The following is a 42,431-nucleotide window of genomic DNA, read 5'->3' as shown; positions in this document are numbered from 1 at the left end:
TATCAGTCCCATCCGCAATCTCCCACGTCATCAAAACGTGAGGAGAGTGACATTCCAACTTTGCAGAAACAGGACACTTTAACTTTGCGGCTACAAGGCTAAGATCGCATAATCTATCTTATGGAACACCCGAGCGGTTTTGGCAGTGTTGCTTTTTGGCCTTAAACCGCTGTTTACGTCATTGTGGATTTCTTCGATAAAGAGCGGTTACGGGTGTTGCTTTTAACCGTGGGTATGGAAAGTTCGGTCCCGACTTTGATCGCGAGTTTCCATGCCAATCAATCTTGCTTCGTCATCGATACCGCAGACGCTCTCAGGCATGGCCAGCGTTGGGCCGTCCGGCGTCCCACGCTTCTGGGCGACGGTCTGGTCGGACGTGCTCAAGACGAGCATCGAGCCTTCAACCAGACGAAAACATCTTGCCGCGTTGGACAGGCTTTATGCTGCCGTCGAGCGCCAGCATGGACGCGACTGCCTTGACCGGCTGATTGCCGAGGCCGACGCCGATGCGCTAGAAGACTGCCTCGTTGGGTTCCTGGCCCAGCTTCGGAACGAGGCCGCCGTCGCCAATATTGACAAGACGTCCACCTGGACGTCGGCGATCAGCTTCGTGACCGACATGCTCCGATATGCCGGAAATGCTTCCGGCGTTCGGGCCTCCGAGATGGAAGCAAAGCTCCTGCGGCTCGATACGCTCTACCGCCAGCTTGCACCAAATCCGGAGAAGCCTGCGCCGCCCGTCCGAGCGTTGCCGCCGATGGTGGTCGAAGACCTGTACGAAATCTTCAACCCAGAATCACCACGCAATCCCTTTAAGACCGAGGCGTTGCGCTGGCGTAACTTGCTGATCTTCATGCTGCTGCTCCGCCTCGGTCTGCGCCGTGGTGAGGCTGCACTCCTGCACACCAGTTCGTTCAAAGAGGACTTTGATCCGGTGGTGGGGAAAACGGTCCACTGGCTTGACGTCGAGGAGACCGATGACGGTGATCCACGCTATGAGCAACCAGGGTTGAAAACTGCCCCGTCCCGTCGCCAGCTTCCGCTCTCGCTTGAGATGATCGAGGTCGAACAACGATACCGAAAGAACTATCGTGGCCGGGTGTATCATCCCCAGCTTCTGATGTCGCAGAAGGCCAGACCTTTGTCCCTGCGGTCGTTCAATGAAATCTTCGAGGTAGCCACAGAGGCACTGTCCGACACGGCCAAAAGATCATTGTTGAAACAAGGGCTTCAAGGCGTTTCCTGCCACGATCTCCGCCATACGTCAGCCGTAGTGCGCATGAAGCGGTACCAGGACGCTGGCCTCGACATCGATAAGGCACAGGAAAAGCTGCGGGTGTTCTTTGGATGGTCGAAGACATCCAACATGCCACGTCTCTACGCCAAAGCATACTTCGAAACCACCATGGCCGAGGTTTGGGACGAGAAATTCGATACGTTCGTGACCGCCTTGAGAGGCATCAATCCTGAGAGGGAAAATTGATAACAGCCGCGTTGAATTTGGGGTTGGGCGGTCTTGACGATGTGAGGAGGCTATCCGCCAGCCTGCCCCCACTCCCTACTGTCGTCAGATACTACGACGACTTCGATGACGATACGAAAACGATCCATGACATCTCATCGAGCACTAGAGTCCCGATCTTCGTGGATGGTCTTGAACGATTCATCGATTTTGACGCGTTCGGTGCCCTGAACATCATTATGAAACATGTGGTAGTCGACTGGTTCCAGCGCCTCGACCCAACAACCGTGGTCATAAAGGCCTCGAATGTTCTCAGATACATATCTCGATGCGGCCTTGAACCAGTAGCATATCTGTTTGCATCGTCACCGTTCGACAGTCGGGCGCACTGGTCGGTTCAGGTTTTATCAAACGTGAAGGCGGATGAGAGCTGGGCTTTGCGGACAGCCTTGCACTCACTTTGCCGTCTGAATATCGGCCATTGGTCACCCTCTGCGGCCTCTATCATCCGGGGGCTGAAGAGCCCGAAAGTCGATAAGTACCGCATCGTCCGTGTTGGTGATTGCTTCCTGCCGCTCGATCAGCAGGCCATGATCGTCAACCACATCGACAGCATGTGCGAAAAGCTGACCAGTGAGCCGTCTTCACTGGACAACGACGAACTCCGCGACGTCTGCCTACTAATGATGTCGTTCCAGTATGCATTCCGGCCGGGCCAGATCGCCCGGATAGAGCTGGCCGATGTCCGGCTCTTCTCGACGGGCGCGGTGCATGTAGCCGTCTCCATCATCAAGCAGCAGGACAACAATAAGCGAATCCGTATCACCCGAAAGGTCAAGCGCGAATGGGGGCCGCTCTTCATCGAACTGGTCAGGAGGCGTGACGCAGGAGTGCTCTTGCCAGAGAAAGGGGTGCCCCCTCGCCTCCTGTTTGGTCTGACACCTGGCGGCGTCAGCGCCGCGATTATGGAGTTGACCGAGGAACTGACTGGCGATGCTTGGTCGCCAACCGACCTAAGGCACACGGCCGCGCAACGCCTCGCCGACGGCGGCATCTCCCATGCCGGTCTAACTGAATTCATGGGCCAAACGAGCGACCGCATCGCCAACGTCTACTTCGACAAGTCGCCCGCCCAGGCACAGAGGATCAATGAGGCCCTGGCCATATCGCCGATCTATTCGAACCTGGCGAAGATCGCAAAAACCAAGACCATCGACAAGGCAATGCTACTGGGCCTTCCGTCCGACCAACAAATTGGAGGCGTTCCGCATGGCGTTCCCATTGCCGGGATCGGCGGCTGTGGTCTGGGCCAAAGCCTCTGCACGAAGAACCCGGTTCTGGCCTGTTATACCTGCTCTCAGTTTATGCCGCTTGGCGAACCTGAAATCCATGAAGAGGTCCTCGAAAGCTTTCGTCCGGTCGTCGTCGAGTTTGCGTCTGCATCGCGTAACAATCAGCAGTCTCCTGCCTATGGCCAGCTCAAAGGCACCCTCGACGCTGTGCGTCGCGTGGTAGAGGAGCTGAGAGCAAATCAGACTGGAGAGGATCGCGAATGAACCCTTTCTACGTCGAGTATATCGCGACGGCCAAGTCGTTGGCCGCCGAACGCGGGTTGGTCTGGGACCTTGTTTGCGACGATCAGGGAAAGGTCAGCAAGGATACCAGATGGAACTTGACCGAGCTTGTTGGCATGCTGCCACCTCCGACCCTCTGGCTGGGGCAGATTGGAGTCGACCCCGTCGCGTTCCAAAAGTTGAACGAAATTAGGGAACGAATGGGGCAGTCGCTTCTAGTCGCACGCCCGATGACCCAGCACTGGCGCGACCTTTACCTCGCGATCTTCGTTCATCAGCTCTTTGTGCGTAAGACCAAACCATTAAGTGCTATGCAGGTCGCCCAGGGCATCAGACGGCTCGCACCTGCTGCCGAGGATACTCCTCCTTGGGCCATCACGCCGGATCAGGTTCAGCAAGCCTATAATGCGGTCCTCCAGTCGGCTGAGTCCGGCAAGCTGGCGCTGGACTTCGCTACAACAATACGGACTATCGTTGACGGTCAGAAGCTCGCGGATACCCCGGCGCTCGTGCGGTTTTGTCATCCCTACGCAACCAATGAATCTCTCTCCGCCCAGCAACAAGCGGAGACCCTTCGCAAGAAGCAGAATGCTCATGGTGGAAAGGACGGCCTTCGCCGATCTCTCGCCGAGAGAAAATCGGCCGCAAAGCTTCCCGACGAGCGAGCGTTCTGGGAGTTAGTTCGCATCGTGTTCACAGAGACGCCCCGCACCTTCTCGGATGCCATCCGGTTCGCGGCATTCAGGGTTCAGATCATAATGGGCTTCCGGATCGGTGAAACCGCCCGTCTGCCTTTAGACTGGCGAAGGTGGCGCGAATACATGGATGCCGACGGTCGTCCGGCTGGGGAGAGAGGCGGGCTCTCACGCTCCTTGATGATCAGGCACTTTGCCGAAAAACAGGAAGATGACGAGCGAGAGGACGGGCTGTCATTTTACGAGAATACCCAGCACGTCCCGCCGATGTTCGAAGAGATTCTCGTTGAAACTCTCGATCACGTCGAGAAGATCACCGCACCTCTACGGAAACGATTGAAGCAGCAAACGGAGACCGGGCGTATCTTTCCGGAGTTTGACGAGGATGCACTCGTCCCTGCGTCAGAGATGTACGTTCGAATGACGGGTAACGCTGTCTTCACGGAAGTCGATCTCCCGCCGGAGTTGTTGCAAGCCTACCGCAGGAGTTACGACCCATCGATCCTCGTCGAAATCCGACGCATACAAGCCGAACGAAAGCAGCGCGGTCTCTCGGCCTTCTGGACGAACCCTGCGCAGAGGCAAATTCCTGTACGGACTGCATCCGGCATGCCGCTGGATGGGCGGATCGACTGGCAATCGGCATATATCCGGGTCGGCGATGTAGAGTGCCACATCCGCGATAACCGCGCCACTAAACTCTCTGACATTAATCCGACGACGACGACCGATGGCACTCTGCTGTATCCCCATGAGCTAATGTTCGTCCTGCCGGTTAGAAACTTGATCGAGGGGCGCAATGACGGTGTTCTGGACACAACCCTGTATTCTGCTGTCGGACGCCTGGATGTCGAAGACCTGAAGAATATTCTTGGAGGCTACAGCGGCACCACGTGCATCTTCGCTAGGTACGGTCAGACTGAGGAAGATCGCTCATTCAAGATGAAGACGCATGCCGTTCGCCATCTCCAGAACACCGAGTTGTTCCGACTTGGTGTCGCCGACACGATCATCACCAAAAAGTTCAACCGACGCAGCGTCCAGCAGAGCCACGTCTACGACCATCGTAGCCTTGCCGAGGACCTTGCCGATATCGATCTTCCGCCGGAAGCTGAAGAGCGGCTCGGTGACAAGGCGCTGCAGGTCTTCAAGCTGATCTCAGCGAACAAGGCCCGAGGCCCTGTCGTCGACGAGTTCCGCCGCGTCCAGCGGGAATACGGTGACGAGGCGGCCTTCGACTATCTGAATGCAGAGGCAGACGGACTCCATGTAACGCCATACGGGCTGTGCATGAACAGCTTCACCAGCGACCCCTGTCCCAAGCATCTCGAATGCTTCAATGGGTGTCTCCACCTGGCGAGAACGAACGTCGTCAGCGAGCAGGAAAACCTCGAACGCATGCGGGACAGGTTCGCCAAGGTGATCATCACCTTAGAGGCGTTGCCCGAGGACCGGCGCAACATCGGATGGGCGAACCAGCTCACCCACGCACGCATTCGCTACGAAAACATCGTGAGGGCGCTCGGCACGGAACCGGGAATGCAGGTCTTCCCTGATGGAACCGACCTGTCCATGACGGCCGAGCAGAAGGCTGGCACAACCATTATCGACACGATGAAGCGCCTGAGGGACCTCGATGATTGATAAGAGCCAAGTCCTGGAGGAACTGCTGGAGGCGATGATCGCCGAGGACGAGGACATTACCGTCCGCGCCGTATGCAGGCGGAGCGATGGCGTCTTCAAGCATGCCACCGACATCACCCGCAACGACGCTCGCCACGGGATGGTCAAAGCCGCGATCAACAAGCAGGAAACTATCCGGACAGCGGTCAATCGATCCAGTAAAAAGTCCCGCACAGAACTGGAGAAGCTGGTGGCGATGAAGAATGCGGAGATCGCGCAGTTGCAGGCCGACAAGGAGCTGTTGATCGCTTCTCACCGTGCCATGATCCTTGCGGTCACCGAAATGGGTGGCTTCGCGACATGGAAGCGCTTCTTCGAAAGATATCAGGCCACCGTTGATCGGCTGGAAGAAATGCGTAGCCTTCCCGAGGTCAACGTCATCACCCTCTCGTCCCGGAGGGACACCTGATGGCGCGAGGAACGGGAAAGAGTGGCGTCGAGGTCGCGCAGGAGCACGTCGATGCTCTCCAAGAATACCTTGAGAACCTCGGGGACCAACCGCTGCCCCGTTACGGCGGCATCGAGCTGAACAAGAGCGCCATTGCCAAGGCCTGCGGCTTCGACCGTCAGGTGTTCCGCACCAATCCCCGCTGCGCCGAAATCCTGGGCAATGCCGACGACCGTGATCGCAAGGCCAACCTGACGCGCCTCGAACAGGCGGAAGCGGACCGCGACCAGAAGGCCAAGGTCGATGGCAATCAGATGGCTCTGGAGGAAGAGAACCTTCGGCTGAAGGCGGAGAACGCCTCGCTTCGCCGCGATCTGGACCGCTTGAAGCGATTGAGCGCGGTGATCGCCGAGACTGGGAGACTTCCATGATTGGGTGTTTGAAGTCTGGTCCTCGGAGCCGCGCCGTCGTGGCCCCGACAGGCCATGGGAGCTGGATCGCAGTGAATGAGGCACAGGGACCCGCGACGGCACGTCGTGGGTGGCCGCAGTGAACGGAGAGCCAGAGCCCATGGCAGGGGCCAATCAACGACGGGGTGGCGCAGAGGGGCAGACGTTCCTGGTCCTTGGTGAGCGTTCTGAGCAGTCTTCCTGGGAGCTGTCTATCACGTCTGTCCATGCCAGCCGGTTCGGCGACCATGTCATCATTGGTCGCGACGAGACCGAGCAGCTCCGCCGTGCCCTCGTTCTTTCCAAAAGATCGCCGCGTGATCCGGCCGTTGGCGAGACGTGGCGCGTCACAGGCTCGATCCAACTCCACCCAGAATATGGTCCGCAACTCCATGCCGAGGTGGCCATGCCCCTCGTCACCAAGGGGCGGGCGATCATCCGCCACCTTGCTACCGACAAGCGCTTCGTAGGTATCGGCTGGGCGACGGCGGAGAGGGTCTGGGATCGCTTCGGCGAGACCATCTACGACATCATCCGGGATCGCGACCTGAAGGCGCTCGCGGAGGTCGTGGGCGCGGATCGAGCCGTCGCTATCATCGACGGGTTCGGCATGCTTGCCGAGGAGGTAGAAATCTTCCGCTGGCTGGATCGGTACGGCGTCTCGCCTCGTGTGGCTGGTGCTGCCGCCCGCGTCTGGGGTAGCGGAGCCATCGACCGTATCAAGGCCGACCCGTACTCGATGACATTGCTGGAGCCGTGGAAGGATGTCGACGCGCGAGCGTTGGGGCTGGGCGTCGCCCTCTACGACCCGAGGCGGCTGACGGCCGCCGTCGAGGAGGCGTTGGCCATCCGCTTCCGGGCAGGGAACATGGCCTCCCCTTCCCCGGTCCTGAAGCCTCTGGTGAAACGCCTGCTCGCACCTTGGTCCGGCGATCCGGCGACTGCCATCGATCTGGCCTTGGCCAACGGTCGCGTGCTGTCGCCGTCACCCGACCTTCTTCAGTCGAGAGCCTGTCGGTTCATGGAGGAAGAGGTCGCTCGACAAGTCGGCGAGCGCATCGGTCGCGAAGTTCCGGGATTCGACGGCAAGCTGGTTGTCGACGCGATGGCCAAGGTCGAGGAAGAAATCGGCTACGCCTTGACCGATGCGCAGCGCGAGGCGGTCTTCATGGCTACCACCTGCGGCGTCGGCGTGATCAGCGGCGGAGCTGGCACGGGTAAGACGACAGTCGTCCGGGCGATCCTTGCCGCCTTGGAAGCCATCCGGGACAGTCTTCCGGCTGCGCAGCGCCATGGCGTCGAACACCTGCAAGTGGCTCTGGCGGGCCGCGCCGTCAGGCGGATCAGCGAGGCGACAGGTCGCCCCGCGAGCACCCTGTCGCGCTTGGTGCACGACATCGAGGATGCCGGGCGTCGTATCGAGGCGGGAACCGTCATCTTCGACGAGTCCTCGATGCTCGATACCCCGTCGATCTACCGGGTGCTCGCTCAGTTGCCCATCGAGGTCAATCTGATCTTCATTGGTGACCCCGGCCAGCTTCCGCCCATCGGTCCCGGCCTGCCCTTCCACACCATGGTGAAGGCGACGGGAATACCCTCTGTCACCTTGGACATCGTTCACCGTCAGGACGACGCCACTGGCATTCCTGCCGTTGCATCCGCCGTGCGCACCGGAAAGGCGGTCGGTCTCCGGCGCTTCGATCCGAATGTTGCGCTGACACCCGGCGTCTATCTCTTCCCAGCGTCGAAAGATGAGTTGGCCGCAAAGACTATCGCTGCCTTCCGCGCCATGTGCGGTCGGGTTCCAGCCTACGGCAAGACGACCGCCCTGCATGAGATGGACGTTCAGATACTCACGCAAGTGAAGAACGGCCCTGCCGGATCGAAGGAACTGAACCGCGCCATCGAGGTCGAATACATGGGCAAGCAGCCCAACGTCGGGGATTGGGGGCTGAGCGTTGGCTCGAAGGTCATGTGGCTGAAGAACGATTACTCTAAGGCCCCTCAACTCGACGCGGAAGGAAAGCCTGTTGTAGACAGGGTCACGGGCGATCTGATCTGCGCAGGGTTCATGAACGGCTCTCTGGGCGTCATCACCAAGCCACATCCCAAAGGTGCTTGGGTGCGGTTCGACGACGGCGCTGAAGACGCGATCACGACAGCCGACCTTGAGAAGCTTACCCATGGCTGGGCGATCAGCGTCCATAAGGCGCAAGGGTCGGCATTCAAGCGGGTCATCATCCCCGTCGTCCGGTCGAAGTTGCTGGACCGGACCATGCTCTACACCGCCATCACGCGTGGCATAGAGACCGTCGTTCTCGTCGGCGACATCGATCTCATCAACGAGGTTGTCTCTGCGTCCCCTAAATCCTTGGATCGCGAGCACAACTTGAGGATCGACGGCATTTGATTGCCGAGACATGGATCGTTGGCCAGGCTGTTAGTAACTGAGTCAGATAAGCTGTCACATCGTTCCAGCAAGAGACGCTATGGCGAGCAGGACGCCTGTAAGGATGTTGGCCAGAAAGAGTTGGTAGCTCAGTTCTGGACGTGAAAGGTCGATACGCAAAGTTTGCCAGGTTAAATGCGCAGCGATTACCACCATGCCAAGAGCGTAGAGGGGCCCCATGCCGACCATCCACCCACCGATTGACCATGCAGCGACAGTCAACGCGTAGAACGCACCTATCCAGGTTTTGCCACGTTCGCCGAACAAGATCGCTGTTGATCTGAGACCCAGCCGGGTGTCGTCATTGATATCGACGTAGCCATAGACGGTGTCGTAGCCGATTTGCCATGTGATGGCTCCGAGCCACACGAGGATCGCACCGAACGGAATCTCCCCCGCGACTTCTGACCATGCCATCAGCATTCCCCAGTTGAATGCCGCCCCGAGGACGGCCTGGGGCCAATGAGTGATACGCTTGCAAAGGGGGTACACGAAGACGAGCGGTAGAACGCAGACTGCGACGAGACGGGTGTAAGGCGTCAAGAAAGACAGGAGCGAGGCCGCCAATGCGAGCTGCGCCGCCAGAAACAGAACAGCATGCGGGACGCTCATCTGCCCGCTTGCCAACGGTCGAAAACGGGTTCTTTCGACGTGACCGTCGAACTTCCTGTCTGCGATATCGTTGACGGTCGAACCAGCGCTTCTCATCAACAGAGCGCCAAGCGAAAACACGGTAAGATGCACCAGGTCAGGAAATCCGTGCGATGCCTGAACAAGCGCCGCCCAGCAAGGGAAGAGTGTAAGCCATACGCCGACTGGACGATCCAGTCTCGCAAGTCTGGCGTACGGACGCCAGGCCTGTGGCAGACGACGATCTACCCAGTTCCCATGCTTGATGTCGTTTAGGTCTGGGCGGTTTAAAGCACTCATGTTTGAAATCCGACTATTTGGCGCAGAATAAAGAGAATTTGCGATACGGCAATGAATAGAGCAACTAGCGTGCCACCAACGATGAAGCCACGATTGCAATACCAGACGCAACACGAGATCACGCAGGGCTTCGCAACACGAACGCGCCTGTTGCAATCTGAATGGCTGTTTAAAGCAACAAACCGGCCTAAATCGGCTGTGCAACACAACAGTTAGAGGCGGATAATCCAGAGGTACCGCCTCATAGGGATTCCACGCCACTCACTCACCCAGCTACAGGGCCGAAACCGCACTCTTTGGAACCAGCGCGGCGGCTCACAAATATTGAAGGAAGCACAGAGGGCTGTAGAAATGCGAGCAAAATGACATAAAGTCGTGAAACTGACAGAAGCATCCAATGGGACCGTGTTCCTATCCCGAGTTTGATCGATGGCGAAGGAATCGGCTAGCAAGCGATCGTTAGTAAAAAAGTCGCATATGGCGAATCAGATACTTAGAACAACGTGACACGGCGGGAAAAATACCAAATGTACTCGGTGTGCGACGATACATATATTGTATGCACCCATATTTTCCTTATCTGTAAATCGAAAACGCTTAAAGTCGTTGCTGACGTCGCCTCCGAGACCGAGTTCTGCGGCAACTTCTCGAAGTCGCAGGGGAAAATCACGGAACTGTGGGCGACGCCTGTGAAACGGGTTGCCGTGGCAGAGGAAGTTGATGATGGGACTGAGGTTAACCAAGACATTCCGGCCCCAGTTCAAACACAAAGTTCTTGTGGCGAGGTGACATCGTTGCGTGAGACGCGAGCTCGAATCTATCGCTCATACACGAGGGCGAGTGCGTTTCAGATAATTATCCACCCACCCTCTGGCCCGTGACGCCTGGTCGTGCCTGCCTAAACCTTCTCCCCAGCATGGTTCATCACCTATACGCAAGTTGGACTGGCGCTAGTTAGTCGCGTCTGAGAACCGTGGAGCGGATCTTGATGGCCTGTTCGTAAGGAGAAAGACATGAAATCCCTGCGCATCTCAACTCTGATCACGTGCCTCGCTGCTGCGCAAGCGTGTGCAGCAGGCATGGGTCCCCAGCCGGCACCACCGGATGCTGAGACTTTCACGCTTGGCGAGTTTCGCATCACCTCACTGAGAGACTCGGTCAACGTCGTGCCGAACGACGGCTCCGTATTTGGCGCTGATGTCGCCCCGAAGGCAGTTGCCGAGGTGCTCAGGGAGGCTGGACAAAAAACCGAAGCTATCGAACTATCCGTAGATGCCCTTCTCGTCCGGAGAGGCAGCGAAGCTATTGTAATCGATACGGGGTTAGGTCCGGCGATTCCAGGATCACTCGCCGGCAGCCTTAGCCAAGCCGGCGTTACGCCTGACGAGGTGACCACGGTATTGATCACGCATGTACACAGCGATCACATCGGCGGACTCGTCAGTCCGGATAAGCAATCCGCGTTCAAGCATGCAGCGGTAAAGATCTCGGAGCCTGACTGGAAATGGCTTCAACAGCAACCCGACATGGCTGAGCTCACCGGAGTGATCGGTCCACAAGTGAAGACCTTCACCCCTGGAGAGGATGTGGCCACGGGCATCAAGTCGGTCCGTATCCCCGGGCACACACCTGGCCACGTGGGATACATGATCTCATCGAAAGGCGAGACTCTGCTGGACGTGGGCGACACGTTTCACAGCGCAATCGTCTCTCTTGCGAAGCCAGACTGGGCGATGGGCTACGATAGTGATCTTGCGGTCGGACGAACAAGCCGGCGCGAAGTACTCACTCAGCTCGCGACGGATCACCAGCTCATTTTCGCACCGCATTTTCCCTACCCGGGAGTCGGTTGGATCGTTTCGCGAGACGATCATTTCGAATGGTCGCCCAAGAAGTAGCGTGTAAGCCAGCGCTGAAGCTACGGGCCTTACATTCGGTGGCGAACGACAGTAAGCAATAAGGATGATCTGATGAAATCCCCGGATGCGAATAAATGCAGAGATCTTTGGGCAGTTGCGCTGGTCGCGGCGGCTATGACTTCTTGGCCTCTGCATGCGCAAAGTTCGGGCGTCGAGCAGACGAGCAAGAGTGGCGAAACGTCCAAAATCGCTCCGATTGGAGTCATGCCAACAGCGTTCATGAAAATACCGCCGTCAGCACGTGGACCAGAGATAGATCGAAAGAAGGGCTATCGGATTGAAAGCCTGGGAGCAGGTCTGTATATGGTCACAGACAATGCCTACCAATCAATGTTCATGGTCTATGATCGCGGTGTTGTCGTAGTCGACGCGCCGCCGTCTTATGCGGGCAAAATCAAGGAAGCCGTTCGCGAGGTTACCGACAAGCCCATTACCCATCTGATCTACAGCCACTCGCATGCCGACCACATCGGCGGCGCTGGAAGCTTTGGCCCCGTGCCAGTGATCATCGCTCATAGCGAGACCAAGCGGTTACTGGTGCGCGATGCCGACCCACAGCGCCCGATACCCACGATGACCTTCGACGATCGATATAGGCTTAGACTCGGATCGCAGGTTCTCGAGCTATCTTACCCCGGCAATGGTCACGAGCCCGGTAACATCATGATATACGCGCCGGCTCAGAAGGTTCTGATGTTTGTCGATATCGTCTTTCCGGGTTGGATGCCGTTCCGCCGCTTCGGTGTCGCCCAGGATATTCCCGGGTATTTTGAACAGGTCCGCGAACTCGACCACCATCCGTTTGAAAAGTTGGTTGGCGGTCATGTTAGCCGTATCGGCACCCATGAAGACGTCAAGCTTCAGATCGCGTTCGACGATGATATTAGGGCGGCGGCCTCTGCAGCGTTGCACAGCCAAACCTTTCCCACGGAACTCAACGGAGTGGAGCCTGTGAACTCCTGGGCATTTGTTAGTGACTACACGGCACGCGTAGCTGGTCAGTGTGTTGCAGCGATGACACCAAAATGGAAGGACAAGCTTGCCGCGTTCGACACATTTATCTGGGATCAATGCTATGCGATGGAACAGAGCCTTCGGGTCGACTAACGCACGCATTTTGGGAAAATCGGTCACGGTGTGACCGACGGCTCGTCCGACATTGGCCTCGCGACAGTGCGTACGCTCCTCGCGGAAGGCGCTAAAGTTGTCACCTGTTTGTGATCGGGAGAAGCTCAAACGGTCGGGTGGGTGCCCAAAGAAGTCGCCGCGGCGATATCCTTCCTCGCCTCCCCGGGAGCCGCGTAATACGATACGCACTTCGCGTTGGTTGTTTCCTCAGAAAGCAAGTGATCGTAGCAGCCTCAAGCTGGGAAGAACGCCCAAGCCTAGTGTAACACTCTCGAGAATCTGATTTCCCCTGGCGACCTGGTTTGGGGAGGGTGCCGGCTTCCCGAGGATGAGGCTTCACATATCGTTGCAGGCTGCAGCACAATTGCTATCTTGGAATTCTAAACCAAGCCTAACGAAGTGACATATTGGGTTGCGCGCAATCTGTTGTATAAGAGCTGGACCCATTATTCGATTGGTAAGTCGTGCCCGCAACAGAATTCTCCGACCTGGAACCAACTCCATCTCGATCCAAGCCAGAGTTGGCGGCAGCGCTATCCGGTGTCGTCATATACACTTCCGCGAACGGTTTCATGACCGGGGGGCTTGGGGTTGCGGGGCGGACACTCGGTCTGACGGACATCGAAGTCGGCTTGATTCTTGGCCTTGGGGCTTTTATTGGAGTCGTGGCCGCGCCCGCATGGGGCTACGCCTCTGAAATATGGAGCCGGCGAAAGCTGATGCTCTTGGCGGTCCCGATGGTTGTGCTGGGACCAGCGGTAATGGCTATCGTTACGGAACAATTCCTGCTCTTGTCGGCGGCCGTCTCAGGTTTTGTCCTCGGCGCTGCTCGCTTAATCCAAGCAGTCTTCGGTGCAGCTCTGATCCCCGTTGCACAGGGCTACGTGGCGGATCTCACTAAACCCTCCCATCGTGTTCGCGGTATGGGCGGCTTGAGCGCGGCCATCAGCTTCGGGACCCTCAGCGGCTCCGTCTTACTATGGCTCACAGGCCAGCTGGGAGTTGCCTTGGGCTTTGCGGCAATCTCGGTGTTCGGCCTATTTGCCTGCCTGATGGTGCTGGCATACCTACCAACTGCCCTCCCTCGCCCCGCGCTTCCACGCAGGGAAACCACTCTACCTCTCGCTGATATCTGGCCCTATCTGGTGATAACTTTTGTGGGGTTCACCTGCTACACAACTGTTCCACCGATTTTTGCCCTCCGACTTATGGATCGATTTGGAATGGACGGAGGCACCGCGGCAGCCCAAACTGGTATGGTGCTAACAGTCGGTGTATTGGCCGTTTGTATCGCACAGGTTTTGATTGCGGTGTGGGGTTTCAAGAGACCTCGCGCGATGCTACGCGCTGGCAGCACAGGCATTTTCACGGGCCTGGCAATGCTTCTGTTTGCAAGCGACGTATTGGCGATGTGCTTATCTATGACGGTTATTGGTTTCGCTGTCGGGTTTTTGGCACCGGCAGTCCTGGGAGCGATAAGCCTTCTCGGCGGGCGGGGAGCGCAGGGCAAGATCGGCGGGATCAATATGGCAGCGCGCGGATTGGGCTCCGCGCTCGGCCCGGTCCTCGGCACGACACTCTATCAAATTAATCCAGACGCGCCGATTTTGGGGTCGCTCGCTTTAGTTACGATCGTTTTTATCCTAACGTTCATATCCCGTGACGCACGAGTCCTTTCGCCCTAACAAGTCAGCGCCTAACATCCACTTCACCGCCTGCTGATGGTCAAGGGATTCGATAGTTGTTGGTGAAGTCTCCTGTCCGTGAAGGAGGGTTTTCACGCGGAGCCGAACCGCCAATTCTGGTTATGGACAAAATCGAGGAAATCGTGACGGATGGAACGGCGATGACACAGAAAATTGCCTTCCCACGCATGGCCATCTTGGTCGGGTCTTTCCTAGCCGGCGGCATCCTCTACTGGTTTAGCTTGAGCCCGATGGGACTCCTTTTGCCGATCGTTGCGGTCGCGCATCGGTGCGACCGGATAGTCCTGTTTACGGTATTCGGGGTGCTCGTCCTGGCACTAGCCAGTACAGTGACGGTTGCTTTGGCCGGCTCTGATGAGATGCGCCCCTTTTATGTCTCGTGGGCGACATTTTTTGCGGTGGCCTTGGGATGCGTCGTCGTCGTGGGCTCGAACAGCCCCGCGAAGTCATTCCCCATCACCGGGATCGAGCCGGATATCGGCGGCCGGCATCCGCCTGCGCTTTCCGCAGAGTTTCTGAGGTTGGTTCACCCCGACGATAGAGACCTAGCAAGCCACGCATCGTCCCGTGCTTTCTGGAGTGGCTTCCCACAGGTTGTGCGATACAGGCGACTTGAGCCCGATGGCAGATACACCTGGACCGAGTTCAGAGCGGAACCAGGTTACCCGATCGCCGACGACACTCCCGCAAAAATCTCGGCTCAAGATTTGCCTTGGTCGATAACCAACGCGGTCGGCGAGACGGCCGAAGCCGCTCGAACCGCGCTCGTTCTCGAAACGATATTTGGAACCGGATGGGCGATGGACACGACAGGTCGCTTTACCTACGCGACACCCAACGCCCAGACGACGATTGGTCAAACCCTTGAGGAGATGAACAAGCAGCTTACCGATCTCGACTTTCTCGACGGCGGAGATCTCGGCTGGAAGCACATATTCCATCCTGACGAGTACGAACGAGTAGCGGCCTCTCTTCGACATAGTCTGAGAGCAGGAGAGCACTGGAACAACGAATATCGACTGAGGAGAGTTTCCACCGGGGAATTCGGCTGGCATCGGGTCGCGATGAGGCCGACGCGGGATCGAGATGGTCGTATTACAGGCTGGTACGGTATGTCGATTGACATCACTGTCTACAAACAAACCGAAGCGGCTTTGCGCGCCCGTGAACAAGAGCTTTCCCAACTCGTGAATATGGTCCCGGTGCACATCATGCGCCTTAGTGGTTCGGGCAAGCCGACCTTCCTGAGCAAAGCGACACTAGATTATTTTGCGCTTGATGACCAATATGCCGAGCATTCCGAGGCAACCTTGGAGACCATGCAGAGTGCCGTACATCCCGATGATGCTCTGAGGGTGATGTCGGCTCTTCGCCAGGGCTTGGAACGCGGTGATCGTATTGCCGTACGTTATCGCGTCCGCGGCGCGGACGGCATTTTTCGATGGATGGACAGTCGTGCCGAGCCAATACGAGACGCGAGCGGAACGATCGTTGAATGGTACGCTGTATCGCTTGATGTCAACGATCAGGTCCTTGCGCAGGAGGAACTGCGACTCGCGCATGAGGATCTAGCTAAAGCGACCCAGGCGGCAAATCTAGCGGAGTTGTCGGCTTCCATCGCACATGAGGTTGCTCAGCCGCTGGCCGCTTTGCTGTCTAGCTCCGAGGCCTGCCAACAATGGCTTTCGCAGGACCCACCTAATGTCGATCGGGCGCATCAGGCGTTGCAACGCATCATCCGAAGCGGGAACGCGGCGACCGCCATTGTCGGTCGGATTCGAGCTCTTTTTGCCCAGTCCGCCGATGCGCGAGAGCCGAGTGATATCAGCCGTATTGTTGGCGAAGCCCGTGATCTGCTCAGCGAAGAACTCCTGCGGCGTGGCATAATACTGAAAATTGAAATTGATCGAGCAATTCCAGCTCTCCGGCTCGATCGAGTTCAGATCCAGCAGGCGATAATTAACCTGATGAGGAACGGTATAGAGGCTATTGGCCCGAACTCCGATGTCAGAACTCTGCGCATTCGGATCAAGCGTGTAGGCGATGCAATTCAAACAGCCATCAGCGACACGGGTCCGGGCGTGGAATCTCCCTCGAAAATATTCGAGCCCTTCTATACGACGAAAGGGCACGGGATGGGAATGGGGCTCGCTATATGCAGATCAATCATAACCTCACATGGCGGCCGATTATGGGTCGAAAATAACGAGCCACATGGCGCGGTTTTCGTTTTCACGTTACCCGTCCTCGAAGAGGCAACCGAACCGGCATAGGCCGAAAGATCTCTCCGCGAATCGACACACAGCTTTGGCCGAGCAGCGACGATATCGCTGCTCGGACTTTGACAACTACTTATCCGCGGTCGTCAGCTCCGTTTCCTTCGTATCAACGACAAACACCGCAAGAAGTTTAGCAGGTTCAGTCTCGCTCGCGTTGGCACTGATCTTGTGATGATCACCCGGTGACTCAATCCAATGTTCACCGGTCCTGTAGACTTTTGGTTCTTCATCGTTCACGGCGCTTTTAATGCTTCCTTCCAGTACGGTGGCATAGATAAAGGCGCTCTTGGCGTGTGTGTGTGACGGATTGGATCCGCCCGGGCCGTATTCAACCAAGACACCTCGTAAGCTTTTGCCGGGAACGTTAGGGAGGACATGATCGAAAACGACAGTTATTTTTGCGCGATACGGTTTGTCTGCCGCGATCGCTGGCATGGCTAAGGACATCGCTATGGCTGCTGTGATGAGAGTGCGAAGCATTTCGTGTCTCCTGTTTAAGCCGCGTCACAACTGAGCGGCCGACTCACGCTATGAAATCCACCGTCGAGATCAGAGCTATACGATGGTTAGGCATATTCCCTCTCGATTGCAGCGTGGACCGTCCCTACGCTGTCGATCTGTCAGTCTCATATCCGAAAAAGTCAAAGGCTGAGGACTAGGGAGAGAACCCGCAACTCGCTTGCCTCTCCCGGTCGAGTCTGCGCGTGCCGGCGAGCTGATCCGATCTCCGGAGGTGCTTCTACGCCTATCGACGCCACAGTAACGAATGGCTTGACGGGAGGCAGGTGGGTCTCAGCCCGGCCTTGTACCCGTCAAGTCGAGTTCACCTTCTCGCTGACGATGATTTTACATGGTCAACGCAAGTCGGAGGCCGCAGCCAGGCTCAATAGTCCCACTGAACCGGCACCCAGCGATACGAATCTCCCGCAGCCACCACCCGGCCCACTGACGGGAATGGCATGTGGGTAGAAACGAGCCAAGAGCGCGAAGCTGCCAGTTCTGCCATAAGACGCAGCCTAACTCTCGTTGCCTCCTCCGGATCGTGCTCGAAGCCATTGTGCCATTCTGGATGATCAAACGAGACGGGGAAGATCGCGTCGCCTCCAAACATCAATCTATCATTTCCGGATTGCACGCGGACTACACTATGACCGGGCGTGTGACCACCCGTCAGGCTCACGGTGACGCCGTCGGCGACTTCAGCTTCCTGGTCAAAAAGTTGTAGATAGCTCGAATACTCCTTCAGGAAATCCAAGGATGCTTTGCGAGCGAGGTCTGCGAGCGCAGGCGGCATTGCAGTCTTGGAGAAGTCGGGCCGTTCCCAGAACTTGGCTTCCGGGGCGGAAAGGTGCACTCGCAAGTCCGACCGGAGCTGCTGCTTTACCCCGTGAGCCAGCAAGCCCCCAACATGGTCGAAATGCATGTGCGTCAGGACCACATCGGTAACCGAGCCAAGCTCGACACCCGCTGCCTTTAGCCTCTGGATCAGGTGTCCAGCGCGCGGGAAATCCGGGTACTCTTCACCAAGACCGCTGTCGATTAGGATCGTCTGCTTGGGTGTTTTGACAACGACTGCATTGAGCGCCCAGCCAAACGTATCGTGCGCGAGAAGCCTGTCGTCGAGCCACGCGTTAAGGCTCTTTGTGTCAGCGTTTGTCGCCATAGACTCTGCCGGCGGCGCAAGCACGCCGTCGCTGATAACTATGACTTCTATGTCGCCAACCTTGACTGCATAGCGAGACGGAACCAGCTCATCCAACTGCGCACGCGAACGTGTCGAGACTTCGGCTTCCATATTGAACTCCTTTGATCTTTCATAGAGAAATGCCGCAACGGAGGCATGCACCTGCACAGGAAATGTCCGAAAGCGGCCATGCCGTTCTATGTGACTGGCAGACGTAGCCGAAGCTAAACAGAGGTTTGGGTTTAGCTTCGAAGTCCCTCCCCTATACGTAGATTACAAAAGCGCATCTTCCCTGCCACCGCGCGTAACAGCGCCGCACCGCTCGGCTCTCCCAAACTAAAGTTTGGTTACCAACGACGACCCATAAAGCTAGCTTTCTCGAAGCGTCACGCGGCGAGCTTGCAATACAAACGCAAAACCCAGTCTGGTTCAAAATCCAGTGCTCGCAACGGTGACCATTAGTCCACAACAAAGGAGTGCGAAATGTCGCAACCATCAAACCACCCGTCACCCGTCCGGCAGCTGCAGGTTCCGCCCGAAAGTGCGTTCCACATCGGCAAGAAGGGTGCTGAGGAACTCGTCCCCTCGCGATACGCGGTTAAGATCGGCGACATCGATGTGATGGTTGTCAGCGACGGTGTGTTGCCATTGCCGACCGTGATGATGGGTCACAACGCCGATCCTACCGTTCGCGCCAACTGGATGGTGGATCAGTTTCTTCCGCCAGATGCGTTCGACTGGCCGCTGAACGCGGTGGTCGTCCGTAGTGGTTCGCAGACGATCCTTCTGGATGCAGGCCTAGGTCTTGATCCTGACCTTAACCTGCCGCGCGCGGGCCAGCTGCTGCAGCGTCTGCAGCATGCAGACATTGAACTTGCATCCGTCACTGACATCGTGCTGACCCACATGCATATGGATCACGTCGGCGGCCTTTTGGTCGACGGCATTAAGGAGCGCCTCCATCCTAATCTTCGTATTCACGTTGCCGCCGCCGAGGTAGCGTTTTGGGAGTCGCCGGACTTTACCAAAACGAAGATGCCGGATGGTTTTCCCGACGCATTGAAAGCGACCGCCAAGAATTTCCTCGCTCAGTATCGGGGCAACCTTGTCCCGTTTGACGAACAGGTTGAAGTCGCACCTGGTGTTATTGCCCGCCGGACCGGCGGCCACACCCCGGGTCATTCCATTATCCGAGTCGCATCTGGAGACGAGGCACTGACCTTCGCCGGCGACGCCATCTTTGCAGTGGGCTTTGACCAGCCCAATTGGCACAACGGTTTCGAACACGACCCCGAGGAGGCCGCCCGTGTCCGCATCGATCTTCTCAATAAGCTTGCAGGAACCGGCGAACTCCTCGTCGCAACCCATCTGCCCTTCCCGTCCCTCGGCCGTGTCGCCGTCGCCGGCGATGCATTCCGCTGGGTACCGGTATTCTGGGACTACTGAGGAAAATCGGGGGGCTGCGGAAGCAAAGCACTTCCCAAGCGAAGAGATGACATCCTCAATACGAGGAAAGTGTGGTGGCATTTGCGGCAGCAGTAGCTGTCCCAAATTCAGTATAAGCGAGGATGTCCGGCAATAGCCGGGCATCCTTTTCTCAGTTGGGCTAGATGTGGGCGCGCGCGTTCAGGTCAACTTGTTGATCGAAGCATGAAAAGCCCCAAGTCCCGTATCTACAAGGCTGACGCGAGATGAGAAGACTGGCGACGTGCTGCTGCGGTGAGCTTACGGCAACTACTCATGGGTCGCCAGTCATGGTCGCCGTCTGTCATTGCCGATCGTGCCAGCTTCGCACTGGCTCCGTCTTTGGAGTTGCGGTTCTCTTTAAATCGGAAAATGTGAGATGCGCCGGCGACGAACGGACGTATACACGGACCGGCGATAGTGGGCACAACGTAACGTTTAAGTTTTGCCCATCTTGCGGCACGACCGTATATTGGATGCCGAACGCGTATCCTGACCTGACAGCCATTGGTTTGGGTTGCTTCGAAGATCCTTCCGGGCTCGAGCCCGACAAGGTCGTTTATGGCCACCTGCGGCATTCATGGGTCACCGTGCAGGCTGGCTAGCGATGCAGCAGAGGTTGGGGAACTTTTGGCGAAAGGCTCGGATCTCCGCCCGTCCTTTCGAGCTCCAGTTTGCTGGGTGTCCCCATAGCCAATCGACCTCGATAATTAGAACAGCAGTTTGTTAACGGTGGTAGCAAAACGATCGTTTGCGTTGACCAGATGTGTCAGAAAGCGCGCGTTGCCGTTTCAGAGCTTAAATATGCTGATGGCGGCATGGACGCGATCGTCGCATTGATAACCTCCTCGCGAATGGAATGCAGCGACGTAACCATCCGATAGTAAGGTTCAACGAGGGGCAGATCCTCCCATAGAACCGCGAGGCCTAAGTATCGAAGCCTTACCAAACTAACGGCCCAGAAAATGTCGGCGAGGCTCAGGCTATTGGAGCATAACCAATCCGTTGTGCTTTGCTGAAGATCAAGATTGAGTTGCGCGAGACGTTCACGTGTGGCCTTCCGGATCGCTTCCTGGAAGACTACATCGTGCTGAACTGCCCGCCCCGCGCTCTCTTTCGAAATCTTTGCATGATAGGCCTCGACAACCTCGGGGTCAGCCGAATGACGAGCGGCGAGCGCCGCCAGTGTCTTGAGCTTCTCGTCGTAGACCGTCTTCATGGCATCCCGAAGCACTTGAGGACGCCGATCTCTATGTGGGTGAAAGCCGTATAGCAGACCGGGATGTGGCGTGGCATCGACGGCCTCCAGTTGCCGGAAAACCCGTTGCCGATCCTGGTCAGCTATCGGTATCAACGGGTCGGAACCGCCAACCGCAGAGTCGATGTGAACACAAATGCGGAGAGAATCGACAATCACTTCACCTGTGTCGAGGTCGACCAAAGTCGGGACAGCACACGCGTCCAATCCGCACAGCGAGACCGATGACATCCCCGAGTAGCCGTCCGCCAAGCCCCTGACACTTGATACCTGGCCTGAGCGCCTTAGACGCACGTACTCCGCACTATAGTTCTCTGCAGCAACCAGGTTTCCGTCCCGATCTCGGCTGGCGAGTATCAACATCTCGTTTGACTCGTAAGCCACGCCCCGCTGCAACAAGGTTGCACGCACCTTTTGTGAGCAGAACGACATTGCGGCATGGAAGAGTAAGAAGCGCCCTTTCTCTGTACCACGTGAGAAACGCATTACACCGGCTCGCTTGCTATCAGCTATACAAGCGCGCGCGCTCGACACCAGTGAATTCAACCTAATGTGGTCCATGTCCTGCTCTCCCCGAGCTATCCGAGCTCCCCGGAATCCCGGAGGTACCTCATGGAAATTTTGCTTGTGTTGAGGGGACGCCAGCCAGGCGACCGGCGCTGCTCTGCTAGGAAACAAGGCCCCGGGCAGTCCAAACTTCAGGAAATGGAATCTCTTCCATGGTGGGAAGGAGCCACTGAATTGCGTCAACGCCGTGATACGCGGGCCGAGATCCGAAAGTGCGGCGCGTCGCCATCAGATGGAGATACTTCCAATTCGTGAATTCCACCGCAATATCAGCGAGCAGCTCGGCCAATGACCGCCATTGATCTGCTGGATCATCCCTGCGATAGATTTCCGCCCAAATGGCTTCGATCTCTTTGCTTGGCTTGTATGCCTTCGCATAGTCGGGCCTGAGGTAGTCTTCCGGAACCCGCTTTCCGGCGCGCGCCAGTGCGGCCAAAATATCGTCGTACAGACTCGGCGAGTTCAAGCGCTCCGTCAGTTGTAGATGTCTCTGCGGCTGCGGCTCGAAGTGTTCGAGCGACGGGCGATCCTTTACTCCTAGAAGAAAGGTCATCTCGCGGAACGTCCAGCCTTGCAGGGCCGTGTCTTTGCCGTGCTTTGCGCTCAATCCCTTCAGGATGGGCATGAGTTCTGCCGGCGTGAGCCATGAAAGCGAGCGCCAGTTAGCGTTGAAGGCTTCCATGTGGCTGACGATGCGTCGAAGAATGCGGTTCGTCGCCGCGATACGATCGTGGCGAAGCTCGATCTGCGCAGCAAGTAGCTCGCGGGTGATAAGCGCCCAGTAGATTTCACTGATCTGGACGTTGGCGAGAAATGCAGGTTCTGCAGGACTGTCGCTGACAAACTCCTGAAGCGTATGCAGGACCTCTGTCTGGACGTATCTGCTGTAAGGGGTATGGCCGTCGCCCTGGATCGGCTGGATTGTCCCAGTGTCGTTCATTGTTCCGTCCTCTTTTTCGGCTTATCGCCGCCGGCTATTTGCGTCCGGTCAAGGGAGCGTAGAGCCAATCTGCGAGGTCGGACAGGCGGCCGTTCTTCGACTCAGCGTCCAAAAAGCTGGACGATGCCGGCAGGGCCGCATGCGGCCGATCAGTTGGCCGCATGCGTTAAGCACTTATGCCAGGCCTGCCTTGTCTAGGCCGAAAGCCTTGTCCGCGGAGCCGGGAACTGCACGAAACGCTACGCTAGCGCGGTTCCAGCTGTTGATGACCATGATCTGGAACGTCAGATCGGAGATTTCCTTTTCGGAAAGCTGGCCGCGAACCCTCTCGTAGATTTCGTCGGAGACGCCGCCTTCCGGCAGTTTGGTCAACGCTTCAGTCCAAGCCAGAGCCGCTCGCTCGCGCGGGCTAAACAGGGTAGATTCGCGCCAAGCAGCGAGGTGGTAGAGGCGCAGTTCGCGCTCACCGTGGATCTTGGCTTCTTTCGAATGCATGTCCAGGCAGAACGCGCATCCATTAATCTGGGATGCACGGATATCGACCAGATCGAGAATGGATTGTTCGATCGAGCCCTTCTTCACTTCCATGCTGAAGCCCATCAGGCTTTTGAAAAGCTCGGGCGAGAGCTGCGCGTAGTTGATCCGCTGTGTCATCGTCTTCTTCCAGTTTGACGTTCATTGAGCGCCCGCGCGACTTCCAAGTCCGCGGGTCGAACGGAACCTGAGGTACGATGTCATGTTAGGATAGCTATACGCTCGTTTTACGTTACGCATGGGTATTCCCGGCGGAGCGACGCTCCGGCGGGAATACCGGCTATCATACCGCCAGTAGGTCGTCATCGATCCGAAGGAAAGAATTCCGCTAGGAGCGGGCTCTGACGCAGGCCTCCGCCACCAACAACGCAATCTTTCGACAAGATCAACGGCAGCTATTACTATTGACCGGTAAAAGATGTCGGCGGACGTGTGATAGAAGCGGCTAGCCCTCGCTCACCTTCCATTTTGGGGAGCTAGACCAACTCAATAGAACGTTCGTTTACCTCCGTTTGGGGGATCGAACCGTGTACAATCGATAAATGTCGCCTCCCGAACCAAGCATGCACTCCGACCTGACCGTCGAAGCAGACAAAGACTTCGTCGCATCTATCGCCGCTGAGGTTATCGGCGATCCAGATATCGTAGCAGTAAAACTGCATTCCGACGTTGACCGCGCATGGTATCGGGCAACGTCGGAAGACCAACAGACAGTTCTTATTGTTGCCGCGAATGTCGAGCCCTCCCGAGAGGAAGAGTTCACTCAAGAGCTAGAACTACTCCAGTCAATTGCGCATAGCACGGCGATACTGCACCCGACCAAAGTCGTTATGGGGCAAAAGCAAGTCGGGATGACTCTTGTTGATCCCGGTGGCATTCCGCTCGGCAGGGTGTGCAAGGCCGCAGAATGGGGAACCGCATCTTCCATTGGTCGCAAGCTAGAGGTGGCCTGCCGCATCGCGGAAGCGCTGCGGTTAGTTCATGAGGCGGGACTGATCCACGGCGATATGCGGCCCGAGAACTGCTTTCTGACGGAGAACGGTGAGGTGGCGTTTACGGGTTTCGGCCGTGCCGGCAGAGCCATAAATTCTGTTCTGCGCTCCTTTGGGACTCCGGCATATATGTCCCCTGAGGAGACGGGCCGTACAAACCGGCGCCCTGATCAACGCAGCGACCTCTACAGCTTGGGAGTGACGCTGTTCGAACTGCTCACCGGGACCCTGCCATTTTCCGCTTCCGAGCCACTCGATTGGGCACACCGACACCTAACCACGCGCCCACCAAAGCCGAGCCTCAGATATCGCGGGCTTCCCGAACAGCTCGACGCCATCTTGCTCAAGTTACTGGAGAAGGATCCGGACCTTCGATATCAATCTGCCAAGGCGGTCGAGAGCGACCTCAGACGCTGCGTAACGGAGTGGGCTGTCGGAGGAAAGATTGAACGCTTTCCAGTCGCACGAGGCGATCTCTTCAGACACTCGGGCTACGACGCGATGCTCTACGGGCGTGATGTCGCTCGACAGCTTCTGTTGAACTCGGCAGAGCGCGTGGCGGCCGGAGCGGATAGCGAAGTCGTGATCGTGACCGGAGCCGCCGGCATCGGGAAGTCGTCCCTTGTGGCTGGCACACAGCAAACCCTGGTAGGCCGGGGCTTTCTCTTCGCGGAAGGAAAATTCGATCAGAACAGGTGGGAGACGCCCTACTCCACGATCATCCAGGCGTTTCGGGGGCTCGTTCGACAATTGCTGGCGAAAGACGAAGCAGAAGTCCAAGAATGGCGGGCCAATTTCGTCAAGGCTTTGGGAGAGAATGCCGGACTCATGGTGGATCTTGTCCCGGAGCTTTCGCATATAGTTGGCAATCAGCCACCTATCGCGGCTGCGGAGCTTGCCACAGCTGCCGTCCGTTTCAGATACCTTTTTAAGGCCTTCCTAAGTGTATTTGCCACCGCTGCCCATCCGCTCGTTGTCTTCGTGGACGACCTTCAGTGGCTCGATCCGGCGACGTTGGATCTGATCCAAGGGCTTGCGACGGAGCATCAGCTCAAACATACACTCCTGGTCGTCGCATACCGGGATGACGAGGTCGATTCGACCCACTCACTTGCCACCCTCCTCGCCAATATCAGGCAGAACTCTCATCGTGTCACGGACATTCGGCTTGATACGCTTTCGAACACCGATCTTGAGCGGCTCTTGGCAAATGTATTTTCGTGCCCGCCAGAGCGTGTCGAAACACTGGCCGCAATTGTTAATGAGAAGACGGACGGGAACCCGTTCTTTACGCTTCAATTTCTTCGGCAGCTCGCCTCGGATAAATTAGTTACCTTCCAAGCCGACACATCGGAATGGGAGTGGAACGATGCAGAAGTCGCGAGCCGAAGCGTCACACGGAACGTGGCCCAACTCCTTGGACTCCAGCTAGGGAGGTTGCCGAGTAGAACAAAAGGCGCTTTGGGAATCTTGTCGCTTCTGGGCAGCGCGACCGACTTGAAGACAGCCGCACTCGTTCTCGGGACGAAAATCGACGAACTGGAGCCGACGTTGCGGCCCGCAATCGAGGCCGGCATGGTCCGAATGTCATCAAATCTCGTGACCTTCGTACATGACCAAATTCAGATGGCTGCATGCATCTCGCTGGACGACACGGTGCGTGCCAAAGAACATCTGAGGATCGGACGCCTCCTTCTCGCCACCCTCTCTGAGGTCGACGATACGGTTTATATGATCGCCGGCCACTTTGATAAAGCACTAGAGCTCGTTTCTGGCGACGAACGCATGGCGGTCGCGAGAGTCTTCATGGCAGCCGGCGAACGAGCGAGACTTGCGAGCGCCTACACGTCCGCTCAGTCGTATTTTGATAAAGGCCTGTCCGTTCTAAGCCGCGAAGAGGAAGAGAACCATCCTCTATCCTTCGGACTTCGATTGGGCCTTGCCGAATGCGATATAGTCAATGGAAACTTCTCGTCCGCCGAGGAGCGGCTTGCCGAGCTTATTGAAGGAACAACCGCCTTCGCGGAGCGTGCGGAAGTGATATGCCTAACCGTGCTGCTTTTGTTTACGACCGGACGAAACATTGAGGCGGTGGAGACCGGCGTCGAGTTCTTGGGAAAAGCCGGAATCGAATGGCCGCTTCAGCCGGGATACGCAGATGTTGTCGGAGAATTCGAGGAGCTTCACCGGCTTTTGATCGAGAGACCGATCGACGATCTTTTTTTCGCTCCAACAATGGCGGACCCCCACATCAAGTCTTCTATGGACGTGATGACTGAAGTCTTCCCTGCGGCCTACGCAGTGGATCGCCGGCTGATGGAATTCCTGCTGCTTCGTATGACCGTCCTGAGTTTGCGGCATGGTTTGTGCGACAGCTCGAGCGTTGCCTTCTCTGCCTTGAATATGGCCCTGGGCGCTCAATTCAGTGACTACGCGACGGCGTATCAGTTCGGTGAGCTCTCGCGAAAGCTCGTGGATCGAGGACGGGCGGGGAGATACAAGGCGCGTGTATATGCCCTTTTTGCTGGTTTCGCCGTGCCCTGGATCAAGCCACTGGCCCACAGCAATCTCCTTACCGAAGAGGCATTTCGGATCAGCACCTCAACCGGGGATCTGGCGTTTGCCGCCTACAGCGCCAGAAACCATATTACGCATCAGCTAATGTCGGGCAAACCGCTCCCGGAAGTGCAAAAGGTGGCGGAAAATGCCCTATCCTTTGCCCGCATGGTAGAGCTGGGACTACCGCACGAGAACTTCTTCAGCCAAGTTCGCTTCATAAGAAAGCTACGTGGACTGCTGACAGAAGGACACGGCGATGTCGATGGCTGGGCTAACCAGTATAGCAATCCGCTGCCTCGCAACGCGATGATGATCAGTTATCATTGGGTGTTCCGCCTGGCCGAATACTATCTGACGGAAGATTTCTCAGCGGCGCGTGAAGCTGCCTTACGCGTAGAGCCGATCAAATGGGCAATGCGATCCTCGATAGAGGAAGCTGAGTTCGAATTCTATGCGGGCCTCAACGCATCAGCATTAGCAGTACGTGACGTCATGCCAGCCGGTCGCCGTAAACAGCATCTCGAAGACCTCCATCGGCATCACGCCCGGCTAGAGGCGTGGGCGAGCGGATGTGAAATTACGTTCGCCTGCCGTGAAGCTCTGCTTGCAGCCGAGATAGCACAATTGGAGGGCAAGAGTGCCGACGCGCAGTCGCTCTACGAGAAGGCAATTAGGGGTGCCAGGGCGAACGGATTTCTACAAGTGGAAGCGATCGCCAGCGAACTCGCCGGCAGGTTCTATGTCACCCGCGGGTTGGACATCGCGGCGGAAGCTTACCTGAGGCGCGCAAGGGAGGCATTTGCTCGATGGGGTGCGGTCGCGAAAGTGAGGCTGCTCGATTTCCGTTTTATCGACCTGACGAGCCGTGGGTCGCTATCCCAAACACAAGCGTCCCTGGCTTTGCCTGTGGCTTCGCTCGATATTGATGCGGTCGGCAAGGCTTCCCGCGTATTATCGAGCGAAGTCATACTCGCCAGCCTGATCGAAAAGCTGATGAAGCTTGTGGTGCAGAATTCGGGAGCGGAGCGCGGTGTTTTGATGCTTCTATCGGGTGACGAACTTTACATAGAAGCAACGGCCGTTACTGCGGAAGGCGACATTGAAGTCCAGCAAAATAGGAGGCGACATGCCGGGTCCGAGCTTCCATCGTCGGTGCTACATTACGTCACGCGGACAAAGTCAGCGGTAGCTCTGCACGACACAGCAGTCGCGATGTTCGATCCGGGTGACGAATACTTCCAGGTAAACCAGCCGCGATCGATTCTATGCGTACCGGTATTCAATGCTACCACTCTGATCGGCCTTCTCTACGTTGAAAACAACGTGGTTTCCGACGTCTTCTCAGAGAACCGAACCTCAGTTCTGGACTTTCTCGCCTCGCAGGCGGGGATATGGCTCGGTAACGCGAGACTCTACTCGGAACTCCAGCGGAGCGAGGCTTGGTTGCGTGAAGCGCAACGCCTGAGCCGCACGGGCAGCTTTTACTGGAGTGACGAACTCGACCGACTTGAATGCTCAGAAGAAATATACCGCATCTGTCACCTTCCACATCATAGCCCGCTAACGATACGCCACATCGGAGACCTTATTCACCCGGCGGACCAACCGGAATTCCAACAGCTCGTCGAAAGCGCTCGGCAAGACGGGACGGACATTGATCGCCAGTTCAAGCTGCAATTGCATGACGGCAGCATCCGGGATGTTCGTCTTGTGACACGAACAGCATACGACGCGAAGGGTGGCCGCCTGCGTCTTGGCTCTCTGCAGGACGTCAGTGAAATGCAGCGCACGCAAGATGTGCTCGCGCGCATCAGCGCGGAACTCGCGCACGTCTCGCGCACCGCCACTTTGGGAGTTCTGGCGGCATCGATCGCGCATGAAGTCAGCCAGCCTTTGCTGGGTGTTGTAGCGAACGCCGAGGCGTGTCAGATGATGCTCGCCTCCGAACCACCAAACCTCGATGGCGCACGGCGTACAGCCGCCCGCAGTCTCAGAGATGGAAATCGCGCTGCCGATACGATCAGGCGCTTGCGCGGCCTATTCGGCAGTACCACGCCGATTGTTGAGGCTTTCGATTTGAACGACGTCGTCCGCGAGGTTCTCACCCTTGCCGGAAACGAACTTCAGGCGAACGAAGTCATACTCCGATCCTCATTTGCAGAGTGGCTGCCCTCAGCCTCCGGCGACAGAGCCCAGGTACAGCAGGTTGTGTTGAACATTCTTCTCAATGCGGTAGATGCCGTGCGATTTCTCCCCGGCGGCCAGCGTTCCGTAGGTATCTCCACTAGGTCTTACGGTAGGGACCACGTGCGAATTGACATTAGTGACAACGGATGTGGCATCGATGACGAAGACAGCGAGCGACTGTTCGAAGCGTTTTATACCACCAAACCGAACGGTATGGGCGTAGGATTATCGGTCAGCAAGGCAATCATAGAAAGCGTCGGAGGGCAAATCTGGGCAGCAGCGAATTCGGAAGGGGGCGCGACCTTTTCTTTTACTCTCAAACGTGCCAGCAATTTGGATGGCATGCGACCCAGTGGTGAAGCTAAGGGATCACTGCCAGTCCGAAGCTCCTGATTGGGGACGATATCCAAATGCACTCCCCACCAATCATCACGATCATCGATGACGATCAATCGGTGCGGGAATCATTGACCGATCTTTTGGAGGTTCTGGGTTTCTCGCCAACCTCGTATGCTTCAGCCTACGACTTTCTAGCTTCTTTGCCTAAATTACAGACGGATTGCTTGCTTCTGGATATTTTGATGCCTGGAATGAATGGGGTTGAGCTCAACGCGGAGCTCACGAGCCGGTCGATTGCCATCCCTGTTGTGTTTATGACGGGGCATGCCCAGGAAGCTATCATCTCAGAGGCGAGATCTGCGGGAACCTGCCTCTTTAAACCATTCGGAGGAAAGGAGCTAAAGGCCGCGATCGAGTCCGCGATTAAACGCTAGCAGAGGCGTGGCCTTCGAGTTTTCGTTTTGGTTCCGACGCGGCCGAGTCTAGCGGTATCATGAAGGTAAACGTAGCTCCTGTGGGGTCAGCATTTTCCGCCCAAAGCCGCCCGCCATGTGCTTCGACAATGGATTTGCAAATGGCGAGGCCCATCCCCATCCCGTCAGCCTTCGTCGTAAAGAATGGTTCAAACACCTGATCGACGGACGCTAGCCCCGGGCCGTTATCCCGGACTCGAATCCTTATCGTATTCCCGTCCGTATTGGCCGCAATCGAGACCTTAGGTCGCCCTGCGCCTATATGCCCGGCTTCCATGCCGTTCCTTATCAGGTTGACAAGAACCTGCTGGATCTGCACGCGGTCAAGTAAGACTGTCGGGAGATCGGATTCTATGGTCACCTCCAGCTGCACGTTCCTACGGACAGCCTCCTCGACAACCAACTCTTTCGCTGAACTGATGACCTCCTCGACAGAACTCGGCTGTTTGGCTTCATTGGTGTGTTTGAAAAGTGCACGCACGCGCTTAAATACATCCGTCGTTGTTTCGGCGCTGCGTACTACCCGCTCAAGAGCCTTGAGTGCGCGCTCAACATTCGGCGGATCCGCGGAAAGCCAACGTTGGCTCGCATCCGAACTGGAGACGATAGCCGCAAGTGGCTGCCCGACCTCATGGGCTATCGAAGCAGTCAGCTCCGCAAGGCTGGCGGCCTGGCTCGCGCGCGCGAGGTTTTGCTGTGCGACACCGAGTTGCTCCTGATCTCGAACCCAGTCATCGATATCAACACAAACACCATTCCATTGAATGATCACACCTTCCGCATTGCGCATCGGCGCTGTCCGGGTTTCCACCCACCGGTACTCTCCGTCATATCTCCTTAGGCGATGTTTCATGAGGTAGGGCTCACCAGTGCGCAGTGAATATGCGTAGCGTTGCCTTACGAGATCGATGTCGTCAGGATGGATAATTGCATCGAGCGTTGCCTCCAGCCGAGACGCGCGAATTCCATCTTTGTCTTCGACACGGAATCCGAGATACTCCTGAAGTTTTCTGCTGCGATAGATCGGCTTGCCTTCCGGCGTAGCGCAATAAATCATCGTGGGTAGGGTCTCGACCAGCTCTCTTAGAGAGCGTTCGCTTTCCCTCAGCGCCTCAAGGCTCCGGTCGGAATCAACGATCTCAAGCGATTCCTTCTCTCGGTCGCCAACGACAACCCCAGCATGGCTGCCTTCGGATCTGTTGGTGGAAACGAAGTCGAATGCGGCGACCGTACAAAGTGATGATGCTAGAAAGAAAAAGATGTCTAAGACCGTCGTGTTGGCCCCAGAAGCTAACAGTACCAACAAAGAGCACAACAGCGCCGCTGCCATGCCAGATTTGATTATCCCAGAGGTTTGCCCTCGGAAAGATACCAAGACTGTTGCAATGAGAGGAAGAAAAGCCAGCGCTGTTCCGGCAAATATCAACACTGCCACGCCGACCGTGAGCGTCAGTGCGATGGCCAAAACAACTCGTTGAGAATTCGAGTATTTGTCACGACTGATCGCCGATCGCAGAGAATTTCCTGGCATAGCCCCGGCCGCTTCAATTATGCAAGAACATCGTCACGTAGTGGTGACGGTTAAGAGTTCTAGGTAGCAGATTACAGAGGCACTGGGCAGCCTTTATCACAGTTTCAGAAGCGGAAATTGTCAATGGCGAGCATGTTGAAGAGCAATTCTAAACGGGCGTCCCCAGGGGTCTGGCACCCCAGGCACACCAGTAATCTCCAACACAGTTGGTTGCGTGACTGCGTTCGAGAAAGGGCGAGGCGGATTCAAGCGGACACCTTGCGCGTTGTTGAAGGAAGCCGACCTTGGTTATGCCTGAAACTGAACCGGATCGGATTTAAGGTCGCGCTCTTGAAGCGTTCTCACGGTCTCCGCTACAAATTCGGTAAAGACCTGCAAACGGTGCGTGGGCATCCTGCCAAAGGCATGCAGAACTTGGAACGGCATCCGCTTGAGGCCTGCCGACGGGATCACCTCAAAGAGCGTGCCGCGAGCTAGGTCTTCTTGCACGATCAGTTTGATGACATATGCCAACCCAATTCCCGATCTCGCCGCCTGATGGATTGCCGCGGCTGTGTCGAGATCTAGTCGCCCCTTCGGGATGAACTCCGTTCCGTCAGCAAACTGAACCGGATAGGTCCGCCCACCAATCGAGTATCGCGCGAAGGGCATTTCGCGCAGCGTTTCGACAGTCGCCGGCTTGCCTCGTATCGCCTCGAAGTTCGGCGAAGCCACCAAGGCCATATCCAGCTGCGCAAGAGTACGGGAAACAAGGGAATTCTGATCAGAATGGCCTACGCGATATGCTGCATCATATCCATCTCGGACGACCTCGGCGTGGCGGTCAGTCATATCCAACTGCAGTGATATACCCGGATGCACCGCCATGAACTTCTCGAAAATGGGTGCGAGAAGCTGTCGGCCGAATTCACCTGGCAGGCTTACGCGTAGGTGACCTGATGTATTTTGATTTAACAGAACGACATCACGGGCCTGCTCGATAAGGTCTAGTATCGGGCGTATACGCTCGAAGAGCGCCTCCCCTTCTTGTGTTAGCGTGAGTGTCCTTGTGGTGCGGCGGAACAGCTTCGCGCCAAGAACCGCCTCCAGTCGCGACACAGCCTTTGAGGCGGATGACGGCGTCGTTCCAATACTACGTGCAGCTGCGGTAAATGAACCCGTCTCAACGGTTCGAAAGAACGCGAGCAATCCCGCGGTTTCACCTAGAAGAACGTACACCCAGATCCGCCTGTTCTCGGCTTTCGCCGTATAACGCCTGCCATCTCGGATCGACCCGCCCAAGCAGATCTTCGACGCTTAGTCTGGGTATCACCGCTTGCCACGCCGCCTCAGCCTCTTCGATCAGCCGTCCGACTGTCAGACTTACAGTGTGGGTTAGTGATTCATCAACACTAGGTATGAGCCCTTTTAAGCTCGGGCTGTCCATTCGACCGTCTATTGCTTTGACGATTTCAAGGATGACATTTCCCCGCGCGTGTCTGCGCAATCGGTAACCACCACCTGGAGCGCATGAGGCGGTTATGACCTTCACGTGAGCAAGTGCCTGTGGTGTCTTCACAAGAGAGTCCTTGGGTAGGTCGAAACTCGCAGAAAGCATGCTTGTCGTCATAGAGTCGCGAGAGCGAACCGCAATAAGACCACGACAGTGTATTGCCTGTTTTATCTGCGTCCGCAGTCGCATAATTCTACACCAGATGGCGCATTTCATGTCGTCGCGCGTGATTGGCTGGTCGACAGCCAAGAATAGCCGCGTCGGCATTCTGTTTGTAGCAAACTCAGGTTTGGGTAGCAGAATCCGGCGCTCTGCTTTAGCCGTCCAATGATCTTGGAGTGAATGCGGTCACCTTGGGGACTTCGACCGCGAGAAAATCGACGAGCGACCGCACAGCCGGGAGAAGCCCGTTCCTGTAGGGCATGAGCGCGCTCATGCGAGCGTCGGCGGCCATCCACCCGGGCAATATTTGATATAACCTCCCCGCCTCTATTTCCTCTCGACATATGTATCCAGGCAACGCGGCGACGCCAAGATTCGCGCACGCCGCTTCCTTCAGAGCGATCATGTTGTTGCTTAGGAATCTTGGCTCTATGGGAACTTCAACCTCTTGACCTAACGGGCCTTTCAGCCGCCATACCTCTGCTCCATGGCGGTCGTTGGCCAGCGTGGAGTGAGACGAAAGGTCTTCCGGCCTCGACAGGTCGCCCGCCTGTCGCAGGTATTCTGGACTTGCGAACAAATACCAAGGCACACTAGCGATCCCTCTCTGAACCAGTGTAGAATTCTGGAGGGATGCGACATGGCCGCGGAGCGCTAAATCGAACCCCTCTGCTACCATGTCGACCAGCCGATCGGTTGCGATTTCGACAATCGTCACCTTGGGATGTTTGTTCAAAAAAGTTGGGATGAGATCCCGAAGAGCGAATTGAGCTATCTCGACCGCTGTCGTGATCCGAATAGTACCGCTGGGCTCGTGTAGCCTCTGCCGGACGAACTCCTCGGCGGTGTCTGCCGATTGGAGCATGTGAAGGGCATATTGATAGAACTCCGCCCCCACGTCCGTCATGCCGAATTGTCTGGATGTGCGGTTGATCAGCCGCACGCCCAAGGAGTCCTCAAGTTCCCGGACCCTATGACTTAGGGTTGACTTTGGTACGCGAAGGCTTTCGCCGGCTGCAGTAAAACCGCCGCGGTCTACGACTTGAACAAAGAAGTACACATCTTTGAGGTCGAGCATTGGCACCTATCACTTTGGCGCATATAAGCACGAAAAGGTCCTCGCGAGACATCGCGACGACCAATTAATCGGCGGCTTGGTAGTGTGACGTCAAGTGGCTGATGCGTTCAGCTTACGAATTCGACGAAGTCTTCGATCGTTAGCTTGTTATTGACCATATTGTTTTCAGGGAGCGTGTTGTCGGCCCAGCCCAACGACATGCCCGCAATCACCATGTCAGACTCGGGAAATCCGAGCTCACTGCGGAGCAATTGGTGCTGCAGCGACCAAATCTGCTGTGCACATGTGTCCAATCCTCTTGCCTTGGTCGCAAGCATCAGATTCTGCAAAAAACACCCGTAGCAGATGAAGCTCGCCCATTCGAGCTTCCTATCCATCGTGAAAATCATACCCACAGGGGCTCCGAAGAATCTGAACTGGCGCTCGACGTCCTTGAGTCTGCCGTACTTATCACTCCGAGGAACGCCAACCGCATCGCCTAGTTGGCCACGGAATTGATTGAAGCGACCGATGAATGGGTCATGCAACGGCTGCGGGAAGAACGGATATTCCGGTGCCAACTTTTCCGGACCTGCCCGAAAGATCTCGACTGCTTTTGATGTGATGCGATCTCTCGCGCTACCAGTTAGTACGTAACACCGCCACGGCTGGGTATTGCTGGAACTGGGAGCATAGCGAGCTGCATTGAGGATGTCGTTGACGGTTTCGTGGGGGACGGGCGTGCTCAGAAAGCCGCGTTTGGCCCGCCTTTCCATCATTATTTGGTCGACAATACTTGCTCCGTTGATATCGGATTTGTCCCATTTCAGATTGACCTGCATGACAGCTCCCCTTTCTTTTTTTGAGCTGTTGAGAAGAGTAATAGCTCTTTTGAGTTTTAGAAGTTCCTGAGCTTGTACGCATGGTCCAACGACTTGAACGATGGTTCTAAAGCGCCGGACATTCTCGCCGCCAAGCGCGAAGGTTAGTGCGCTCCGAACATGCTCCTTATCGCGTGTACAAGGTCTGCGCGTGTGCCGTCCGAATGGTTCGGAGGAGGCGCTCCGGTGTCGCTATGTGATCCATGTCGATGGAGTCGTCCCGCTAGGTCCTCGATTAAGCGCGGTCGATCCACAACGAGGCTATCGAATACCGACTTCTCGATCTGATAGAAGGTGACCGGTGTCAGTGTAAGAGATTGGCTGCTTTCGGGCTGGCCTGCAAATACCCCCCAAGCGCCGAGGACATCGCCCGGCGCTAGCCTCGCTACGATCTCGTCTTGATCGCGCCGCAACGCGACTCCCTCTCGAATGATCAGCAGCCTGTCGGAGACCGACCCCTTCGCCAACAGCTCCTCCCCCGAGGACGCCCTCTTTTCGATCGCGCCGGCGGCGATTGCGTGTTGCTCCTCCTCTGTCAGATCCGAGAAAAGCGCGATCGACTTCAACAACGTCAGCGTTGAAGTCTTTGGAACGGTGATCTGCCCGTCTGAAATGATCTGGGTTCCCGGCGGGCTTGCCAGGGCAAGCCCGTTGGCAATGCAATGCCTATATACCAAATCGATGATCTCATTCTTGGCACTACTTCGGTGAGCTAAGGAGGTAACGCTGAAGAAGAGCTGAATCTCGATTGCGGCTGCGTCGATTCCGATGAGGGACACACTCGGTGGTGGCTCCTGGATAATGCTGTTGCAGCTGCTTAGGGCGTCCAACATCACTCTGAGCACAAAGGCAGGTGCGCGTGTCGGGACGATGCGAACCCCTAGAACCAGCTGATGCGCTTCGTCGGGCTTACTGACATTCGTCAATCCCTGCTTTGCGAGAACGCTGTTCGGCATCACAACCTGATTCTTGGCACCGGTGAGGAGATAGGTCGAACGCCAATTGCTGGCGACCACCCGCCCTTCAGTGCCATCAGGGAGCAATATCCAGTCTCCGATCGTATAGGGTCTCCCGAGAGTCAAGGCGATGCCCGAGAAAACGTCGCCAAGAGTGTTCTGCAGCGCGAGACCGAGAATGATCGCGAACACGCCCGAAGTGGCAAGAATGGTTCCGATTGGCACTCCGAAAACGAAGGCCATGACAGAAAGCAACACCCCGAGATAGACGATGGCAACTAGCAGGTCCTGTATAAGGCGCGCTTCCCGCGGCCTTCCGTCCAGCACGATGTAGATCCTCACGAACCCGATCGTGGCCCAAGAAAGGTGTGTCCACCACAGTATCTTCGCCATCACGACGAGCGTGCCGGTTCCATCCAGGTGGGGCGCGTCGAACCGAAAAGGCATGATGCGTGCGCAAACAAGAGTTGCGGTCATTGCCAGGAAAAAGACAATCTGAGTTATGAGTCTTTCGTTTGGCCGGGACCGACCCTGGAGGTGCCACACGACAATGCCCGCGATACCGAGCAAATTGATCAAGGCGGTAAAGACAATCGTGTATTGAGACATGCGGACCAATGTTCGCGACGAGCTATGCGAGTAAGGCCCTTTGCCCGTCGCCTCTCAGAGGATTCTTGGTCGGAGTCTATCCCCTGTTAGGCTGTCTCGATATTAAACCAATTGGTAGGGGCTCTGATCGAATATATCGATCCACCCTGGTTGGGCCTTAACCCGTCGGAGCCATGAGCAAATGCCAACAAATCGCTCCATCTCATACATTCCCTGATGGGCCAGCGAAACGTACGCAAAAACCGCCAAATCGGCCACTGTGTATCGTTCCCCCACCAGCCACTCATGGCTGGCAAGCCAGCGCTCCAGCTTTTCAAGCCCCAGATAACCGTCAGCGTGGAGCCGCTCGATCTGTTGGGACATTTTGTCGGCTAAGCCGCGAATATGGTAGACTCTCGCCATAGCGAGAAAGCGTTGGAGGTCTCCTTGCTCGAAAAACATCCAGCCTATGACTTGGGACCGCAAATACGGATCGTCGTAAAGGTACTGCGTACCTTCGCTTAGATAAAGAAGAATTGCAGCCGACTCGACTACACTCCGTCCGTCTTCGAGTTCCAGAACTGGGACACGACTGAAGCGGCTCAACTTGTAAAAAGTGTCGGTCTTGGTCTCGCCCGACTCTAGATCGAGGGTGCGTCGCTCGAAAGGCATCTTCAGTTGGTTTAGCAGGATCCTTATCTTCCATGAATTGCCTGAATAACGGCTGTCATAGAGTCTAAGCATCGCGTGCGTCCCCTCGCCTTTCCGGTCCAACGAGTCAACACTCTAGCCCCTAACCTCCAGGCATGGCTATCAAATTTCGGTTTGAATCCGATCTGCCGACTTCAACCAGCGATGTATGATCTTATGTGTTCCGCCTCGTATTCGATGGCCCGGATGTGGTGCCTGACAGCGTCACCGATCGAGACTATACCGGCCAGACGACCGTCGTGCTCCACAGCGAGATGGCGAGCTTTTTGTTTATTCATGATGTCCATCAAGCGGTTGATGCTCGTCGATCGGCTACAGGAGAAGACGTTCTTCCACATAACTTCGGAGAGCTGCAGATCCATACACGAGATACCGCGCTGAGCTATGGCCGCGACTACGTCCCTCTCGGTGAATATACCCTCGATCCGATTCTCGCGGTCAACGATCACCACTGCGCCGATGTGGTTCGTGTGAAGCAGACGGCAAGCGTCTTTTACAGTATCGGTGCCAGCCGCGGTTACGACGTGGCACCCCTTATCCATCAAAATCGCTTGTACAGACATTTAGCCATCCTCCCCTGACCATTATTTCCGTTCATCGCCATTCGGACGAACACCCAGACGAGCCTCGACCTCGGATGCGAAGGCCAGAAGCGCCTCATCGCGTCCTCTACCGGCCACGATTTGCAATCCGATTGGCATTCCGTCCACCGCGGCCGGAAACATCGGCAGAGATATCGCCGGCATTCCGGCTAAATTGAACGGAGCGGTGTACATCATCAGCGCTTCTCGGATGCTGCCGTTCCACGATCCGATTGTGATTCGATCCGTCCCCAGTGGCGGAGCGGCGCAAGGGCATGTTGGAAGAAGCAGAAAGTCGAGATTGCTCATTGCGGACTCGAGTTGGTAGACGAATTCTCGGCGAGTTTGTTGGCTCTCCGCATAAGTGCCAATCGTTGCCCCTTCCGCCAACGCAAGTCGAAGGGCGGTCTCAGCGCCATACATTGCCTGGATGTATTGTCTATCGTGCCGGCTGAAATGGACGATCCCGCCTTCCGCAAGTACAATCCCCGCAAACGCCTCGAAGCCCCGCCTAAACGATGGCAGGTAGTTTGTTTCAACTACCTTGTAGTGGCTTCCAAGGATGGACACGGCCAGCTCGAATGAGCGCCGGACGTCCGGCGAGATCGGACGGTCATCGGTTCTATCAAGGATCCCTAATCGCCACGGCGAAGTCTGGAACGAGTTACTCTTGATGCCGAGGGCAGCTGCGATCACCCGCACATCATTGACAGACCTACCCAATACCCCCACGTGGTCCAGTGACGGTGCAAGAGGAAAGACGCCCTCGGTAGATAGCACCCCGTAGGTCGGCTTGAAGCCGACAACTCCGCAAAGAGCTGCGGGAATGCGGACCGAGCCGCCAGTGTCCGTGCCGAGCCCGGCGCTGACCGCTCCGTAAGCGATTGCCGCGGCCATCCCTCCGCTCGAACCGCCAGGGATCCTGTTGTGATCCCACGGATTCAGCGTATCGCCAAAATGCTCGCTCGCCGTTGTGACGCCCCAGGCGAACTCATGGGTGGTCGTCTTGCCGACAATGATGGCCCCATTTTCCGTTAGAATACGGACCATCTCAGCGTCAGCAGCGGGTACGTTCTCGGAATAAGCCGGCGAGCCGTATCGCGTTGCCAATCCGGCTGTATCGAAAAGGTCCTTAACGCCGATCGGAACACCTTCGAGTGCTCGAGCCGTCTGGTCTCGATAGCGACCGTCCGACACGGCTGCAGATAGCCTCGCCCTCCGGCCATCGATTTCCGCAAACGCGCGGATCCCGGCGCGGCATTCTTGGGCGGTTGCAATCGCCGCCTCAATTGCTTCGGACGGCAGCCGCCGCCCTGCAGCGTAATCTGCCAGCAGTTCGGCCAAGGAGTGGGGCATATCTGCTTCCATCCGTCTACCAGAGGCTCTCAAGTAAGTCGGCAAGTTTGGCGCGAGCGTCTACACCGAGATCGTCAACCTCCCGGGGATAGTTTTCGAGCAGCAATTCGGCAACGTGTGAGAGAAGGCTTCGGTCGAAGCCAATATCCCTCAGTTTCGAGGGCAAGCCGAGTGAAGTCACAACGCCAGCGATGTCACTTGAGAGAACGGAGGCGGCTTCGCGTCCGGAGGCTTGGCCGTTAAAAATCCTCAGCTTTTCCCCGTAGAAGGACGCGCACGCTGCGATGACCGGCGCGAGCGTGATGCAGGACGTCAGGCTGTGCGGAACGCCGAACGTTCCCCCGAGAATGTGACCTATACGGTGGCTCAAGCCATAAATCACGGATGCTGGAAAGAAATAGCATTGCCAGGCAGCCAACTGGAGTTGAAGGAGGTCGTCGGGCGTGATCGATCCGGCGTCGAACGCTAGTTTTGTTTCGACGCCCGACGGCCATCGATTGAGGACTGTCAAAAAACGAGACACACCGCTGGCCGCAAGAATCGCGTGCGGGTGGTCTGGCTCGACCAGCCGCATCCCTTCAACGGCATGGTCGATCCCCTTGATCGCCGAAGAGAGCAGCAACCTGCGGGGTGTTCCACGGATTAGTTCGGGGTCGATGATCACGACCCGCGGAGCGGTCTCCCTGACTGCATAGCTTCGCTTGAACTTGACCGCCCCTACCATTTCGGTCACGCCGAAATAATGCGAAAATTCCGAGCCCGACAATGTGGTGGGGAGGGCGACGATCGGGAGATGACTTCCGTGCCGCAGTTGATGGAAGTGCGATACGGCTTTTGCGGCGTCGAGTACCGAGCCTCCTCCAAGGGCTATGATCGATTTGGCCCCAGTGCCTTCGCAAGCCCGCAGAGCGTCGTTCACGGTAGTTTCGGGAACATGCGGCGGGAAATCTACGAACTCGCCAACGACGTCGGAGCCCGAGGCGGCGACCACCTCGTTGGCGAGCTCAGCCAGCGGCCCCACCGTGAACAATATTGGCCTATCGATGCCGTAGCGACCAAGTTTCGTCAGGGCGTCGGAAAGGACTTGGCGGCCCCAGACGACTTTCTCTTGCGGTAGAAAATCAAGCTGCTGCATGTTTCACTCCTGCCATCCAGGGGGCTCGTCGTCGTTTACGGCAGTACCGGCACAGGTGCGGGACGGTACGTGATATGACGTTCGATCTTGCGGCGTTCGCTTTCCAGATGCTCCGGAAGACATAGCTTCTGACCTAAGAGGGCGGCGTCTTCGTCTATCGTAAAGCGGTTCGGGGTGGACAGTGCGCAAATATGGCCATCCGGATCACGGAAAAGGAACTGGCGTGCGTATACCGTGTCCTGGATCGTCGACACGTCGATACCGACTTTCTTAAACCGCGCATGTTCGTCGGCGAGAGCGGCATCGTTTTCTACTTCCAACGCAAAGTGATGCGAAAGTCCGGTACCAAGCCGGCCACTCCTATATCCGGGCAGACCGAAGAAGGTCAGCACAGAACCGGGCGATAGGTCCTCGTCGCAGGCGTAATAGAAGTGGGTTCCGCCTTTCTCGTCGAGATAGTCGGTCTTCTTGATGAGTCTAAGTCCCACCTTCTCCACGAAGAAGTTCTCGGTTCTCTCCGCATTGCTCGAAATAGATGTGATGTGATGAAAGCCTCGAAGGGCGAAATCGGATGTGATTTGGGGCACCGGCCGGGGCCAGGTTTCAAGGGCGACCTGTAATTCGTCGCGACCACCGATCAGGTTTTCCTTAGGTTGCGGGCGAAACCCTGAGCCGAGGACGGCCTCGTCGTGGCCGAAGCCGGGCTCCGTCGTCGCGATTTCGATAATTGCGCCGTCGGGATCGCGCAGGTAGATCGCATGGAAGTAGTGCCTATTGTAGGGTCCGGTCACATGAACGCCGTGACCGGAAAGGCGGCGCTTCCACTTTAGGAGACCGTCCCTGTTCGGCACGTGCAGAGCAAGATGATGGTTCGTACCGGCACCCCAACGTCCCTTGGGATCCCCGACCCGAGGATTCGCGACGCCGTCACGGGTGGCATTCTCTTCGACGAAACCTCCATCCGGCATCATATAAAAAATGGGATTCCACTCGATATACGTGATGGTTTCGCCACGCTGTGGCTCACTTCCGAACGACTGGAAACCAAAGGTGACGATCGGAAGGCGGGCGTCATGGTGATGAACCGTCCTCTTTACGACCGACAAGCCGAGAACCCTGCTATAGAAGTCCTCAGTCCGCCTGATATTGGCTGCAACGAAAGTCTGGCTGTTGACGCCTCTGATGACCATCTGGTTCATGTTCCACCTTTGCTATTTTTCCTTCGTTCTCGGCCTCGGCTGGCTCGATCGACTGCAACCGTATGTCCAGGTTTTCGCCACCTGAAGTCCGCGCGACAGAAACGGAGCGTCCAAAATCATGGACGCAAGCCGCACTGTCGGTGTGGGATTGCCTGGCAGGCCCTACCGGGGACCGAGATTCGACGCGTAGATTCCCGCGGAAAGCGTCATTGTGGAGGATCGTCCAAATTTTTGGACGCACATTCCGGCTTTTGACGGCTTCTTGCTCCCGTTGAGGTTCTCCATTTTCCAGGCACGGCTGTGGCATGAGCTAACAGCGAAACCCGGAGGCAGATATGTCAAAACCAAAGGTGCTGATCGCATTCTATTCGCGGAACAGCTCGACCGAAATTCTCGCAAATGCGATCGCTCAGGGAGCAATCGAGGAGGGCGCGGAGGTACGTCTTCGTCGCACGCGCGAATTTGTCGGCGATGAAATTATGTCCCAGGTGCCGGGCTGGCGCGAGAACGCGCAGGCTATGAACCAGAAATACGAAGCTCCGAGCGAGGCGGACGCCGAGTGGGCGGATGCGATTGTGTTCGGGACGCCTACGCGCTTTGGATCCATCTCCTCCGAACTCAAGGCCTATATCGATGGTCTCGGCGGCCTCTGGTTCCAAGGAAAACTCAATGGCAAGGTTGGCTCGGTTTTCGGCTCGACCTCGTCTCTGCACGGCGGAAACGAGTCCACACTCCTATCCATTTACACCCCGATGGCACATCTGGGGCTTATCATCGTTCCACTTGGCTACGCGGACCCGGCGATGTTCAAGGCTGGCACGCCCTACGGCGCAACACACGTCTCCGCCCGCGATAGCCTGAGGCCGGACGACGACCATTTGGCGGTCGCACGCTTCCAGGGGCGTCGAGTGACGTCGGTAACTCGCGGCCTGCTACATGCAAAAATTCCAAGCGCTGCCGCCTGACAATAACAAGATGGTGTGCCATGGGCACTTAGTCTGCCAGCCGAGGTAGGCATGTCAAAGTCCAGCTTCAGTCGGAAAAGAACACTGCCGCGGAGGCTCGCCGGCCTCGCGCTGTCTGTTTGGCGCTCGATGGGTGAACTCGGACAATCGTATTGCGT

At 56.8% G+C, this 42,431-nt stretch carries 32 protein-coding genes; 15 read left to right on the top strand and 17 right to left on the bottom strand.

Annotated elements, in window-relative coordinates:
- Positions 1–271 precede the first annotated feature (271 nt).
- The 6 genes from FHX15_RS23060 to FHX15_RS23035 all read left to right on the top strand — a co-directional run bounded on the left by FHX15_RS23060 (position 272) and on the right by FHX15_RS23035 (position 8,661).
- On the top strand, positions 272–1,483 hold the full coding sequence (locus tag FHX15_RS23060) for a tyrosine-type recombinase/integrase (protein WP_184400682.1): 1,212 nt from the start codon (positions 272–274) through the stop codon (positions 1,481–1,483).
- A complete protein-coding gene (locus FHX15_RS23055; RefSeq protein ID WP_246779040.1) occupies positions 1,480–3,018 on the top strand; it encodes a tyrosine-type recombinase/integrase in 1,539 nt (512 codons plus the stop codon). The genes FHX15_RS23060 and FHX15_RS23055 overlap by 4 nt, the downstream gene beginning before the upstream one ends.
- On the top strand, positions 3,015–5,375 hold the full coding sequence (locus FHX15_RS23050) for a hypothetical protein (protein WP_184400681.1): 2,361 nt from the start codon (positions 3,015–3,017) through the stop codon (positions 5,373–5,375). Before FHX15_RS23055 ends, FHX15_RS23050 begins: the two co-directional genes overlap by 4 nt.
- A 34-nt stretch (positions 5,376–5,409) precedes the next feature.
- Positions 5,410–5,823: a hypothetical protein gene (locus FHX15_RS23045; RefSeq protein WP_246779039.1), complete on the top strand. Its 414-nt coding sequence runs from the start codon at positions 5,410–5,412 to the stop codon at positions 5,821–5,823.
- Complete coding sequence (locus FHX15_RS23040; protein ID WP_184400679.1) at positions 5,823–6,233, top strand: hypothetical protein; 411 nt, start codon at positions 5,823–5,825, stop codon at positions 6,231–6,233. Before FHX15_RS23045 ends, FHX15_RS23040 begins: the two co-directional genes overlap by 1 nt.
- 139 nt (positions 6,234–6,372) lie before the next feature.
- Positions 6,373–8,661: an AAA family ATPase gene (locus FHX15_RS23035; protein ID WP_184400678.1), complete on the top strand. Its 2,289-nt coding sequence runs from the start codon at positions 6,373–6,375 to the stop codon at positions 8,659–8,661.
- A 54-nt stretch (positions 8,662–8,715) separates the two neighbouring features.
- Here the strand turns inward: FHX15_RS23035 and ubiA are convergent, their stop codons facing one another.
- Positions 8,716–9,630, bottom strand: a complete 915-nt coding sequence (gene ubiA, locus FHX15_RS23030) for a 4-hydroxybenzoate octaprenyltransferase (RefSeq protein ID WP_184400677.1) — start codon at positions 9,628–9,630, stop codon at positions 8,716–8,718.
- A 1,013-nt stretch (positions 9,631–10,643) separates the two neighbouring features.
- Here ubiA and FHX15_RS23025 point away from each other — a divergent pair.
- The 4 genes from FHX15_RS23025 to FHX15_RS23010 all read left to right on the top strand — a co-directional run bounded on the left by FHX15_RS23025 (position 10,644) and on the right by FHX15_RS23010 (position 16,656).
- On the top strand, positions 10,644–11,528 hold the full coding sequence (locus tag FHX15_RS23025; RefSeq protein WP_210290813.1) for an MBL fold metallo-hydrolase: 885 nt from the start codon (positions 10,644–10,646) through the stop codon (positions 11,526–11,528).
- 72 nt (positions 11,529–11,600) lie between these two features.
- On the top strand, positions 11,601–12,656 hold the full coding sequence (locus tag FHX15_RS23020; RefSeq protein WP_184400676.1) for an MBL fold metallo-hydrolase: 1,056 nt from the start codon (positions 11,601–11,603) through the stop codon (positions 12,654–12,656).
- A gap of 485 nt (positions 12,657–13,141) precedes the next feature.
- Positions 13,142–14,362 carry an MFS transporter gene (locus tag FHX15_RS23015; RefSeq protein ID WP_312861885.1) on the top strand — a complete coding sequence of 407 codons (1,221 nt, stop codon included), beginning with the start codon at positions 13,142–13,144 and terminating at the stop codon, positions 14,360–14,362.
- Positions 14,363–14,424: 62 nt separating this feature from the next.
- Complete coding sequence (locus FHX15_RS23010) at positions 14,425–16,656, top strand: PAS domain-containing protein (protein ID WP_312861886.1); 2,232 nt, start codon at positions 14,425–14,427, stop codon at positions 16,654–16,656.
- Positions 16,657–16,731: 75 nt separating this feature from the next.
- Here FHX15_RS23010 and FHX15_RS23005 read toward each other — a convergent pair whose 3' ends face one another.
- Both FHX15_RS23005 and FHX15_RS23000 read right to left on the bottom strand, forming a co-directional pair.
- Positions 16,732–17,142, bottom strand: a complete 411-nt coding sequence (locus FHX15_RS23005; protein WP_184400674.1) for a cupin domain-containing protein — start codon at positions 17,140–17,142, stop codon at positions 16,732–16,734.
- A gap of 403 nt (positions 17,143–17,545) precedes the next feature.
- On the bottom strand, positions 17,546–18,457 hold the full coding sequence (locus tag FHX15_RS23000) for an MBL fold metallo-hydrolase (protein ID WP_184400673.1): 912 nt from the start codon (positions 18,455–18,457) through the stop codon (positions 17,546–17,548).
- 372 nt (positions 18,458–18,829) lie between these two features.
- Here FHX15_RS23000 and FHX15_RS22995 point away from each other — a divergent pair, with 372 nt between their 5' ends.
- Both FHX15_RS22995 and FHX15_RS22990 read left to right on the top strand, forming a co-directional pair.
- Positions 18,830–19,792 (top strand): MBL fold metallo-hydrolase, encoded by a 963-nt coding sequence (locus tag FHX15_RS22995; RefSeq protein ID WP_184400672.1) that lies wholly within the window; start codon positions 18,830–18,832, stop codon positions 19,790–19,792.
- Positions 19,793–20,037: 245 nt separating this feature from the next.
- Positions 20,038–20,415 (top strand): GFA family protein, encoded by a 378-nt coding sequence (locus tag FHX15_RS22990; RefSeq protein WP_184400671.1) that lies wholly within the window; start codon positions 20,038–20,040, stop codon positions 20,413–20,415.
- A gap of 164 nt (positions 20,416–20,579) precedes the next feature.
- Here FHX15_RS22990 and FHX15_RS22985 read toward each other — a convergent pair whose 3' ends face one another.
- From FHX15_RS22985 to FHX15_RS22975, 3 genes are all read right to left on the bottom strand, one after another.
- Complete coding sequence (locus FHX15_RS22985) at positions 20,580–21,629, bottom strand: glutathione S-transferase family protein (RefSeq protein WP_184400670.1); 1,050 nt, start codon at positions 21,627–21,629, stop codon at positions 20,580–20,582.
- A 106-nt stretch (positions 21,630–21,735) separates the two neighbouring features.
- Positions 21,736–22,575 carry a tryptophan 2,3-dioxygenase family protein gene (locus FHX15_RS22980; RefSeq protein WP_184400669.1) on the bottom strand — a complete coding sequence of 280 codons (840 nt, stop codon included), beginning with the start codon at positions 22,573–22,575 and terminating at the stop codon, positions 21,736–21,738.
- Between the two features lie 174 nt (positions 22,576–22,749).
- Positions 22,750–23,229 carry a carboxymuconolactone decarboxylase family protein gene (locus FHX15_RS22975; protein WP_184400668.1) on the bottom strand — a complete coding sequence of 160 codons (480 nt, stop codon included), beginning with the start codon at positions 23,227–23,229 and terminating at the stop codon, positions 22,750–22,752.
- Positions 23,230–23,672: 443 nt separating this feature from the next.
- Here FHX15_RS22975 and FHX15_RS22970 point away from each other — a divergent pair, with 443 nt between their 5' ends.
- Positions 23,673–29,240, top strand: coding sequence for an AAA family ATPase (locus tag FHX15_RS22970; RefSeq protein WP_184400667.1), 5,568 nt, complete (start codon positions 23,673–23,675; stop codon positions 29,238–29,240).
- A 17-nt stretch (positions 29,241–29,257) separates the two neighbouring features.
- Entirely contained in the window at positions 29,258–29,620 is a 363-nt protein-coding gene (locus FHX15_RS22965; RefSeq protein ID WP_184400666.1) for a response regulator, read from the top strand.
- On the opposite strand, the gene FHX15_RS22960 is transcribed toward FHX15_RS22965, so the two are convergent.
- The 11 genes from FHX15_RS22960 to FHX15_RS22910 form a co-directional block, all read right to left on the bottom strand.
- Complete coding sequence (locus tag FHX15_RS22960; RefSeq protein WP_246779036.1) at positions 29,610–31,124, bottom strand: sensor histidine kinase; 1,515 nt, start codon at positions 31,122–31,124, stop codon at positions 29,610–29,612. The genes FHX15_RS22965 and FHX15_RS22960 overlap by 11 nt on opposite strands.
- 354 nt (positions 31,125–31,478) lie before the next feature.
- Positions 31,479–32,471, bottom strand: coding sequence for a LysR family transcriptional regulator (locus FHX15_RS22955; protein WP_210290812.1), 993 nt, complete (start codon positions 32,469–32,471; stop codon positions 31,479–31,481).
- The gene (locus FHX15_RS31810) at positions 32,389–32,871 is read right to left on the bottom strand and encodes an Rrf2 family transcriptional regulator (protein ID WP_409527029.1); all 483 of its coding nucleotides are present in this window, start codon (positions 32,869–32,871) and stop codon (positions 32,389–32,391) included. Before FHX15_RS31810 ends, FHX15_RS22955 begins: the two co-directional genes overlap by 83 nt.
- 127 nt (positions 32,872–32,998) lie before the next feature.
- The gene (locus FHX15_RS22945; RefSeq protein WP_184400662.1) at positions 32,999–33,922 is read right to left on the bottom strand and encodes a LysR substrate-binding domain-containing protein; all 924 of its coding nucleotides are present in this window, start codon (positions 33,920–33,922) and stop codon (positions 32,999–33,001) included.
- A gap of 107 nt (positions 33,923–34,029) precedes the next feature.
- Positions 34,030–34,743 carry a nitroreductase gene (locus FHX15_RS22940; protein ID WP_184400661.1) on the bottom strand — a complete coding sequence of 238 codons (714 nt, stop codon included), beginning with the start codon at positions 34,741–34,743 and terminating at the stop codon, positions 34,030–34,032.
- 143 nt (positions 34,744–34,886) lie between these two features.
- Complete coding sequence (locus FHX15_RS22935) at positions 34,887–36,347, bottom strand: mechanosensitive ion channel family protein (RefSeq protein ID WP_184400660.1); 1,461 nt, start codon at positions 36,345–36,347, stop codon at positions 34,887–34,889.
- Between the two features lie 102 nt (positions 36,348–36,449).
- Entirely contained in the window at positions 36,450–37,070 is a 621-nt protein-coding gene (locus FHX15_RS22930; protein ID WP_184400659.1) for a glutathione S-transferase family protein, read from the bottom strand.
- Between the two features lie 101 nt (positions 37,071–37,171).
- A complete protein-coding gene (locus tag FHX15_RS22925; RefSeq protein ID WP_184400658.1) occupies positions 37,172–37,600 on the bottom strand; it encodes a CBS domain-containing protein in 429 nt (142 codons plus the stop codon).
- Between the two features lie 21 nt (positions 37,601–37,621).
- Positions 37,622–38,986: an amidase gene (locus tag FHX15_RS22920; RefSeq protein WP_184400657.1), complete on the bottom strand. Its 1,365-nt coding sequence runs from the start codon at positions 38,984–38,986 to the stop codon at positions 37,622–37,624.
- A 4-nt stretch (positions 38,987–38,990) separates the two neighbouring features.
- Positions 38,991–40,109, bottom strand: a complete 1,119-nt coding sequence (locus FHX15_RS22915) for an iron-containing alcohol dehydrogenase (RefSeq protein ID WP_184400656.1) — start codon at positions 40,107–40,109, stop codon at positions 38,991–38,993.
- Between the two features lie 35 nt (positions 40,110–40,144).
- Positions 40,145–41,299, bottom strand: a complete 1,155-nt coding sequence (locus FHX15_RS22910) for a VOC family protein (RefSeq protein WP_281413827.1) — start codon at positions 41,297–41,299, stop codon at positions 40,145–40,147.
- 344 nt (positions 41,300–41,643) lie between these two features.
- Between FHX15_RS22910 and wrbA the strand changes: the two genes are divergently transcribed.
- Positions 41,644–42,273, top strand: coding sequence for an NAD(P)H:quinone oxidoreductase (wrbA, locus tag FHX15_RS22905; RefSeq protein WP_184400654.1), 630 nt, complete (start codon positions 41,644–41,646; stop codon positions 42,271–42,273).
- The last annotated feature ends 158 nt before the right edge of the window (positions 42,274–42,431 follow it).

It is taken from the genome of Rhizobium sp. BK650 (assembly GCF_014195325.1).
Lineage (GTDB): Bacteria > Pseudomonadota > Alphaproteobacteria > Rhizobiales > Rhizobiaceae > Rhizobium.
The sequence above is the reverse complement of the archived record's forward strand: the minus strand, read 5'-3'. Positions and strand labels throughout refer to the sequence as shown.

What these genes read in the sequence shown, in the direction of transcription:
- FHX15_RS23060 (WP_184400682.1), top strand. Translation starts at nt 272, where the DNA reads ATGCCAATCAATCTTGCTTCGTCATCGATACCGCAGACGCTCTCAGGC.
- FHX15_RS23050 (WP_184400681.1), top strand. Translation starts at nt 3,015, where the DNA reads ATGAACCCTTTCTACGTCGAGTATATCGCGACGGCCAAGTCGTTGGCC.
- FHX15_RS23045 (WP_246779039.1), top strand. Translation starts at nt 5,410, where the DNA reads ATGATCGCCGAGGACGAGGACATTACCGTCCGCGCCGTATGCAGGCGG.
- FHX15_RS23040 (WP_184400679.1), top strand. Translation starts at nt 5,823, where the DNA reads ATGGCGCGAGGAACGGGAAAGAGTGGCGTCGAGGTCGCGCAGGAGCAC.
- FHX15_RS23035 (WP_184400678.1), top strand. Translation starts at nt 6,373, where the DNA reads ATGGCAGGGGCCAATCAACGACGGGGTGGCGCAGAGGGGCAGACGTTC.
- ubiA (WP_184400677.1), bottom strand. Translation starts at nt 9,630, where the DNA reads ATGAGTGCTTTAAACCGCCCAGACCTAAACGACATCAAGCATGGGAAC.
- FHX15_RS23025 (WP_210290813.1), top strand. Translation starts at nt 10,644, where the DNA reads ATGAAATCCCTGCGCATCTCAACTCTGATCACGTGCCTCGCTGCTGCG.
- FHX15_RS23020 (WP_184400676.1), top strand. Translation starts at nt 11,601, where the DNA reads ATGAAATCCCCGGATGCGAATAAATGCAGAGATCTTTGGGCAGTTGCG.
- FHX15_RS23005 (WP_184400674.1), bottom strand. Translation starts at nt 17,142, where the DNA reads ATGCTTCGCACTCTCATCACAGCAGCCATAGCGATGTCCTTAGCCATG.
- FHX15_RS23000 (WP_184400673.1), bottom strand. Translation starts at nt 18,457, where the DNA reads ATGGAAGCCGAAGTCTCGACACGTTCGCGTGCGCAGTTGGATGAGCTG.
- FHX15_RS22995 (WP_184400672.1), top strand. Translation starts at nt 18,830, where the DNA reads ATGTCGCAACCATCAAACCACCCGTCACCCGTCCGGCAGCTGCAGGTT.
- FHX15_RS22990 (WP_184400671.1), top strand. Translation starts at nt 20,038, where the DNA reads ATGAGAAGACTGGCGACGTGCTGCTGCGGTGAGCTTACGGCAACTACT.
- FHX15_RS22985 (WP_184400670.1), bottom strand. Translation starts at nt 21,629, where the DNA reads ATGGACCACATTAGGTTGAATTCACTGGTGTCGAGCGCGCGCGCTTGT.
- FHX15_RS22980 (WP_184400669.1), bottom strand. Translation starts at nt 22,575, where the DNA reads ATGAACGACACTGGGACAATCCAGCCGATCCAGGGCGACGGCCATACC.
- FHX15_RS22975 (WP_184400668.1), bottom strand. Translation starts at nt 23,229, where the DNA reads ATGACACAGCGGATCAACTACGCGCAGCTCTCGCCCGAGCTTTTCAAA.
- FHX15_RS22970 (WP_184400667.1), top strand. Translation starts at nt 23,673, where the DNA reads ATGCACTCCGACCTGACCGTCGAAGCAGACAAAGACTTCGTCGCATCT.
- FHX15_RS22965 (WP_184400666.1), top strand. Translation starts at nt 29,258, where the DNA reads ATGCACTCCCCACCAATCATCACGATCATCGATGACGATCAATCGGTG.
- FHX15_RS31810 (WP_409527029.1), bottom strand. Translation starts at nt 32,871, where the DNA reads ATGCGACTGCGGACGCAGATAAAACAGGCAATACACTGTCGTGGTCTT.
- FHX15_RS22945 (WP_184400662.1), bottom strand. Translation starts at nt 33,922, where the DNA reads ATGCTCGACCTCAAAGATGTGTACTTCTTTGTTCAAGTCGTAGACCGC.
- FHX15_RS22940 (WP_184400661.1), bottom strand. Translation starts at nt 34,743, where the DNA reads ATGCAGGTCAATCTGAAATGGGACAAATCCGATATCAACGGAGCAAGT.
- FHX15_RS22935 (WP_184400660.1), bottom strand. Translation starts at nt 36,347, where the DNA reads ATGTCTCAATACACGATTGTCTTTACCGCCTTGATCAATTTGCTCGGT.
- FHX15_RS22930 (WP_184400659.1), bottom strand. Translation starts at nt 37,070, where the DNA reads ATGCTTAGACTCTATGACAGCCGTTATTCAGGCAATTCATGGAAGATA.
- FHX15_RS22925 (WP_184400658.1), bottom strand. Translation starts at nt 37,600, where the DNA reads ATGTCTGTACAAGCGATTTTGATGGATAAGGGGTGCCACGTCGTAACC.
- FHX15_RS22920 (WP_184400657.1), bottom strand. Translation starts at nt 38,986, where the DNA reads ATGGAAGCAGATATGCCCCACTCCTTGGCCGAACTGCTGGCAGATTAC.
- FHX15_RS22915 (WP_184400656.1), bottom strand. Translation starts at nt 40,109, where the DNA reads ATGCAGCAGCTTGATTTTCTACCGCAAGAGAAAGTCGTCTGGGGCCGC.
- FHX15_RS22910 (WP_281413827.1), bottom strand. Translation starts at nt 41,299, where the DNA reads ATGGTCATCAGAGGCGTCAACAGCCAGACTTTCGTTGCAGCCAATATC.
- wrbA (WP_184400654.1), top strand. Translation starts at nt 41,644, where the DNA reads ATGTCAAAACCAAAGGTGCTGATCGCATTCTATTCGCGGAACAGCTCG.